49 protein-coding genes and 18 pseudogenes (1 of these 67 cut by a window edge) are annotated in these 57671 nt (G+C 59.6%); 29 read left to right on the forward strand and 38 right to left on the reverse strand.

Going from position 1 to position 57671, the window contains the following annotated elements; translation table 11 throughout:
- Positions 1-409 precede the first annotated feature (409 nt).
- Positions 410-1363 (reverse strand): hypothetical protein, encoded by a 954-nt coding sequence (locus tag RX329_RS35585; RefSeq protein WP_317245061.1) that lies wholly within the window; start codon positions 1361-1363, stop codon positions 410-412.
- Positions 1364-1707: 344 nt separating this feature from the next.
- On the opposite strand from RX329_RS35585, the gene RX329_RS35590 reads away from it, so the two are divergent.
- Positions 1708-1884: a hypothetical protein gene (locus tag RX329_RS35590; RefSeq protein WP_158091660.1), complete on the forward strand. Its 177-nt coding sequence runs from the start codon at positions 1708-1710 to the stop codon at positions 1882-1884.
- 1057 nt (positions 1885-2941) lie between these two features.
- On the opposite strand, the gene RX329_RS35595 is transcribed toward RX329_RS35590, so the two are convergent.
- The 4 genes from RX329_RS35595 to RX329_RS35610 all read right to left on the reverse strand — a co-directional run bounded on the left by RX329_RS35595 (position 2942) and on the right by RX329_RS35610 (position 4520).
- Positions 2942-3373 carry a hypothetical protein gene (locus tag RX329_RS35595; protein ID WP_317245062.1) on the reverse strand — a complete coding sequence of 144 codons (432 nt, stop codon included), beginning with the start codon at positions 3371-3373 and terminating at the stop codon, positions 2942-2944.
- A gap of 76 nt (positions 3374-3449) precedes the next feature.
- Positions 3450-3611, reverse strand: a complete 162-nt coding sequence (locus RX329_RS35600; RefSeq protein ID WP_317245063.1) for a hypothetical protein — start codon at positions 3609-3611, stop codon at positions 3450-3452.
- Positions 3608-3886, reverse strand: coding sequence for a hypothetical protein (locus RX329_RS35605; protein WP_231188886.1), 279 nt, complete (start codon positions 3884-3886; stop codon positions 3608-3610). The genes RX329_RS35600 and RX329_RS35605 overlap by 4 nt, the downstream gene beginning before the upstream one ends.
- 358 nt (positions 3887-4244) lie before the next feature.
- Positions 4245-4520: a hypothetical protein gene (locus tag RX329_RS35610; protein ID WP_317245064.1), complete on the reverse strand. Its 276-nt coding sequence runs from the start codon at positions 4518-4520 to the stop codon at positions 4245-4247.
- Between the two features lie 501 nt (positions 4521-5021).
- Here RX329_RS35610 and RX329_RS35615 point away from each other — a divergent pair.
- Positions 5022-5540, forward strand: coding sequence for a hypothetical protein (locus tag RX329_RS35615; protein ID WP_231188894.1), 519 nt, complete (start codon positions 5022-5024; stop codon positions 5538-5540).
- Positions 5541-5769: 229 nt separating this feature from the next.
- Here RX329_RS35615 and RX329_RS35620 read toward each other — a convergent pair whose 3' ends face one another.
- A complete protein-coding gene (locus tag RX329_RS35620) occupies positions 5770-6498 on the reverse strand; it encodes a recombinase family protein (protein WP_317245065.1) in 729 nt (242 codons plus the stop codon).
- A 493-nt stretch (positions 6499-6991) separates the two neighbouring features.
- On the opposite strand from RX329_RS35620, the gene RX329_RS35625 reads away from it, so the two are divergent.
- Entirely contained in the window at positions 6992-7252 is a 261-nt protein-coding gene (locus tag RX329_RS35625) for a hypothetical protein (protein WP_231188896.1), read from the forward strand.
- Positions 7253-7506: 254 nt separating this feature from the next.
- Here the strand turns inward: RX329_RS35625 and istA (RX329_RS35630) are convergent, their stop codons facing one another.
- Positions 7507-8916, reverse strand: a complete 1410-nt coding sequence (gene istA / locus RX329_RS35630) for an IS21 family transposase (RefSeq protein ID WP_317245066.1) — start codon at positions 8914-8916, stop codon at positions 7507-7509.
- Positions 8917-9350: 434 nt separating this feature from the next.
- Here istA (RX329_RS35630) and RX329_RS35635 point away from each other — a divergent pair, with 434 nt between their 5' ends.
- A complete protein-coding gene (locus RX329_RS35635) occupies positions 9351-9482 on the forward strand; it encodes a hypothetical protein (protein ID WP_268738915.1) in 132 nt (43 codons plus the stop codon).
- Positions 9483-9593: 111 nt separating this feature from the next.
- Positions 9594-10190 (forward strand): hypothetical protein, encoded by a 597-nt coding sequence (locus RX329_RS35640; protein ID WP_317245067.1) that lies wholly within the window; start codon positions 9594-9596, stop codon positions 10188-10190.
- A 187-nt stretch (positions 10191-10377) separates the two neighbouring features.
- Here RX329_RS35640 and RX329_RS35645 read toward each other — a convergent pair whose 3' ends face one another.
- Complete coding sequence (locus RX329_RS35645; RefSeq protein WP_007590565.1) at positions 10378-11934, reverse strand: ISL3 family transposase; 1557 nt, start codon at positions 11932-11934, stop codon at positions 10378-10380.
- Between the two features lie 138 nt (positions 11935-12072).
- Here RX329_RS35645 and RX329_RS35650 point away from each other — a divergent pair, with 138 nt between their 5' ends.
- The 3 genes from RX329_RS35650 (at position 12073) to RX329_RS35660 (ending at position 13905) form a co-directional block, all read left to right on the forward strand.
- A complete protein-coding gene (locus RX329_RS35650; RefSeq protein WP_317245068.1) occupies positions 12073-13104 on the forward strand; it encodes an IS110 family transposase in 1032 nt (343 codons plus the stop codon).
- Between the two features lie 283 nt (positions 13105-13387).
- Positions 13388-13726 (forward strand): hypothetical protein, encoded by a 339-nt coding sequence (locus RX329_RS35655; protein WP_317245069.1) that lies wholly within the window; start codon positions 13388-13390, stop codon positions 13724-13726.
- A complete protein-coding gene (locus tag RX329_RS35660) occupies positions 13684-13905 on the forward strand; it encodes a hypothetical protein (protein ID WP_317245070.1) in 222 nt (73 codons plus the stop codon). The genes RX329_RS35655 and RX329_RS35660 overlap by 43 nt, the downstream gene beginning before the upstream one ends.
- Before the next feature lie 648 nt (positions 13906-14553).
- On the opposite strand, the gene RX329_RS35665 is transcribed toward RX329_RS35660, so the two are convergent.
- The 5 genes from RX329_RS35665 to RX329_RS35685 form a co-directional block, all read right to left on the reverse strand.
- Positions 14554-14694, reverse strand: coding sequence for a hypothetical protein (locus RX329_RS35665; protein ID WP_317245071.1), 141 nt, complete (start codon positions 14692-14694; stop codon positions 14554-14556).
- Positions 14695-14718: 24 nt separating this feature from the next.
- Entirely contained in the window at positions 14719-16002 is a 1284-nt protein-coding gene (locus RX329_RS35670) for a type II toxin-antitoxin system HipA family toxin (protein WP_231188960.1), read from the reverse strand.
- Entirely contained in the window at positions 15999-16286 is a 288-nt protein-coding gene (locus tag RX329_RS35675; RefSeq protein WP_231188961.1) for a helix-turn-helix domain-containing protein, read from the reverse strand. The genes RX329_RS35670 and RX329_RS35675 overlap by 4 nt, the downstream gene beginning before the upstream one ends.
- 398 nt (positions 16287-16684) lie before the next feature.
- Positions 16685-17032, reverse strand: a complete 348-nt coding sequence (locus RX329_RS35680) for a PilZ domain-containing protein (RefSeq protein ID WP_317245072.1) — start codon at positions 17030-17032, stop codon at positions 16685-16687.
- A 1337-nt stretch (positions 17033-18369) separates the two neighbouring features.
- Positions 18370-18759, reverse strand: a complete 390-nt coding sequence (locus tag RX329_RS35685) for an ABC transporter permease (RefSeq protein ID WP_231188962.1) — start codon at positions 18757-18759, stop codon at positions 18370-18372.
- A gap of 1 nt (position 18760) precedes the next feature.
- Between RX329_RS35685 and RX329_RS35690 the strand changes: the two genes are divergently transcribed.
- Positions 18761-19144: a hypothetical protein gene (locus RX329_RS35690; RefSeq protein ID WP_317245073.1), complete on the forward strand. Its 384-nt coding sequence runs from the start codon at positions 18761-18763 to the stop codon at positions 19142-19144.
- A gap of 170 nt (positions 19145-19314) precedes the next feature.
- On the opposite strand, the gene RX329_RS35695 is transcribed toward RX329_RS35690, so the two are convergent.
- The 3 genes from RX329_RS35695 to RX329_RS35705 form a co-directional block, all read right to left on the reverse strand.
- A complete protein-coding gene (locus RX329_RS35695) occupies positions 19315-19932 on the reverse strand; it encodes an ABC transporter ATP-binding protein (protein WP_317245074.1) in 618 nt (205 codons plus the stop codon).
- Between the two features lie 163 nt (positions 19933-20095).
- Positions 20096-20671 (reverse strand): ABC transporter substrate-binding protein, encoded by a 576-nt coding sequence (locus tag RX329_RS35700; RefSeq protein WP_317246464.1) that lies wholly within the window; start codon positions 20669-20671, stop codon positions 20096-20098.
- A 500-nt stretch (positions 20672-21171) separates the two neighbouring features.
- Positions 21172-22101, reverse strand: coding sequence for a TauD/TfdA family dioxygenase (locus tag RX329_RS35705; RefSeq protein ID WP_317245075.1), 930 nt, complete (start codon positions 22099-22101; stop codon positions 21172-21174).
- A gap of 202 nt (positions 22102-22303) precedes the next feature.
- Between RX329_RS35705 and RX329_RS35710 the strand changes: the two genes are divergently transcribed.
- The 10 genes and pseudogenes from RX329_RS35710 to RX329_RS42120 form a co-directional block, all read left to right on the forward strand.
- On the forward strand, positions 22304-22537 hold the full coding sequence (locus tag RX329_RS35710; RefSeq protein ID WP_231188966.1) for a hypothetical protein: 234 nt from the start codon (positions 22304-22306) through the stop codon (positions 22535-22537).
- 129 nt (positions 22538-22666) lie between these two features.
- Positions 22667-24011 (forward strand): annotated as a pseudogene (locus RX329_RS35715) (LLM class flavin-dependent oxidoreductase).
- A gap of 303 nt (positions 24012-24314) precedes the next feature.
- On the forward strand, positions 24315-24449 hold the full coding sequence (locus RX329_RS42115) for a DUF1045 domain-containing protein (protein WP_410706152.1): 135 nt from the start codon (positions 24315-24317) through the stop codon (positions 24447-24449).
- Between the two features lie 624 nt (positions 24450-25073).
- Entirely contained in the window at positions 25074-25541 is a 468-nt protein-coding gene (locus tag RX329_RS35720) for a MarR family transcriptional regulator (RefSeq protein ID WP_317245076.1), read from the forward strand.
- Positions 25542-25944: 403 nt separating this feature from the next.
- The gene (locus tag RX329_RS35725; RefSeq protein WP_231188968.1) at positions 25945-26193 is read left to right on the forward strand and encodes a DUF3551 domain-containing protein; all 249 of its coding nucleotides are present in this window, start codon (positions 25945-25947) and stop codon (positions 26191-26193) included.
- A 264-nt stretch (positions 26194-26457) separates the two neighbouring features.
- Positions 26458-26795 (forward strand): annotated as a pseudogene (locus RX329_RS35730) (aldehyde dehydrogenase family protein); the annotation flags it as partial.
- Positions 26794-27243: pseudogene (locus tag RX329_RS35735) on the forward strand (pyridoxal-phosphate dependent enzyme); the annotation flags it as partial. The pseudogenes RX329_RS35730 and RX329_RS35735, both read left to right, overlap by 2 nt.
- 148 nt (positions 27244-27391) lie before the next feature.
- Positions 27392-28591: an IS256 family transposase gene (locus RX329_RS35740; protein ID WP_085348740.1), complete on the forward strand. Its 1200-nt coding sequence runs from the start codon at positions 27392-27394 to the stop codon at positions 28589-28591.
- Between the two features lie 66 nt (positions 28592-28657).
- Positions 28658-29421: pseudogene (locus RX329_RS35745) on the forward strand (diaminopropionate ammonia-lyase); the annotation flags it as partial.
- Positions 29422-29599: 178 nt separating this feature from the next.
- Positions 29600-29725, forward strand: a pseudogene (locus tag RX329_RS42120) (ATP-binding cassette domain-containing protein); the annotation flags it as partial.
- Here RX329_RS42120 and RX329_RS35750 read toward each other — a convergent pair.
- The 10 genes and pseudogenes from RX329_RS35750 to RX329_RS35800 all read right to left on the reverse strand — a co-directional run.
- Positions 29670-30242 (reverse strand): GNAT family N-acetyltransferase, encoded by a 573-nt coding sequence (locus RX329_RS35750; RefSeq protein ID WP_317245077.1) that lies wholly within the window; start codon positions 30240-30242, stop codon positions 29670-29672. The pseudogene RX329_RS42120 and the gene RX329_RS35750 sit on opposite strands and share 56 nt — an antisense overlap.
- A gap of 614 nt (positions 30243-30856) precedes the next feature.
- Positions 30857-31042, reverse strand: a complete 186-nt coding sequence (locus RX329_RS35755; protein ID WP_317245078.1) for a hypothetical protein — start codon at positions 31040-31042, stop codon at positions 30857-30859.
- A gap of 576 nt (positions 31043-31618) precedes the next feature.
- Positions 31619-31900 (reverse strand): annotated as a pseudogene (locus tag RX329_RS35765) (aminotransferase class III-fold pyridoxal phosphate-dependent enzyme); the annotation flags it as partial.
- Positions 31897-32529, reverse strand: a complete 633-nt coding sequence (bioD, locus tag RX329_RS35770; protein WP_317245079.1) for a dethiobiotin synthase — start codon at positions 32527-32529, stop codon at positions 31897-31899. The pseudogene RX329_RS35765 and the gene bioD, both read right to left, overlap by 4 nt.
- A gap of 547 nt (positions 32530-33076) precedes the next feature.
- Entirely contained in the window at positions 33077-33820 is a 744-nt protein-coding gene (gene istB / locus RX329_RS35775) for an IS21-like element helper ATPase IstB (RefSeq protein ID WP_007605871.1), read from the reverse strand.
- 11 nt (positions 33821-33831) lie between these two features.
- Positions 33832-35364 (reverse strand): IS21 family transposase, encoded by a 1533-nt coding sequence (gene istA / locus RX329_RS35780; protein ID WP_317246465.1) that lies wholly within the window; start codon positions 35362-35364, stop codon positions 33832-33834.
- A gap of 317 nt (positions 35365-35681) precedes the next feature.
- Positions 35682-36791: pseudogene (locus RX329_RS35785) on the reverse strand (8-amino-7-oxononanoate synthase); the annotation flags it as partial.
- 65 nt (positions 36792-36856) lie between these two features.
- Positions 36857-37230, reverse strand: a pseudogene (locus RX329_RS35790) (aspartate 1-decarboxylase).
- A 44-nt stretch (positions 37231-37274) separates the two neighbouring features.
- Positions 37275-37412, reverse strand: a pseudogene (locus RX329_RS35795) (biotin synthase); the annotation flags it as partial.
- Positions 37411-37676, reverse strand: a pseudogene (locus tag RX329_RS35800) (chorismate-binding protein); the annotation flags it as partial. The pseudogenes RX329_RS35800 and RX329_RS35795, both read right to left, overlap by 2 nt.
- A 251-nt stretch (positions 37677-37927) precedes the next feature.
- Here RX329_RS35800 and RX329_RS35805 point away from each other — a divergent pair.
- The 6 genes and pseudogenes from RX329_RS35805 to RX329_RS35830 form a co-directional block, all read left to right on the forward strand.
- Positions 37928-38203 (forward strand): annotated as a pseudogene (locus RX329_RS35805) (chorismate-binding protein); the annotation flags it as partial.
- Between the two features lie 40 nt (positions 38204-38243).
- Positions 38244-38819, forward strand: a pseudogene (locus RX329_RS35810) (anthranilate synthase component II).
- 382 nt (positions 38820-39201) lie between these two features.
- Positions 39202-39424, forward strand: a pseudogene (locus RX329_RS35815) (hypothetical protein).
- Between the two features lie 20 nt (positions 39425-39444).
- A pseudogene (locus tag RX329_RS35820) lies at positions 39445-39868 on the forward strand (hypothetical protein).
- A gap of 853 nt (positions 39869-40721) precedes the next feature.
- A pseudogene (locus tag RX329_RS35825) lies at positions 40722-41030 on the forward strand (Dabb family protein); the annotation flags it as partial.
- Positions 41031-42550: 1520 nt separating this feature from the next.
- A protein-coding gene (locus tag RX329_RS35830) for an IS3 family transposase (protein ID WP_317245080.1) occupies positions 42551-43683 on the forward strand; the annotation gives its coding sequence in 2 pieces (ribosomal slippage) (positions 42551-42806 and positions 42806-43683; 1134 coding nt in all).
- Between the two features lie 342 nt (positions 43684-44025).
- On the opposite strand, the gene RX329_RS35835 is transcribed toward RX329_RS35830, so the two are convergent.
- The 5 genes from RX329_RS35835 to RX329_RS35855 all read right to left on the reverse strand — a co-directional run bounded on the left by RX329_RS35835 (position 44026) and on the right by RX329_RS35855 (position 47880).
- Positions 44026-44808, reverse strand: coding sequence for a YggS family pyridoxal phosphate-dependent enzyme (locus RX329_RS35835; RefSeq protein WP_317245081.1), 783 nt, complete (start codon positions 44806-44808; stop codon positions 44026-44028).
- A 571-nt stretch (positions 44809-45379) separates the two neighbouring features.
- Positions 45380-46231, reverse strand: coding sequence for a pantoate--beta-alanine ligase (panC, locus tag RX329_RS35840; RefSeq protein WP_317245082.1), 852 nt, complete (start codon positions 46229-46231; stop codon positions 45380-45382).
- A 14-nt stretch (positions 46232-46245) separates the two neighbouring features.
- Positions 46246-47118 carry a 3-methyl-2-oxobutanoate hydroxymethyltransferase gene (gene panB / locus RX329_RS35845; protein ID WP_317245083.1) on the reverse strand — a complete coding sequence of 291 codons (873 nt, stop codon included), beginning with the start codon at positions 47116-47118 and terminating at the stop codon, positions 46246-46248.
- A 402-nt stretch (positions 47119-47520) separates the two neighbouring features.
- A complete protein-coding gene (locus RX329_RS35850; RefSeq protein ID WP_317245084.1) occupies positions 47521-47706 on the reverse strand; it encodes a hypothetical protein in 186 nt (61 codons plus the stop codon).
- A gap of 36 nt (positions 47707-47742) precedes the next feature.
- Positions 47743-47880, reverse strand: a complete 138-nt coding sequence (locus tag RX329_RS35855) for a hypothetical protein (RefSeq protein ID WP_317245085.1) — start codon at positions 47878-47880, stop codon at positions 47743-47745.
- Between the two features lie 434 nt (positions 47881-48314).
- Here RX329_RS35855 and RX329_RS35860 point away from each other — a divergent pair.
- A pseudogene (locus tag RX329_RS35860) lies at positions 48315-48905 on the forward strand (IS5 family transposase); the annotation flags it as partial.
- 205 nt (positions 48906-49110) lie between these two features.
- On the opposite strand, the gene RX329_RS42125 reads toward RX329_RS35860, so the two are convergent.
- Both RX329_RS42125 and RX329_RS42130 read right to left on the reverse strand, forming a co-directional pair.
- Positions 49111-49452, reverse strand: a complete 342-nt coding sequence (locus RX329_RS42125; RefSeq protein ID WP_410706156.1) for a transposase DNA-binding-containing protein — start codon at positions 49450-49452, stop codon at positions 49111-49113.
- 207 nt (positions 49453-49659) lie between these two features.
- Positions 49660-50031: an outer membrane protein gene (locus RX329_RS42130; protein ID WP_410706158.1), complete on the reverse strand. Its 372-nt coding sequence runs from the start codon at positions 50029-50031 to the stop codon at positions 49660-49662.
- Between RX329_RS42130 and RX329_RS35870 the strand changes: the two genes are divergently transcribed.
- Positions 50016-51148 (forward strand): IS3 family transposase gene (locus RX329_RS35870; RefSeq protein ID WP_317245080.1). Its coding sequence is split into 2 segments (ribosomal slippage): positions 50016-50271 and positions 50271-51148, totalling 1134 coding nucleotides; the frame shifts between segments, so codons are not numbered across the junction. The genes RX329_RS42130 and RX329_RS35870 overlap by 16 nt on opposite strands.
- Before the next feature lie 60 nt (positions 51149-51208).
- Here the strand turns inward: RX329_RS35870 and RX329_RS35875 are convergent.
- Positions 51209-51679: pseudogene (locus RX329_RS35875) on the reverse strand (outer membrane protein); the annotation flags it as partial.
- A gap of 644 nt (positions 51680-52323) precedes the next feature.
- Here RX329_RS35875 and sbmA point away from each other — a divergent pair.
- On the forward strand, positions 52324-53538 hold the full coding sequence (gene sbmA / locus RX329_RS35880; protein ID WP_317245086.1) for a peptide antibiotic transporter SbmA: 1215 nt from the start codon (positions 52324-52326) through the stop codon (positions 53536-53538).
- A gap of 450 nt (positions 53539-53988) precedes the next feature.
- Here the strand turns inward: sbmA and RX329_RS35885 are convergent, their stop codons facing one another.
- Complete coding sequence (locus RX329_RS35885) at positions 53989-54576, reverse strand: GNAT family N-acetyltransferase (protein ID WP_317245087.1); 588 nt, start codon at positions 54574-54576, stop codon at positions 53989-53991.
- Between the two features lie 431 nt (positions 54577-55007).
- Here RX329_RS35885 and RX329_RS35890 point away from each other — a divergent pair, with 431 nt between their 5' ends.
- Positions 55008-55232, forward strand: coding sequence for an aldehyde dehydrogenase family protein (locus tag RX329_RS35890; protein ID WP_317245088.1), 225 nt, complete (start codon positions 55008-55010; stop codon positions 55230-55232).
- Here the strand turns inward: RX329_RS35890 and RX329_RS35895 are convergent.
- The 3 genes and pseudogenes from RX329_RS35895 to RX329_RS35905 form a co-directional block, all read right to left on the reverse strand.
- A complete protein-coding gene (locus tag RX329_RS35895) occupies positions 55174-55338 on the reverse strand; it encodes a hypothetical protein (protein WP_317246501.1) in 165 nt (54 codons plus the stop codon). The genes RX329_RS35890 and RX329_RS35895 overlap by 59 nt on opposite strands.
- Positions 55339-55422: 84 nt before the next feature.
- Positions 55423-56925 (reverse strand): DUF459 domain-containing protein, encoded by a 1503-nt coding sequence (locus RX329_RS35900; protein ID WP_317245089.1) that lies wholly within the window; start codon positions 56923-56925, stop codon positions 55423-55425.
- Between the two features lie 54 nt (positions 56926-56979).
- Positions 56980-57671, reverse strand: a pseudogene (locus RX329_RS35905) (IS5 family transposase); it runs 69 nt beyond the window's last position.

The following is a 57671-nucleotide window of genomic DNA, read 5'->3' on the forward strand; positions in this document are numbered from 1 at the left end:
GACCGCACGCCCCGCGCGGCGAGCTCTTGCTCCAATATAGTCGCCACGATGCCTTGGATGCTCACAAATCGTCCCCCGGAAAACACTGCGTCGTCAGATACGGGTCAAAAAAGAATTGGGTTCGCTCAAGAGAAAGGCCGCAGCGTGGTTCCAGCCCCACTGCGGCCATCCCGGGCAAATTAAAAAGTGGTACTCAAAATCTCGCCGGTGTTCCGACGGTAGAACACTCCGTTCCGAAAATGGACTCCGTACAACTACCGGAGACACATTGTCATTCTGGGGCGAACATGGCACTGGTCATGCTTCAGCCCCAATGCTCCCGGCTGCCAATTCAATTGCGGTTCAGAGCGCCGGGAGTGCCGCTGGGCGACGCCGATCAAGTCGGCCCCCGAGCGAACAAAAGCACGCCTCAGGTGAGGCGTGGAATATCCTTGCGGGATTGGATCGCCGCTATTGCAAGTTGGGTGAACGAGGGCGGCAGAAGGCCTTGCCGCTCTTTTCCGCCCAGATAGCCAGGCAAACAATTCGGAATATAATGCTCGCGAGCCCACCGCCGAAATTCGGGAAGCGAAGCGTCGGGGTAGCACCAAACGTGTTGGGGGTTGGACGCTGACTGCGGGAAGTTTGGGGGATATTCGTGATCGTATTTGATGCGAGGCCCAAACAACGCGTCAAGCTCGCCATCGGTCCAGTGCTTGCCCCACTGAATCCCCACGCTGCCGTCTGGAATCAAAGAAGGCCCCACCGGAGCGCCGCCACGGATCAGCGTCACGATCAAATCAGCAATTTCCTTGAAGATGCTGAAGTGCCCCGCCGGCACGCTATCGTAAACCAGCGATACTCGGTCGTGGAAGAGCTGCCAAGCTATCGGGATTTGCTGGGACGGGTCGTCGCCGGTTTGAGTGTAGATAAAGTCTTGCAGCGCGCTCCCGGCGAGGATGCGGAAGTTCTTCCGGGCTTCTTCGCGGGCATTGTTGCCGGCCTCGAATGCATAGTATTCGAGGATCGCCAAGCTGACCTTGTCAGGGTAGGCAAACATTGGTTTGCCTTCCACAGTCAGAACAAGGTGCGGTGACTCTACGGTGATACCGCGACTGGCAAGAAGCTCTTTGACCGCTTTGATCCTGGGCTTCTGATCGGGCTCATTCCACTGCGAACTGATCGTCCCGATATGGGCATTCTCGACGCCGCAAAGGCGGGCCAAGCCGCGTTGATTTAGGAACGGCGTTCCGTCCTTGAGGACGCCCATTCCGATACCTTGGATCTCCGTCTGTTTGTCGATCTCAAGGGGCAGTGAGCCCTGCTTTTGGTTGATTTGCAATTGGCCCGGCTTCGGCGGCAGGCGACTGAAATCCTTGGACATTCGTTGATTTCCTCGGAGGGACGAATCAGCCGGCGGGCTGGTTGCGGCAACCTACACCGCAACCACCCAATGTTCCTCATATGCTAGAGTTATCCCTGCTTTCCCCCTGGCTCACCGTAAACGTCCGGCGCCGATCTGCGGGTCTCGGTGGGCAGCGCGGGCGCTACAGCGAGCACTGCGGGGGCGATACCGGATCGCGCTGGAGACGGTAAAGGACCCCTTCGCGCGCAAGCATCTGGAAGCCATGGAACGGAGCTACCGGACGTTGGCTGCTAGCGAACGAGCGCTCCGGAAGTCTGACTGACCCGCGGACGCGCTGGCCCAGCGCGCGGTCGACAGCGACGATGAAGCGGGCCGCCCTTGAGGGCTTCCTCAGCGCCAACGGGACCAGGCGCTTTGACAAGCAGCTCACGTTGCCGCTGAAGCGGCACAGCATGATGGTCCGGAAGGGCAAGCCGGCGGGCGCGCGCCGCAAACCGCTGGCGCACGAACCAGCGCACCGGGAATTGACTCGCGATTAAGACCCCATTCGGCGCATACTCGTTCCATCGCCGGCGTCCGCACCGAGGCATTACCGGTGACTGAGAGTGTTGGGCTCCCACCTTGAGGGAAGCACCTATGACCCAATCTGAACACCCGCCGCCCGCCTTTGCGCCCATCGCATTGCAGCGCCCCGCCTGTCCGATGTGCAAATCTTCGATGATGCTGGTCAGTATCGAGCTAGAACGCGCAGGCGTGGACTTGCATACGTTTCAGTGCGCTGTCTGCAATCACGTACTTGCGACCCTTGCCGCGTGCGAAGATCCTATGCACTCCAAAGTGGGCCGATGCCTTCAAGGCGATTTGCCTCCGCCGAAGTAGGTGCTGCGTGGATGAACCTGCCGCTTTTCTGGTGGTAATCGCGCGAGCGGCGGACGGACTAGGACCAATGTCTTTGTTTTGTAGCGTTGAGATCGGGATTCGTGAGCAACGCCCGTGCCAACCGATATCGCAGGTTAGCCCTCGCTTCAGGCGACAAGGCTAACGTTGACCTGCTTCTTAAGCTCGCAGATGAATGCGATCGAGGGATTCTCTGCACCGCTGAATGGCGCTTAGCTCCCTACACAAGCGCGCAATCACCAAAGGCGGCCGACGGAAGGTTGCATTTTTTTGCGTGGGAACCTTCAAATGATGGTCGTTGAAAGTGGTTCTTATTCCGGTCGAACGCCCGAGTGAGAACAAGTCGTCACAAGCAGCAACGTTCGGCTGCATTGCCAATCTTTTCCCAAAGTCGGCTCAATCACTTTGAGCGGAGTGCCAATCGCCATAGTGGCACCGGCTGCCACCAGAACAACGGCTGTCAGTGCGAACATTCGAGAGGTCGTCCAATTAGCATTCATGGCGCTTCCCTCCACCTGAAGCGCGCACACTATGCTTGGCTATATCTGCCACTTGTGAACTACTTCACACAATGCGCATCACACCCGCGTGCAGGGGCCCACCAGCGTGAACCGGCGGAGCCTCCGATCGTGAGACATCGATTGGCCGTGATTACGTTCTCGCCGGCCGGGCTGCCCAAGGGGAGAGAGCCCATGTTGCTCAGCAACGTGATCGTAAACGCACCCTTGGGCGTTGCTCGTGAAGGCGAGGCAGTTTCGCGCACGATGCCTTGACTTTGTGCCTGATCTTCCCGATCAGACGCAGCGTCCTCTTCATCTCTTCGGGCACATCTTTGTTGTGACGAAGGATCTGACCTATGAAAACGTTGGCCTCGAAGTGCTTCGTCACGAACGCATCGAACTCAGGATCGAGCTTGCGTTGCCGCTGCAACTTTGGCGCTGTGGTGAGTATCAGGGACCTGTCGGTCTCCCCGGCTCCGGGCGGATGGCCGTTACATATCTGGTTGAAAGTCGCGCCGTTTGCTACCGCTGCTTTGATCTCCTCGACCTTCTCAACGGGCATGGGATGGCCCGCCGCTGCCGCGTAGTGGCATGTTCGGCACCGTCTATGACCGATAGCGTTGACGATCATCACATTGTCTCCCGTCATGCGGTGAAGCCCGTTGAGGCAATACTTTTGTGTCGCAGCACGGCGGCCGCTGTTCTCCTTATGCTTTCTGCTGATGTTCGCCTTGTTGAGTTATGTCCGTCAGATCCTTGACGGTTCTGCCCTGACGCAACATTCGCCGTTCGAACATCTCGGACAGCTTTGACGTCATGCCCGGCGCGATACCCCGCCATTTCAGGTCGGCCTTCCTAGGCGTCTTCATTGCTTTGTCCCGTTCAATGCCTTGAGGGGCTTGTGCATGGCGTTTATCTCAACCTGCGGCAGATGCGATCTCGGGTCTAACCCGTGATCGGATATGATCTTCGCGGCCTGCACTTGCAGCGTGGCATGACGCAATATTTGGTCCGCAACTGCTACAACGGCGTTCCCACGCTTTACTTCAGTTTCGATTTGCTCGGCCGTCAGATCCTCGCTTCCGAGCCGCTCCAATTGCGCGAAAAGATGGTCGTTCAGGTCGGTTAGTCTGTTCTTCGTCATTTGATCTTCTCTCACTCTCATGCTTCGGTTTTGTTCCAGCGCCGAGCCGAATCCTGAATCGCGGCTAGCTGGTGGCGCAGATCGCCTTGGGATTTCACATTGAGGGAGTTGGTATCGTGAGTCGTGGGGCCACCTGATCAAATCAGAGGCGGCCCCCGACACGCGTTTAGACGTCAACCCGACTTGGACGGTTGAACAATACTCAATACGGTCGCGGCTTTTGGGGCTTCGTCTGGTTCGGCCAGGAAGCCCGTCACAAGCTGCGTTGCCATCCGCAAGACAATCGGGGCGTCCTCGCTATCTTCAGGAAGTTGGCAAGCGAGCTGGAGTGCATGGCGGCGATGCCAATTGTGCTCTTTCATGCCATCACCGTTTGTGTCCAGTCGCCGCTTCCAATCTGCTCCAGCGACCCGTCCTGATCGGCAATGCCGGAATCGGTGGGATCGCTCTCAAGGTCCCTCCGGTCCCCGATAGCCCAACGGGTTTGATCGCCGCCGCCCATGGACGGATCACAACTGCCGAGCGATGGCTCGTCGTCGGCGTCGTCCTGCTCACAGTCGGTTCCGGCGATGAACTCGCCGCTCACCGTGCGCCATGATTTTTCCTGGTCAATTATCCGTTCGAAAGAACCCAAGGAAGGCTCGGCGTCTTCCGGCTCCTCGTCCAGGCCCTCATCTTCAATATCAGGGTCGATATCACTGGCGTCTCGGTCGTCTGGAAGCGATCGACAGTGACGAGCCGATCGGTGGACGCCCTGAGACTGGCGAGTCTTTGGTTACGGCTCTTCAAAAGGCCGGGGTCGAGTTCATCCCGGAGAACGGCGGCGGCGCGGGTGTGAGGATGAAGAAGCGCGGCACAAAGCGCTGATTTCGAGAAAGCGCATTTGGCCGGTGTACGGCCATCGTTCCTGGGCGCACAAATCGGTCCCGCCGCCGGAGGAAATACTGAGCAAGCATTGTTCGCGTCATGCCCCCCGCGTTTGCCTATGAATCAACCATATTGCTGACCGTTTAGTCAGCGACAGGTTCACATCGGCGGCGACGCGAAGCTTGCGTTGGAACTGAGATTCAGATGCAATGATGTGCGGAGCCGGTTTCGTCATCAGGGGCTCGCATTTTGCGACGCAGCAAAGAAGATGGCTATCTCGCGCAAAGAGCAAGCTATCCTTGGGGTGGGCGGCGCAATGGCCGTCTTGATCGGCCTTGCCCTCACTGCCGAATACTTTACTCCCGGTGAAGGAAAAGCGAGTAGGGTTTATCAGCTGTTTTTGGTAACGTTTGCGGGCAATTGGAGTCCGAGCGAGAAAGTCGATCCACTCTGGAATGCCGTGACGGGATGGCTCGCTCTACTTGTGAACCTCGGTCCTTTGATAGCGTTAGTAGGTATCTTTTGGGTGGTCATAGATCAAAAGGAGCGAACAATGAATGCTCTTAACCTCATTGAGGTCTTGAACGATTTGGTAGAGGTTCAGGTCGCGAAAGCCGTCGCTGACGAACTTCATATCGACGATAAGAATGCCCAGAAGAGGCTGCTAAACGTCGTCTCTCGGACCGTGAAAAAGACGCGGGACGAGTGGGCCGACGGTACTATTGAACGGGTGTTGGGCCCGGAGAGGGCGGCCGAACTGAAGGAACATCTCAACAAAGAAGTTTGACCGCTTCAGCTTTCTCCAGGGGGGCTAATGAGTACCGTCGCGGACGACGCTGTTTACATTGAGGCGCTGGCAAGGAAGCTGAAGTCTAGGGGCTGGACCGATAAGCAAGTGATTGACGAAATCGAGGTTCAGTTCGGTCACCCGAGGTCCGACATCAAGCAACATCTCAAAGGCGCTGGCATTATCCCATAAGCTCGCCCCGCGCGTTCATAATCGCTCTCACCTCGATCTACACCGGCCCCAGAGCTTCTTTCAGGGCCTCCAACGTTCGCTTGACCTGAACCGGGCTCCACCTGCCCTGCCCTCGCGGCGTCGGGATGCCGGCGGCATTTAAGCCGTTCGCAACCGCCTGTAGCGTCACAGCGCCCCGGTCGCGTATCTCCGCGATTGTCGGAGCCAAATCGGCTGCGCGATCGACGGCCCTCATGCGGTTCGCTGCGGCCCCACGCTTCTGGGCGGCCTTGCCGATCGTAACTGGCAGCCCGTCGCTCTTGCGGACGCGTGGGCCTCCCAACGTTTTCCCCCTCGCCTTTGCGGAAGCAAGCGCGGCACGCGTGCGAGCGGAAATCATCCCGGCCTCCAGTTCAGCGACAGCTACCATCTGCTGAAGCAGAAAGCGCCCCGTGGCGCCCTCAATCTGTGGGAGGTCCGCAAACCTCACGTCAACGTTCGCCTCTAGCAGGCGGCTCAGGAAAGCTACGCTGCGGGTCAGGCGATCGACTTTGGACACCACCAGCGGGCAGCGGTGAAGCCGCGCGGCAGCCAAAGCTTTCTCCAGTGCGGGACGATCCGCCCGCCGGCCGCTCTCAACTTCAGTGAACGCCGAGACGATCTGCCAATCACCTCCATTAAGGTAGGTCGCGACCGCTGATCGCTGCGCATCCAGGCCGAGCCCGCTCCGGCCTTGGCGCTCGGTGGACACGCGATAGTAGGCGATGAATTTTCCGCTGGAGACCATTGCCGCACCTGACCGGATGACGCTCAGCCAACTATCCGCTCATTTAACAAGACTGTCAACGACCGTTGACAGAGATGATAATTTCGCTTTGCGGCCAACGAGGGGCCGCGCACTCTTGGCTCATCATGCGGCTTTCAAGCGGCGATCAAAGATCGATCAATCTTGTCGTCTTAAATCCGTGTTAAAGGCGCCCGTCGATGATCAACGCCCGCTTACCTCCCTCATCGAAAAGCTCATGACCAATTTTCTCCAGAAAACCGGTACTTACCAGAGTGACCCTAGCCGAGATTGAACGGATCAAGTTCCGGGCAAGTGGCTTGAACACCCTCGCCGTGGCCGTTGCGAGCGCGGGAGGTCTGACGCCGCTTTTCACATTCGCCTTAGGGAACCCATCAAAATTCGATGCGTACGCTTTGATCGGATTGGGAGTTCTTTGCGGATTTGTGGCTTGGGTCCTACATGAGATAGGATACGAGCAATTGGGAGAGATCGAATGACAGCCGCTTACGTTGCAATGGCCATGCCGCTGCTACTCGGTGTAGCGGCGGCAATCTACGGATATATCGATCTGCGGAGGCTGCGTGCTCGGAAGGCGGCGGCTAAGAACAACCTCTCCTCGCCGTATGCAGTTGCCGATGTTGGCGATCTTGGTCATTACTACGGTGGCGGTGCGCACATCACTCTCCGGCTTGAAGGGCTTGCCGATAGTCTCAAAGAAGCCGATAGGCTCGCCGAACGCACCACCGTACGCTAAACCCGCCATTTAAAGCTCGTCCAAGCCGTCATTTTCACCGCCGACTCGCTAGCTGTCCTTCAGTTCTTCGATGATGGGCGCTGACAATCGAGTTCGAGTCTCAGAGCGGCGACGCAAAAGTCTGGCAGCACGATCGGCTCGTCAAACTTGGCGGACCATGTCATGCCTTCGCTAGCAAGTCCTCGCCTGGCGTCAGCAGGCGCACATAGGTGCCGCTCTCATGCAGCTCCAGCCAGCCCTTCTCGACAGCGCACCTAATGCACAACTGCCGGGTTCATGATCAATTGAAGCCCGAGGCGCCGGCAGGTGCAACAGCTGGGACACCCCACCGCGCGGCCGAATCGCATTAGAGTCGCTCCTGATCTCAAGGAGTGCATCGATGATGTCCGCATGATCGCCTGGCACAGCGCGATCGTGGACGGACCGATCTTCTCGGCGGCGGCCAGCAGACGTGCCGGCGTCCAGAAGGCGTATCGGCGATGTGCGCTCGGCATGTGCTCGGGGATCGTGGTGTGGCGGCGCCTGACGCCTGAGCGTGCGTGGCTGGCGATCCGGGTGCCGCGATGGAACACCTCGATGGTTGCCTCGGTGGCCCGCACCTCGACGACCTGGCGGATCAGGCGGGATGGCACCGAGTAGAAGTGCCCCTGAACCTCGACATGGTAATCCGGCGCTACACGGGCACGACGCCATTCGGCGTACTGATAGGGTTCGGCCGGCAGCGGCATCAGGGCCGGACGATCGATGGTGTCGAAGAACTCGCGGCGGCTGGCACCGAGCTTGCGCATCAGGCGGGCGTTGAGTTCGTCGACCAGGATGCGGATCGCAACGTTCAACTCGGCGAGCGAGAAGAAGCGCCGGTTGCGCAGCCGCGCCAAAATCCATCGCTGGACGATAAGAACCGCCGCCTCCACCTTGGCTTTGTCGCGCGGCTTGCGGGGCCGCGCCGGCATAATGGTGGTGCCGTAATGGGTGGCAAGATCCTGGTAAGTCCGGTTGACGCCTGGCTCGTAGCGGCTCACCACCGTCACCCCGGCCTTCAGATTGTCGCAGACGAGCGCCTTCGGCACTCCGCCCAGGAAGGTGAGCGCATCCACATGGGCGCCGATCCAGTCGGGCAGCGCCTCGCTGAACCGGGCTTGGACGAATGTGTAGTTCGACGCTCCCATGACCGCGACGAAGATCTTGGCGGCGCGCACCTCCCCGGTAAGCCCGTCGAACACCGGCACGGTATCGCCGGCGAAGTCCACGAACAGCTTTTCGCCGGCCGCGTGGGTCTGCCGCATGGTCGCCGTGATGCCGTGGCGCCATTCGACGTAGAGGTCGCAGAACCGGCTGTAGCCGTAGCCGTCGGGATGATGGCCGCGGTATTCCTCCCACAGCAGCGCCAGCGTTACGCTGCGGCGGCGCAACTCGGCATGGACATGCCCCCAATCCGGAAGCGGCTTCGATCGCGGCGGGTTGTAGCCGGCTGGCGCAAACAGCTTGCGCTCCAGTGCTGTGTCGTCGAGCTCCTCCGGTATCGGCCAGGTGATGCCGATCACCGCGGCGCGGCGGACATACTCCGCGATCGCCGTGCGACCGATCCCGACCGATCGGGAGATCACCCGATCGCTCACCCCACAGGCATACTTCAGGCGTAGAACTTCTCGAATCTTCCGCATCGGCAATCTCTCGGCGGGCATCGGACCTCCCATTGCGTGAACCGCAAAAGGAGGGACCTTGCCCCGTTCAGATTGCCGACAACGCCCCCCGTCTCACCCTATCAACAGGGTGGCCGCCTTCGTTCGGATTGGGTGGCCGCTTTCGATCGGAATCGCTGGCCGCCTTCCGTCGGAATCGGTGGCCGCTTTGCCTCGGATTCCGCACCGAAACACACTTGGAGCCACCCCAACACGGGAAATGCAGCGCCGAGTGTCTGTTTCCCGATGTAGTCGCCTTAGGGGATCACTGTGGCTTTGAGGTGACTGGCGCTCCTCCATCCAACCGAGATCCTGTCATCGAGAAAATGCCTCAGCCGACGCCGAGCCTATCCAGCGAATCGCTCGCGCAGTCAGACGTCTCCTTGCCGGCTGACGGGTAAACGAAGGATAGAGTCATGCGCTTCAACCTTCCAACAGGTGCCGGCACGTTCGAGATTCCAGACGACTGGTGGCGCTTCGCCGAAATGGAGCATTTCCAGCCCAGTCCTGGCGGCTATTATCCATACCGGGGTCCGGCCCGAAAATGACGTGGACGTGGTACCCATCGCTGACATCGAGCCACCTCGCCGCAATCCTGACGTCCCCATGCTGAAGAAGCTCAAAATGATCCCGGTCCTCTTCGCGTTCCAGTCTCCTGAGTGCGCGCTTCCGCCGGTTGGGGTTTAACGCGCGACACAGGTCCATACCGCTTTACGGTGCACAACGGCTTTCATCGCTTCTACGGTTCAGTGGCCGCCGGATATCTGTCGGGACACTTGGCCGGGATAGATGAGAGCGCGCGGGGGCGCACGTGCAGCGACCGGCAAGCCGAGCTTGCCAAGGCGCTACCCGCCGACGTGCAAGACCTGTGGGACGCCTTGCTGGGGTTCACGCAGAAGCAGTTGATGCGCCTGCTCGCGCATTGCGCGGCCCTTGCGCTCGATGCGGTCGTCCGTCCGGGCGCAGGCTCATCCCCGTCCCTGAAACACGCCGAATCATTGTCCCAGGCGGTCTCGCTGGACATGGCGGCGCACTGGCAGCCCACCGCCGTCAACTACCTTGGTCAGGTCACCAAGGCGGTTATTGTTGAGGCGGTCCGCCAAGGGGTGTCGGAGGAAGCCGCCGCGCAACTGGCGGACTTGAAGAAGCCCGCGATGGCCGAGGCTGCTGAGCGTTTGCTGGCCGACAAGGGCTGGTTGCCCACCGTACTGCGATTGCCGCAGGCCGTCAGCACCGCAGCGCCGATGGCTGCGTAGACGTCACGACCACCAAACGAGCCGGAGCCGCATGCGCGGCTCCGGCTTTGGCGTCCCAAATTTTCGCCGCGCGCGACCAGCGCGCGGCGTCGGCCTATGGCCTCTAGGTGTCAATCGGCGTTCGACTGGGACCCCCTATCGGCATCCAAAAGGGGCTCTGACGCATATTCGATGATCGTGTTTGTTTTTATGGCGCGCCAATCAGCCTAGCCTGAAGGAGATCGAGCTTAGCGCGCCCGTACATCTGCCGTTTGACCAGCTTGAGCTTGGTGATCTGAGCTTCCACTTGGCCATTGGACCACGGTTGCGTGATAGCCGCGTGCACCGCGCCCTTGTCGTTGGCGATCCCATTCGCGAACGAGCCAATGAGGCTCCGCTTGGATTCATCTATCCAAGGTTCGAGCTCGATCTCGGCCCTCTTTCGGATCATCGCGTGGAAGCGGCCAACGAGAGCGTTGGCATCGGCCAGCATCGGGACGCTTTGTTCAATAGCGGCAACCGTGACGGTCTCGGCCTTGGTTAGGTGGTCCCGCTTCATCGTCATCAACTGCGCTATCGTCCGGGCGGCGGGGACCCTCTGCAATTGTTGACGGCTGATGGTCTCGGCGCGTCGCCGTCGCGTGGCCCATTCCGCCACCACGCGCAGCGATCCCTTAAAGCCTTGCCCTCTCAAACGGCGCCAGAGTTCGGCACCGTTACGACAGCCGCCTGACCACTGCGCGTCCAGGAATGGCAGGTGCCCATCCAGGGTGCTTTGACGGGTGCGGAAGATATCCGTACCGCCGCCGCGACTAATTTGGCGAACCAGATTGCGACTATGTCCTGTGCGGCGGACGATCTCCTTGAGCGGCACACCGTCGCTGACAAGAGCCGCGATTGCGGCATGGCTGTCCTGGCGCCGCAGATAACCCTGATAGCGAAGCTTTTCCGCGCAGGTCAGCAGTTTAAGATCGATCGTCGTCGCCCCGATTGCGGCTCGGATTTTGCTCATCGAACGGCGCACCGCTTCAAGGAAGGCCGCGCTCGCGTTTTCCATCAGATGCCAGCGGTCGGCGACCTGGATGGCGTTCGGCAGCGCCTTGGCTGCTGCCTCGCCATATCCACCACCGCGATCTCGCGACACAATGTTGATGCCCGGGTGCTTCGACAGCCACGCCTGAACGGTCGCCATTTCCCGGTCGGGTAGCAAGGCAACGATCCGCCGACGCTCCAAATCGCACACGATGGTCCCGTACCGACGATTTCTCCGGAACGCCCAGTCATCAATACCCACAACAAGCAAGGGATCCATCGGCATCGCCGCCCGCCGGCGGACCACCCGCAGCAAGGTATCGTTGCTGACAGGCAGCATGAGCCGCTTGGCGAAGCTTGCTGCCGGCCGGCCGCCGAGCGCCAACCCCAGGTGATGGACGATGTGTTCGAGCCGTGCCGTCCGACGCCGTCGAAGCGGAACGACGTCTTCTCCGAACCGCTCCGCGAAGATCCGCCGGCGGCAATGCGGCACCTCGCATGTGAAGCGCCGCGTGAGTAATCGGAGGCGCACCTTTCTGCCCGCTGATGGCAAATCGGCCACGTGCCGGATGTAGCGGCTATGGACTCGGCGCGATAGTGTCGCGCACAAAGGGCACTGGGCCTCCGCAGCCTCTGACCGAACAGCCAGAATAACCGAATCTTCTGAATCACTTACGCCATCAAAGACCAAACCACTCGGTACTAGCGATGAAATTCGAAAGCCTGTCCGCATGGCGCCGATTCTCCGTTGAAGAACCACAGTCGCCGGCGAACTTCATCAGAAATGATGGTGTGGAACGGCCCTTCGAACCGGCATCAAAAGTGCCTAACGTGGTCGCGTAGAGAGGCGCCACAAAGGAAGGACCGTTCCATGGAGAAGATTATCACAGTGGGTTTGGATTTGGCCAAGTCGATCTTTCAAGTTCACGGCATCGCCGAAAACGGGAAAGTCTTGGTTCGTCGCACATTGCGGCGATCGCAGGTTCTGCCCTTCTTTCGGAGCCTTCCAGCTTGCTTGGTAGGTATGGAGGCCTGTGCGAGTGCCCATCACTGGGCACGCGAGATCGCGGCGCTGGGCCACGCTGTCCGCATGATGCCGCCAGCCTACGTGAAGCCTTACGTCAAACGAAACAAGACCGACGTGGCGGATGCTGAAGCCATTTGTGAGGCGGTCACCCGCCCGACAATGCGGTTCGCACCGGTGAAGACTGCCGAACAACAAGCGGCCAGCATGATTTTGCGAACGCGAGAGCTGCTGATGAGGCAGCGCAGCCAGACTGCAAATGCCCTACGTGCTCATATGGCCGAATTGGGCATTATCGCCGGCACAGGCATGGCAAGCATCGCAAAACTCCTGGTGCTTCTCCGGGACGAAAAAGACAATAGGATCCCCGGCGCCGCCCGCTTTGCCCTGATTCTATTCGCTGAACAGATTGAGCTGCTTACAACCCGCATAGAGAAGCTCGACAGAGAGATTTTGGTTGCCGTCAGAAAGGACCCCGATGCAAGGCGTCTGATGAGCATTCCGGGTGTCGGTCCTCTCATCGCCGCTACCGTTCGGACATCGGTTTTGGATGCTCGCAATTTTGCGACTGCACGAGATTTTGCGGCTTGGACCGGGCTCACACCGAGGGCACAGTCGAGCGGCGGAAAAGAAAGGCTCGGCGCGATATCAAAGCGTGGAAATCGGCAACTACGGACGCTCTTGATCGTTGGTGCGACCTCTATCATCAAGCTTGCTAAACGAGGCTTGAAAGTCCCACTCTGGATTCGGACCATGCTGCAAAGACGGCCGGTCAAGGTCGTATCGGTCGCGCTCGCCAATAAGATTGCGCGCACGATCTGGGCCTTGCTGGTCAGAGGCGGCATCTATCAGGCGACGGCCGCAATGCTGAAATCCTAATCTCAAGAGCTCTCCGGCGGAAGAAGAACGCTGCCGAGGAGGCAAGGTGCAAATCTGGATGAACCCCGAATGACGTCATTCCCGGTAGCAATCAGACCGCCTGACTCACTGCGCTTCGAGCGCGAGAAATTGATTGGGCGATTGCTTCCGCGGATATCATCGTGGCCAGCGGCCAGGCGCCGCTTCACAGGCCGAACATATGACCGCACCGTCATCCCTTGTTCAACCAGAGAAAGATCTTGCAGCCCGGGCCGTTCCACATATGAGTCAGAGCCCCGATTGGATGCCGATCACCCCGAAAACGGGGGCCTTATTCCATGCCGAAACACAGGAAACGACGAACGTGTCAAAAGCCATGGAATTGATCGTCACTGGCTACGTGAAACTGCGGGACCGACGGGTTCTAGTCGACTTGCTGGCGCATCGGCGCAAGGTGCTCGCCCAGTTGGAAGCCGTGTCGGGCATCAACCCAGAAAACGCGGCCAAAGCAATCCAAGAGGAATTGGCGGTGATCGAAGCCGGCCTCGAAGAACTCAAAGCTCCGCCCGGCTCGCTGCCTGAGAAAGAGTGCAGCTGGGGATGCGCGTTAACAAGATCAATTGGGACAAAATCGGCCGGGTAACGGAGCCGGGTCGGTACAAGTGCTTCTTCGGATATCTAACCGTTACTTCAGAGGACATTGAGGTGTGGGCCCGCTACCCCGACGCGACATTCACCTTGACTGCCCGGCCGACGACCGACCAATCGCTGGGCGAAGATTACCGTCTAGGCGCGCTCGACATCGGCAATCCTCAACAGTAGGACGGTCCGCCGTCGTCGCCTGCGGCCCAGCCCCAACGGGCGGCGAACGCTTATCTACCCCACTTCAAATATCAGGTGAAATAGCCCACAAATTATTCCCGGCTTATGCGCCAGGCAGTTTCACACATTATCTCTGGCAAATTGGTTGGCTTCCGCCCGAGTCAGAACTCTTCACCAGTACCGCCTAGCTTGTTAGGTGTGTCGCTCTCGCAACGTCACAATTGTTCCATTGGCCCTCGAATCGATTTTGACTTCACAGGGTGGCGAGTCCGGCGTTTGATTGTAGCGACCCGGGGTTTTTATCTCGAAGACATTTTGAGGCGGGTCCAAGAGGTCGCTGTCCAGCGCCAGCGGCCTCTTCGTTAGCTTTCATCGGGAGGGCCATCCGATGCCGATGCAAGTATGGGCTGTCGCTACGTCGATCGGCTGGACAGTCGCCGTGGCCGTGATCCTGCTCTATTTGATCTTCGGACCTGGCTAATCCGGCGGCCCCCTAAGCGGGCCGAGACGCCTAAACGTCATTGATTTGGGGCCGCGTCAAAAAGAGGACCTACGAGCGTCCTACCGAATTAGAAAAGCCGCAGAGGAAAAATCGCTGTTCGTCGGAGCTTTGAAGGACATGCCGTATGGTGATGCTACCCGCAGCGACTACGCGGCCGCCACGGATCGCGAGCACCCACTGACATCGTCGATGTCGACATCGACATCGGCATGCCGATCACTGTGGTGCTGATGCTGGTGCTGCCGATCATGATCATCATTGGCATCGCCAAACGACATGTCGATCATGCTGCTGGCGGCGGTCGCCGGAACCTATGCCTCACCGAGGAGTCGACGGCATTGCCCGGCTCTTGCGATCAGGTGCTCGGCGAGACGCCCGATGATGGCATTGTCCAATCCGTCTTTCCGGGCTTGCTTCCGTACAGCGGCTACAATATCGGGAAGCTGCTCGGCCATGGCAATCAGTCCGGTGATCACCTTGTCAGGATCGAGCCGCGTTTCGCGCGCGAACTTCTGCCAATCGCGCAAACTAATCTGGCTGAGCTTGTAGTCACCGCCGATTTTCATCGCGAGCTTGATCTTCTGAAGATCGACGTCATCGTAGGGAAGAATGCTGGCGATGTCGTAGAGCGGGGCGAGCCGTACATGAGGGCCTCCGGCCAGCAGCAGCGAATAATTCTTGGCATGCGCATCCGTACCCGCGATCAGCCAATTTAAGCTTAGCGCGTCGACAAACGTGTCAACGTCGGCGACCCGATCCGTGGAGTAGGCGCGCAAAAGCTCGATCACATCGGCAGGGCTTGGCCCGCCATCGTTTTGATACTTCATGGTCGGCAGGATGCCGAGCGCCTGGCAGATATCTTCCTGGTGGACACGGACGATCTCGTTCCCACTGAACTGCCGGTCGTAGCGCTCGATGACAATGGCGATTTCCTTTCCGAAACGCATCACCTGGGTGTCGGCGACGGGCAGACCGAGACTGCGCGCAAGTATGAGGCAGATATGTTCATTTTCCGCGTGCCCATCGAAATGGCCGGTCGGCGGTTTGAGGATATGCGTGGTCGGAATGCGCCCAGAGGGAATTCCCCACTTGCCTTTTTGCAGAAGCAAGGCGGTTTTGGGTTGAGCACCCGCAAGGCTGAATTGTCCGGTGTCGCGCGGCAATCGCCAGGCGGTGTGATCCTCGCGTAAGGTTTGCAGGCGTTTGGCGATCGCCGTCTCATCAAGCCATTCGACCTTGTCTTCGGCCCCGCTTCGCAAGGCGCCCAGCCGATCGGGCGTGACGAACTGAACGGCACCCGCGCAGTCCTCGCCGACATGGGAAATAAGGGCAAACACGTTGCGCGCGGACACCTGAAATCTTCGGGCCCACCTTTCCAGCACGCGCTCGTTGTCGGGCAGGAGTCCCCAGAGGAAGGCCTGCACGGCGGAAGGACCGTGCTCTTCGGCCGCGAGCGGCATGGACAGCGATAGCGGATAGGCTCCCTCGGCCCGGCGCCAGTCCTTGTCATAGATAAGGGTGAGCCGGCCGCGGGCGTCATTGCGCACGCGGCCGATTTCCCGATCATCGAGCAGAGCAACAAGTTCGCTCGTCATGCCCTTTTTTTCCTGGCCTTGGCCACGATGGCGTTGATATCGACGGCTGGCCTGGTGGTCCCGCGGGCTGGCGTTTGTTCGGTGCCCGCATCCAGGCGGATGTCCAGGGCATCGAGAGCGCGAAGGATCAGCCCGAGCTCAGCGCGCGGGTGACCGTGCTCAACCTCGATCACCCATTGGCGGCTGACGCCAATGCTCTTGGCAAACGTCGATTGATCGAGTTTGAGCTTCTTGCGCCGGTCGCGAAGGATGGCGCCGAGTTCGGCCGGTGTGCGTATGAGCATGGGACATCCAAATGTCTACGTTCGCTTACTTTAGCATAAGTCGGCGTTCGTTGACAATTTGTGAATGTCAGCGATCGATGACAAAGTTGAATGTCATCAAACGCTGACTTAGTCCCAACTGTTCGAAGCAGGTAGTCCGCATTTGCGGCGATATGGCGTGTTCCGGAACGACTATACCGCTGCAGCGCCACGGGCAGCACTACGTCCTGAGACCGCCGCACGGCATGTTCTCGGGCGCCGTTCAGGCAATCGCATAAGGGTTCGATACCCGGGATGGACCGCCCCTACAATAAGAATGAGGGGCATCGCTGCTGCCAGGTAGCGTCGATTCAGGAGTGAGTTGGGAGGACGACCCTCCTCATTGAATCAATTCGAACTGGATTTGGTTTCTCTGGCAATTAGCCCGAGCGAATATTCCGGCTGGTTACAAATTGGACCCCGATTTCCGAGCCGTCCAGTCGAATCAACTTGCATCGCCGGTAAGCTAATCCGACGGTTGAAAGCAGCAGGAAGAACTGGCGAGCTTTGAGCACGTCTGTCGATCCATAAATTCGAAGGCGTGCTCCGGTGTCGGAAACGTCGATGAGAATGCAATCGCGCCGCCACGTGCCGTCTAGACCTAAAAGGGTTGCCCGGTACTCGTGCTCGAAGTGAACGCGCTTTGATTTTCGCTTATCCCACATCCAATGGCTTTCAGTCCAGACCGGGCGAAGCGGAGTCAAATTGCTCCTCATCTGGCCTCGCATCTGCAATCAAATGAAAATGACAACTACCAAGAAGGCAAAATATCTGTCGGCTTGATACGAAAGCAAAGATACTGAAAGCGGACGCAGCTCTCGCCACCACTTTCCGAAGATGGTTCGTGCGGGTTTGAGCGACGTAGTTGGAGAAGCTCCGGGACAACAGCGATTGACGTCTACAAAGATGGCAACACTACCGACCAACTCACTTTACGTGAAGACGAGCGGAAGCAGAGTTGCGCAACTCCAGCTGCCGACGGCAACAGAAGCTGCTGCTGACAAGATCAACAATGCCCATGACCGAGCTCAATTTTGGCGAGGAGTAGAGATCAGGTAATCCTCGGTTCGCCGGCTCATCATGAGATTATTCAAATACGGCGCATAATTCCTGCTGGTCTCCCAATGGGCCGCTGGTTTCCAGCACGATCAGCGAGCAGTGCGCCGCATTCCCGCACCGTTCAACCCTGTGGCGCGTAGCACCTGCGTTCAGATGCAGAGCAGGACTGTCGAACGCGGCGACGTCTTGGGCGCGGCACAATCGCGACGCGAAGCCCATTTGGCTTCGTAAACAACTAGGCTGATGCCGCCCAATTTGAGCGCCGATTGCTACTACTCACTTTCGATCGCCCTCTGCGCGCAATGGACGCCTCTACAGTAGTCTAGGCACGGGCGAAAGATCATAGGTCTGAAATCGTTTTTGACTTCACAAGTGGCGAGTCCGGCTTTTGATTCTGGCGGTCCCCAAGTAAAAGCTTTAACTCGAACAGGGTTTGAGGTAACTTCAAGAGGCCGCTGTCCCCCGCCAGCAGTGTCTTAGCCTCGTCGGGAGAGTTCGTCCGATGCCAATCCAAGTATGGGCTCTCGCCACGTCAATCGGTTGGACATTGGTCTGGCGGCGATCCTGCTCTGCTTGATCTTCAGCCCTGGCTAATCCGGCGCCTTACGAGGGGCGAGACGCCTAACCGTCGTGATTGCGCAGCCGTGTCCACGGGAGTGCCGGGTGAATGGGGTGGGCAAGAGTACTCTGAAGCGCCCCGCGGAATTGGAAAAGCCGCGGAGGAAAAATCATCTTTTGCGGAGCCTCGAAAGAGCACCTCTAACGTGAGGTGATGCCAGCAGCAGCAGCGACTACGCGGCTGCCACCGATCGCGAGCAGCGACCGACCGTGGTCGACATCGACATCGATATCGGCATGCCGACCGCGGGGATGTTGATGCTGGTGCTGCTGTTTGCGTCGAAAACGACAAGTCGATGATCGGCGGCAATCTCTGACAGATCCGCCGAACAGCATGGTTACGCAGGCGGCCAGCGCGGAACCTGCGAGCGGCGCCTGATTCCATATCTCATGCCGTCAATGGCGCTTTCCACCGCATGACGCGCCGCTCCAGTGCCTCCAGAATGGCATTGAACACCAGCCCGATGACCGTCATGCTGAGGATGCCGAAATACATTTGCGGAATCAGGAAGCTGTACTGGCTATTGATGATGAGATAGCCGAGGCCGGCCTTGGCGCCGACCATTTCGGGCGCAACCAACACTAGCATGGCCGACGCGCTGGCCAGACGAATACCGACGAAGATAGTGGGAAGCGCAGCCGGCAGGATGACCTTGCGAAACAGCTGCTGCGGGGTTGCACCCATGGTCCGCGCCGACTTGATCAGCAACGGATCGACCTGTTTCACCGCGGCAACGGTGTTGAGCAGCAGCGGCCAAGCGCAACTATAGACCACCATCGTGATCTTCGACGTTTCGCCGATTTCGAGCAGCAGGGATGAAGACCGGCAGCAGCGCAAGCGGCGCGGTGTTGCGGCAGATCTCGATGAACTGGTTCACGAGATTGCCGAGACGCGCATACCAACCGACGGCCACGCCAAGCGGGACGATCAAGGCGACAGAAATCAGAAATCCGCTCAAGGCACGCAGCAGGCTGGCGGAGACGTCATCATAGAGCTCGCCGGTTTGCGCAAGCTGCCTGCCGCGGCGATCACCTCCGAGAAGGGTGGCAGGAACACCGGATCGATCAACCCGAGCCGCGGCGCCACCTCCCATGCCGCCAACATGGCAACCAGCAGCAACGAGCGGTGCCCGAAGGCAGCCAGCCCGCGGGCCGCGGGGTGAATCCAGTCCACAACCGGCGATGCCGGGCTTTCCACGCTGGTCAGCGGCTCTCGGCGCCTGTGCGCAAGCTCCAGCAATGTCAGCATCTCGAGGCTAGACATGGGTGACCTCCTCCACTTTGCGATCGGCGCGCGCACCAGCGCCGACGGCCAATTGTCCTTGCTGCGCTTTCAAGACTTCGTCGCGTAACAGCTCCAGACCTCGTGGCGCACGCGGCTGAACTCAGGCAGCGAGCGCACGTCATCAGCCTCGCTGCGCAGCACGTCCGGAATGTCGATGATCTGCTTGATCCGGCCCGGATGCGACGTCATCACCGCCACCCGCTGGCCGAGCACGATGGCCTCGTCGATGCCGTGGGTGATGAAGACGATCGTCTTGCCAGTGGCGCGCCAGATCCGCAGCAGTTCGCCCTGCAGCGTCTCGTGCGTCTGGGCGTCCAGCGCGGCGAACGGCTCGTCCATCAGCAGCACTTCCGGATCGTAGGCGAGGCTTCGCGCGATCGCCACGCGCTGCTTTATGCCGCCGGAGAGCTCATGCGGGTAGCGGTCGGCAAAGCCGGACAACCCGACCAGCTCGAGGAAATGCCGCACGATGTCGAGCCGCTGCTTGGCCTTGAACCCGGCGATATCGAGACCGAACTCAACATTCTCAGCGGCGGTGCGCCAGGGAAACAGCGCATACTGCTGGAACACGATGCCGCGGTCGCGACCGGGTCCGGCAATCGGCCGGCCATCGAGCAGAATCCGGCCGTTGCTCGGCAGCGTGAGCCCGCCCAGCAGATCGACCAATGTGGATTTCCCGCAGCCGCTTGGGCCAACCAGGGCCAAGAATTCGCCGAGCGAACATCGAGCGTGATGTCCTCCAGAGCGATGAAGTGGCGGCCTGGTGCGCCCCCCTCCCCGCGCAGGACAGAGTCCTTGCAGACATGCTCGCAACGGATCTTGACGAAGGTCATCGGGCCTCCGCCGTTTTTCCGGGACGAAAATAGTTGAACGCATTGGTGTAGGTGTCGGAAGCCTTGACCTGACCCGGCTTGAACAGGCCGTCCTTCACCAGCCAGTCGATCCATACCTGGATTTCGCTGTCCGAGATCAAGCCGCCCTTGGATGCAACACCGGTGCTCTTCCAGTATTTGATCGAGGAGGCATCCTCGTTGCGCTTGCGCTCGGCGATGATCTTGTCGAACCGGGCCCGCACCTCTTCCGGCGGTGTGGTCTGGGCCCATTCGATGGCCCGCGAAATCCCCTCCACCAGCTTACGCGAGGCATTGGTATTATCCTTGATGAATTTGTCCCGCAGTACATAGGCACCGCCGGTGAACTGGCCGAACAGATCGGTGTCGACAAAGAGCGAGCGGATGCCACCCCGTTCCAGCGCCTTGTCGCGCAGGACACCGCCCAGCGCGCTGACCTCGACCTGGCCCTGGCGCAACGCTTGCTCGCCGCTGACCGGAGGGATCGCCACCAGCGTGACCTGCCTGGCTTCACCAGCGCTGAGGCCGGACCTAGCCAGATACTCGCGCAGCACGAACTCCAAATGTGCGCCCAGCGTGTTGACCGCGACATTCCTGCCGATCAGGTGTTGATCGGGCTGTCGTCCTTCACGAAGTAGGCGTAATAGGTGTTGGCGTCGGAGCCGTAGTAGCCGACCACCGCCTTGACCGGCGCCTTCGCCGCGATCAACTTGAGGATCGCCCCATAGAACGCGCCGCCGATGTCGATATCGCCGGTGACGACGGCCTGGATGTCCTGTGGCCCGCTGATGGTGTTACCGACCCATTTGAGCTTGAGCGGCGCGAGATAGCCGAGGTCCTCGGCCAGCTCACCTGCCCGGCCGATCCCTGGTATCGGATCTCGGTCTTCTCGAGCGGCGGCTCGGCCAATGCCGGGGCCGCGAGGCCGAGCGCCACGGCGCCCGCCAACAAAACCCGCAACGTGTTGCGGGTGGCCCGTCCCAACCCGGCGCGCCTTGCGGGAAGCAATCGAAGTATAGCGTTCATCATTGTGACTCTCGTGAGCTAATCCGGATCAAGCGGCTTGGGGGGTCGGGGGCTTGGATGTCTTGACGCGCGTCACACTGCGGCGACCGTCGACGCTGAGCGGTACATCGCCATCGATGGTGGCCCGGCGCACAACGCGGTGCTGGTCGCCATAGTCGTTGACCGCGTAATGTTGCGTGGCGCGATTGTCCCAGATCGCAACGTCGCCGGCCTCCCAGCTCCAACGAACGGTGTTTTCCGGCGCCGTGATATGCGACTGGAACAGGTCGAACAGCTTCTGGCCGTCGGATTTCGGCAGGCCAACGAAGCGCTGCACGAAATTGCCGAGCACGAGCGTGCGCTCGCCTGTCTCGGGATGGACGCGCACCACCGGATGCTCGGTCTCAAAGATCGTTCCGGTGAACACCTCGTCGAAGTGCTTCTTGTCCACCTCGATTGCCCGCGTCTTCACGGCATAATCATAGGCGTTGCTGTGAACGGCCCACAGTTCGTCGGCGAGCTTGCGCAGGGGCGCCGGCAGGTCGAGATAGGCGGCTGCCGTGTTCGACCAGACGGTGTCGCCGCCGTAGGGTGGAATCACCACGCCGCGCAGCACCGAGATTTTCGGATAGGCGTCGACGAAGGTGACATCCGTATGCCATTGGTCGGCGCGGCCACCGCCTCGCCCCGAGTCCAGCTCCAGGATCGACGACGTGCCCTTGATCGCGCCGACCGTCGGATGGGGCACCAGCTTGCCGAGTCTGATGGCAAAGCGCTCCTGTTCGGCATCGTCGAGATGTCCCTGGTCCCGGAAGAAGATGACCTTGTGTTCGAGCAGCACCTGATTGATGGCACGAATGGTCTCGTCCGAAAGGTCGCCCGACAGTTTGATGTTCCTGATCTCGGCGCCAAGCCTGGCCGCACGCTTGACGATGTCGGTGCGCGGAATGACATCATCGATGTTTGTCGTGTTGCTCATGGTCGTGCTCTCGTCACTGCGATCCCCTGGACAAAGCTCCGCCATGCGCCGGTCGCGGAAACGACGGCGGAGATAGATAAAATCATTTCAGGCTACGGGCCCTACTCGGCCGCAACGTGCTCCGGCAGACGGCCCGAGCCGGGATATCGGTCACTGCGATCGAATTGGAGCATGATGAAACGACCTCGCGTTGAAGTCCTGAATGGTACGAGCGATCGATCGTCAGTCAAATGAAACAAAACCAGCTTTGTTTTCGGCGAGAGGCAACGAACGCTTCATTAGCAATGCTGACACTGAAAGATTTGCAATGATGACTGCCTGCCCGGCTGCAAGAGCGCGCAATTTGACGCCACGCAACGCACTTCTCGTCCAAAGACGCGATAAGATCGTTACAGCCGCCGTCGTTTCTTATCGTGACGACTGGCCTGGTTTTTGATTGGCGCTCTGGTCGCAAGCTTCATGCTTGCATCCACCTCAACAACGCAAATTCATTTCATCGACATCAGCGGGACTGCAGACGTAGAGTCTCGCTTGCTACAGCTCCCAATGGACGCGGATCTCACAAATGAGCGAACGACGGCAGCTTTCCCTTAACTTCTTCATGTATCCAGATGGTCATCACGAAGCTGCCTGGCGCCACAGGAGTTCGGCAGCCAATCGCATCCTCGACGTCACCTACTATCAGGAGCTACGCGCAGCGCGCTGAAGCGCACAGGTTTGACGCGGTATTCTTCGCCGATGGTCCGGCCCTGGCGGACGATGTCTGCTACGCCCAGCGGTTTCGGCTCGAGCCGATCATCCTGCTCACCGCGATCGCATCCGCCACCCAGCGGATCGGCCTGATCGCGACCGCATCGACGACCTACACCGAGCCCTACAACCCGGCGCGGCTGTTCGCCTCGCTGGATCACATCAGTAGCGGCCGGGCCGGCTGGAACATCGTGACAACGAGCACGCCGCAGTCCGCGCATAACTTTGGCTTGCCCGAGCACCCTCCGCATCACGAACGCTATGAGCGGGCGCGGGAATATCTCGATGTCATCACGCGGCTTTGGGACAGTTGGGAGGACGACGCGCTCGTCAACGATCCCATCTCGGGTGTTTTCGCCGACACCGGCAGGATCCACGCGATCAATCACATCGGAAAGCATTTTCGCGTGCGAGGGCCGCTCAACATGTCAAGGACGCCGCAGGGACGACCGGTCTATGTGCAGGCCGGCTCTTCCGACGACGGACGCGCCTTTGCAGCGCGTTTCGCAGAGGCGATCTTTACCGCGCATCAGACACTGGCGAGCGCCCAGGAATTCTATGCCGACATCAAGCGTCAGGCGCGCGCCTTTGGCCGCAGTCCCGATCAAATCAAGATTCTCCCCGGCATCAGTCCCTTCATCGCCAGCACGCAGATCGAGGTCGATCGGCTGCAGGACGAGTTCAACGAGCTGATCCAGCCCGAGTATTCGCTAACCCAGCTGCGCCAGATGATCGGTCTCGACCTCTCCGGGTTTGACCTCGATGGCCCCTTTCCCCGCCATCTGATCGATACCGAGGGCGCCCACGGCGTTGCCAGCCGCTTCAAGCTGGTGATCGACATCGTCGATCGCGAGAAGCCGACGATTCGTCAGCTCGTACAGCGCCTTGCCGGCGCCCGCGGCCATTGGGTGATTGCCGGACCGCCGGAAAAGATCGAGGACAACATTCAGACCTGGTTCGAGAACGGCGCAGCCGATGGTTTCAACGTCATGCCGCCCTGGCTGCCCGGTGGGTTCGACATCTTCGCCGAGCAGGTCGTGCCCATTCTGCGCAAGCGCGGCCTGTTCCGTCACGACTACACGGGCACAACGCTGCGCGATCATTACGGCGTGAGCCGGCCGGCCAGCATCTTCTCCAACGCCATTGAGGCGATCGCATAATTCGCGTGAGAACACTGGTTTGAAGATGGCACGACAGACGCCTAACGGGTTGCTTTCATTGGGTCGCTGGGCGGCTAAGGCGTAAGCGAGGGAGATTTCTCTATGCCCCTCATAGCAACCCAGGGTCTGAGCGAGGTTCACTCCCGGTGAACCAGGTTTTCACGGCTTCGGCGAATAGATCTGTCCTTCCGCGGCCGTGCCTTCCAGACAGCTTATGGTGAGTTGTCGCGCCGGGTTTAGCCGGCGGGCGATCAAGTCTCGACGGCAAGGAAGAATGACTTGGGGCCGGAAGGCGGGATCTAGATGTGCCTGGTCCGACGGGGCTACCCGTACGTTTTCCATCGCTTCCGCTTTCACATGACCCGAACCGATCGCGCTCCCGCCGATAATACGGCAGGAGTTGGATGCGGTCTTCGCTCCCTGTTCCTCGACGATTAGAGGGTTGGATGGTCGGACGGCCGACGATCGAAATCCTCTCGCTTGTCGGGCGGCAACACCCGCTCGTGGGTGGCAATACACGAGATGCAACGCAGCGATGGCGCTTGAATCCGGCGTTTGGGCGATCGTTTTTGATGATTTCCACCGTATCGATTGTGCAAAGTTGCCATTCGTTAAGCGCGGAGCTGCGCCACTTTAGAAAAGTCATTCGAGCCTGTTGCCCGGATCCGAGAACGGTCTTCCCGCATTTGGGGCAGCCTGTGCCGGAGCGTAAGTGATGTAGTCTCGCGCCGGTGTGGGACACACGAATCGAGGTCTTTTTGAACGTGCTTCTCGGCGAGCCTACTGTCTTTGGTGAAGCCAATAGGTTGGCAAGCAGTAGTCGCCGACATTTAGGCCGGGGTCTCGCCGAGAGTCACATAGTCGGGCCACTTCTCGGCATTCGCCAATTGTCGACGGAAGTGAGCACGTGAGGACCAACAAATTGTCCCTAACTTGAACCTTCTCAGCGCGAACGAGCTTTCAATAGCGTCCTAACATTCGGCGGCACCGCATTTGGCTAAGCAAGCAACGCGAGGGGGAAATGGCTCTGCTGAGAGTCAGGAGCTGGTACGGCGATTAACGTTGGAGATCAGATCCCTCAACGTCTGTCTGGAGGATTTTCTTCACGTCCGAGCCGAGGCACTCGGCATTAGTGGAACACAATTGGCGATCTTGATGGCGGTGATGGACTTAGACAAGGATGGCGGTGCTCCGGCCGGAGTAGTCGCAAAACTGATGAAAGTCGACCCCTCCTTCATCACGCTACATTCGAAGGCGCTGGAGAAAGTCGGATTTGTGCGGCGCAAGACCGGTATCAGGGATGCTCGGGTCGTCCAGCTCTCGCTAACGGACAAAGCCCGTAAGCGTCTTGCGGAAATCGCTGCACAACAGGAGGAACTGGATGAATTCGTTTTCGGTGAGCTTGGCATCGAGGAATCGATGAGACTGTCGAGCCGACTTGCAGGGCTCAGGAAGCGGCTGGAGAGAGCTCGCCTGCAAGCCGAACTGGATACCGGTGGGGCGTCAGACCGAGGGAGGGGCCGACGTTAGAAGGGAGGCGCTTTGGATGAGCAACGGTTGCTTGAATGCGAGGGCCGCATGCCCTCATGTGAAGCACCGCCATCATGAGGAGCACATCGGTTCCTCGTGCCGGTCGGCCAGTCCCAGCGGTGACAGGCTAAAGTTACATTTGTGGATCGGGAGCGAGTCGATTTGGACGACCAATACGCATTCGGTATGAGGCCAGAGTTCTCCGCGGAGTTCCAGATTTCTGGCGTCCCCAACCTGTTACACGCGGTCAGCCGCTAAGCCTTTGTGGATTCGCAGAGCTCTTGCAGATCGCGACGAAGTCCATCGGCCAAGCCGTCTACGAAGCTGTTTGCCATTGACCAAGATCAAAACATCAATTCTAGATTTTCTATCCTCTCAAGTCTGAACGGAGGCTAAAGGTCTCATGCGCAACCTTCCCTTTATCTGTGTGTTTGCACTTTCCATCCTAATCGGCTTTGAATCGCCATTGACCGCCGCTCCGCGAGGTCGTTCTTTCATGCCACCGGCTCGGCAGGACGTTTATTGCCTTCAGGGACGTATCTGGGGATATCCAGGCAATTGCCAGTTCTCGACCTATGCCTCTGGTACCCTAGCCTATTGCGGGATGAATCCGATCTATGCATTCCAGCTAGAAGGAGGGCACCTGCACTGATGCGTGATCGCCAACTGTGGTCGAAACATCAGTCTTTGCTCCTATAGATCGACCTCTCGTGCTGGTTAAGCGTTGGGCTTCCGCCTGGGTGGACGTCCTCGCTCGAGTACGCTCGCGCCCTCAGTTGCCTCGGGACGCCAAGTACAACGATCGGAACGGGATGGCTCATCGGCCTCACGCGCAATTGGGCAATCTTGTCGCACCGGCACCGGCCTCAATCCTCGACCAAATCCGACCGCCGGTTTCGGGGCATCCTGTTGCCGCAAGCACTGCCAGGCTCTCGGAGGCGCCAAGAACCACATGATTGTCATGCCGGACGCCGACATGGACCACGCGGTTGATGATCTGAAAAAGCTGGCGCCTAAGATCCGCGCCCTGAACGTCGGTCCTGGCACTTGTCCCGATGCCGAAATGGGGTCACTAGCAACAAAGCCAGCTCGATAAGGTCCGAGGCTACATCGACGAGGACGTACAAGAAGGTATCAAAGCTGATCGTCGACGGACGCAAACTTCGGCGTCAAGGCTATGAAGGGGAATATTTCATCGGTGGAAGTCGATTTGATCGCCTGACTACCGACATGACAATTTGCTGCGAAGAGATTGACCTTCGGTCCCGCCCTCGCTCCCCTTGATGCCTCGGACGCCGACGCGGTGAGCGTCGAAGCCGCTCGCGAGGTCGAGCGGTTTCTCAAGCATCGCGATGGCCACAAGGAAACCCCTCTTATTTCTTTGCCAGGCTCTGCCCGCGAGATTGGAGTGGGTTCGATCCATCTAAAGGACGAAGGCCAACGTCTCGGGCTTGGGAGTTTCAAAGCCTTAGGCGGTTCCTATGCAGTGATTCGCCTGGTGCTCGAGGAAGCAACTCGGCAGCTCGGTCGCCATGTTGACGCGTCCGAGCTGCACACAGCTGAAGTAAAGACCGTGGCAAGACGTATGACGGTCTCTTGCGCCACGGATGGCAACCATGGCAGATCAGTTGCCCAGGGTGCCCAGCTCGTTGGCGCAAAATGCGTCATCTTCGTTCATTCAGGCGTGAGCAACGGTCGTGTCCCCGGTGGTGGTGTAGCTCGGTAGAGCAAAGCCGCCCGGACGCGCGCCTTCAAATAGCGCCGTAGCGGGCGGGCGGCTTTGCGGTGGTCACCGGCAGTTCTCCGGTAGGATCGGGTTGCGACACGCCAACGCAACCGAGGAACCACCGATGACCGAAGACATGATGAACCTGCGCACGCTGGTAGAGAAGACCCCCGACGCCGATCTGCTGCGCGAGATGATCGGCTTTGCCGCCCAGCGCCTGATGGAGCTGGAAGTGGAAGGCCAGACCGGGGCGGCCTACGGCGAGAAGAGCCCCGAACGCCTGGCCCAGCGCAACGGCTACCGCGACCGGATCTGGGAGACCCGCGCCGGCGCGGTTGAGCTGCGCATCCCCAAGCTGCGCAAGGGCTCCTACTTCCCGGGCTTCCTGGAGCCGCGACGCATGGCCGAGAAGGCGCTCACCGCCGTGGTTCAGGAAGCCTATGTGCAGGGCGTCTCGACCCGCTCGGTGGACGACCTCGTCCAGGCCATGGGCATGACCGGCATCTCCAAGAGCCAGGTCAGCCGGCTGTGCGGCGAGATCGATGACAAGGTGAAGGCCTTCCTCGCCCGTCCGATCGAGGGCGACTGGCCGTATCTGTGGATCGACGCCACCTACGTGAAGGTGCGCCAGAATGGCCGCATCGTCTCAGTCGCGGTGATTGTCGCGGTCGGCGTCAACAGCGACGGCCGACGCGAGGTTCTCGGCATGGACATCGGCCCTTCCGAGGCCGAGACATTCTGGACGGCTTTCCTGCGCAAGCTTGCCCGCCGCGGCCTGCGCGGCGTCAAGCTGGTCGTGTCCGACGCCCATGAGGGCATCAAGGCCACCGTAGCCAAGGTGCTCAACGCCAGCTGGCAGCGCTGCCGCGTCCACTTCATGCGCAACGCGCTGGCGCATGCCGGCAAGAGCGGGCGGCGCGTCGTGTCCGCCTTCATCGCCACCGCCTTTGCCCAAGACGACGTCGAGGCCGCGCGAACCCAGTGGCGCAAGGTCGCCGACCAGCTCCGCCCCAAGCTGCCCAAACTTGCCGGCTTCCTCGACGAGGCCGAGACCGATGTGCTCGCCTACATGACCTTTCCGCCACAGCATCGGACCAAGCTGCACTCGACCAACCCGATCGAGCGTCTCAACGGTGAGATCAAACGGCGGACCGAGGTGGTCGGCATCTTCCCCAACGAGGACGCCATCACTCGCCTCATCGGCGCGATCCTGCTCGAACAGAATGATGAATGGGCCGTCCAGCGTGCCCGCTACATGACACTGGAAACCATCGCGCCGTTGAGCGATGATCCGAGCGTCAGCATCACGGCTATCGCCAGCTGACCAGCCCGGCTCCAGCCGGTGAACGCGGTGACCCGCCGCCAGCTACACCACGCCACGGGACACGATCTGAGCAACGAGCGCATCGCCGCCATCGCCCGCTTTGGCGCGCAGATGATCCGTGTCGACGGCAACTATGACGATTCTGTCGTCCAAGCATCGCGAGTTGCGGCACAAGAAGGTTGGATCACAGTGTCTGACACGTCCTGGCCCGGCTATGAGCGGATCCCACGTTTTGTAATGCAGGGATATACCGCACTTGTGAGCGAAGCACTACGCCACTTGGCGGAGCCGCCGACGCACGTCTTCCTCCAGGCAGGCGTCGGTGGCATCGCCGCAGCCGTTGCTGGACATCTATCAATTCTGTTGGGCGACAACCGCCCCTTCTTCACAGTTGTCGATCCCTCGCGGGCAGCATGCCTCTTCGGAAGCGCGCGCGCCGGTCATCCTGTCAAGGTAGATCATGGGCAACCGACCGTGATGGCGATGCTCGAATGCTACGAGCCTTCGCTCGTCGCTTGGCGCATCCTTTCGCGCACGGCGGATGCTTTTATGACTGTCGACGACGAGGACGCAATCAGCGTGATGAAACGACTGGCAAATCCGAGGATGGCGATCCCGTTGTCGTTGCAGGCGAAAATGGTGGTGTTGGCCTCGCAGCACTACTGAAGGCTGCTTCTGACCTGACCTTGCGTGGCAAGGTCGGTCTTGGACCCAATGCACGGGTCTTTCTGATCAACACCGAGGGCGCGACAGATCCTCTCCTGTACGAACAGCTCATCGGTGCGACGCCAGCGCAAGTAACCTCGAAGAATATTAAACCGGTCAACTGATGGGGCGAGCTCGTGAGCCTTTCGTAAGCCCGTCCCATCCGTACGCCTTGGGACACTGGCCAGCGTTCCGCCCTTACAGAAGGCTCATCGCCGCGCAGGGGTTCATGTCCCTTCGAGCTGGGCACGCGGATTGGCTCACTCACAATGAGGGGTTTGAGATGCGCCGGTTCTCTCTGACTTGTCGGCCGGACTCAAACCCGGCACTACAAACTTCATCGCGGGTCAATCGGGCGCCGGCAAATCGACGCTCACGCAAATCTCGCAGAAGTCGAATTCGAGCGAAAGCGGCTCAGTGCGCGTTGCTGCCGAGGATCTAACCGCGAGCTGCCCGCAGCATCACGTTTCGCACGTTGACCAGGTAAGCCGTGTAACGGCAACTTGAGGCGTGGCCCGATCTCTGCAAAACCGGCCTTCAGGTATAATGCTGAGTTGGGGCTACGGCTCCACATTGGTTGCCTCGGCGCCCCCACTTCGAGCTGGCCCCAGCCTTTTACCGTCCCTAGGCCCACCGCAGCCTCAATGAGACGCATCGCGACCCCAGACGACCGCTGATCCGGCACCACGTAGAGTTCGGTGATAATACCGTAGGTTCCGCCCGCAAAAAGGGCGACGCTTTCCGACAACATAATGAGGCCGACCGGGCGTGACTCCGTGAAGGCCAAAAACCCATGGACGCGCTCTTTCATGGCCAAGAGGTCGACAACGAGCTGGGTATCTGGTCCGCCCTGCTTTTGTCCGCCCTCAAGTTCGGCAAGTAGGGCGGCAACCATGTGAGTCACCGTTGTAGCGTCGCCGTTAGAGACTTCACGCGTGGTCACCATGTCACATCCTCTTTCAAGTTTTACCAATGTACGACCTGGTCCAGCGGCGGCATCGGGGCAGGAGCCTGCCGCAGCACCCGATCCAAAACAGATATGCCGCAGGGTTGAAGGTCAGATGACGTTTAGTTCACACCGCGGTGATAGCGTCTTTGTGTCGCTCCTAGCTAAGCTAAAATATCTGGGAAACTCGAAAGATAACTTGCCGAACATCGTGATGATCGCACGGAGCAGTCTCTCTCTTCTTTGGACTTGCGTGTCGCCCAACATCGGGCGGATCGTGTTCATGCGCGGACGTTACAGGAGCGAGGCTAACCGCTTGCGAACAGGCTCACGGATTAGGGTCTACTCTCCCCCCCTCGTAGAAAGCTGGAACGGCAGGCCGACCCGCGATTTGCCGGGTCCAGTCTCGATCAATCACATTTGACGGTCCCATGACGGTGGTTGCGCGCGTGGCGGAAAAAACGCTCATCCGTCCGCGGGAATAACTGAATTACTCACCTTGTCGAAGCTGTTGTTGGGGATCATGAGCGTCCCTACCGCCGTCATTGCTGGCATCTATGCTCTCAGAGAATCGTGGAACACGCGAGTCCATGGCACACTGTTTTCGGTAGTGTTTAGATAATCAGTTTTTCTAATTTCTCATCGGACGCGCCATTTGTTGCCGCGCCGATGAAGAACATCACGGACGCCCGACGAACGCGTGCAACTTGGTCGTTGAGCTCGCGATTGAGGCCGGCTTCTCTCGTGTTCTTCGAATAGACAACATCCCGTCCTGATGAGCCGGGTTCACCGCCTGCCATCGCATTGCCGTTAAATGCTTTGAGAGCATCGTCGGGCCGTATCGCGCGAGACGTTTCTATCGTTCACTTGGATCACTTTACGATCTGTTTGTTGAAAGACTGTTCTATGCTTGCGGACACGCGTTACTCCGTGAGAACGTCGCGGAAGATCGCTCAGGCATAAGCGGTAGGCTTCTGCCATCCCAAAATCAGGAAGTGCTGCACGAGGACGATTCGTAGCGGCTATGCGCGCCTACCACTCCTGTCGGCGCGTAAACGGCACGGATGAGGCAGACGTCTGAAGTGACTTACGTCACTTTCCTACATTCCTATGACGGGAGCTTGCCGGCTCAGGCGCGATTCCGCCTTCATCATTGCACCGGCTAGCATGAAGGACGGCTTAGTTGGTTCGGGATTATATCCAATCTGCGCCATCGTGACATTCCGCCATCAAGGCGTATCGGCATTCCTCTGCAGCGGCGCCGTCGGAACGATGTTGAACGACGTGATAGCCATTGTCGTGCAGGTACCGTAGGAAGGCGGGCTTCATCGCGGCGGTATGTGCCTTGGCGTCGTGAAGCAGAATGATCCCCCTGCGAGCTCCAAGAGTTGCGCAGCAAGCTCCTCCGCCGGTTCGTGGGTGTAGCCTGCGAAGATGATCTGGTTGAGCTTGCCTGCCTGTTCCTGGTTAACGCTCACGACATGTGGAATGCAGTGACCGTGGGTCACCACCCACCAGGATGATATAGCATCGATAATTCGGCGACCGTCAGCGGTGCGGAGATAAGCGCCATCTCCCCGCACAACTTTTGTCATCTCCTCTTGGAGCGCATGTTGTGTGAACGGGTGCCAGATCGGCGACTTCGGCTTCGTCGTCATTGCTTGAATTGATCGGCATGGAAAGCGGTTTTGAACGCGGCCTGCAGCGTGTCTGCCGCGAGGGGAGACAGCCAGGGCAATCGCCCTAGCCAACGCGCCCGCCCAATCTCGCGAACTGCGATCTGGGTCTCAGGATTGGGTTCCCCAATGAAGGCTATCCCAAGAATGGGGATCTGGCGTTTTCGCAGAGCCTCTATCGACAGCAACGAATGATTAATGGTGCCAAGTGCCGTGCTCACGCAAAGCACGATTGGAAGTCGCCATCGCTCGAACACATCAATGTAGAGTGTATCGCCCCTGAGCGGTACCATCAGGCCGCCAGCGCCCTCAATCACCAACGGTCGCTCCCCGGTGTCTGGCACATTGAGCGAATCTGGCTCAATGCGAACTCCGTCAATTTCAGCGGACTGACGTGGCGAAACGGGAGTGCGAAGTCGGTAAAGCTCCGGCATGATGCGATCGGGCGAGAGACCGCCGAGCCGCGCGACAAGTTCGGCATCGGTCTCTCCTTCGAGACCGGCCTGAATCGGTTTCCAATAGTTGGCGCCAAGGAGATCGGCGAGGCCCGCGGAAAACACCGTTTTCCCGATTCCGGTGTCTGTGCCTGTCACCACGATCCGCTGACTCATCGAGCTTCACCTCTCGTCTCTTCAATAAACGCGCCGAGCCCTGAACGCACCTTGTCCGCTCCGACCTTGGTCGGCCGGAAGTCTTCATCTTTGCGTCCTATGTTGCCCGGACTCTGAGCCGAATTTCCGCAATGCTGGGCAGGTCGTTGCCGAATTCCGCAGCTAATCAGGAGATTGCAAAGCTTTCATCTCACAAGCCTCGAGGCTTCTGGGTCTGCCTGAGCAAAGCACGAGAGGGTCTAAGTTCTGGAGCCCCTTCACTGCCTATTGCCACGCCGGCCTGAAACTGCGGATTCCGACGAAGTCGCCCAGGCGTACCGATATGAAGTCGCCCGTGGATTCCGAGACGATGTCGCCCACCTTTCCGATTTGATCTCGCTCAGCGGCGAGGCGTTCTGGCCGGCTGGTTCTCTGGCATCGGTCAAGCCGCGTGGTCAATCTGGAATCGCGACTTCAACCTGTTTTTCTTCTTCTGCGGTTGCTGTGGGCATGTGGGCAACGCGATTGCGTTGTCCAAGCGCAGCGGCATGTCCACAGCGCCACGGGCTCAAGTCTTTCGGGCGGATTGCCGGGTTCGGCGCAGGCTCTCACCGGTGAGGTCGAGCCGATGGGCATTGTGGACGAGGCGATCGAGCACGGCGTCGGCATAGGTGGGATCTCCAATGAGCAGATGCCACTGGTCCACGGGGAGCTGGCTGGTGACGATGGTGGAGCGATGACCGTAGCGATCTTCGAGGATTTCCAGGAGGTCGTGACGGGCACCGGCGTCGAGCGGCTCGAGTCCCCAATCATCGAGGATCAGCAGATCGACACGGCCAAGGCCGCGCAACAGGCGTGGATGGCGGCCGTCGCCGCGGGCGAGCGCCAGATCGTCGAACAGTCGCGGGACGCGCTGATAGAGCACGGAGCGATTGTCGCGACAGGCCTTGTGGCCGAGCGCCGAGGCGAGCCAACTCTTGCCAACGCCGGCCGGGCCGCAGATCAGGAGATTGACGTGGTCGTCGATCCAGCGGCCCTCGACAAGCTTAGCGAACAGCGGGCGGTCGAGACCGCGCGGGGTGCGGTAGTCGATGTCCTCGACGCACGCCTGCTGGCGCAGCTTGGCGTAACGCAGGCGAGTGGCGAGCCGTTTGTCGTGCCGCAGCGAGGCTTCACGTTCGAGCAGCAGCGCAAGCCATTCGGTGTGACCGAGGCTTGCGGCCTCACCGGTGGCTTCGATGTCGGCGAAGGCCTTGGCCATGCCGTGGAGGCCGAGGGCGTTGAGGCGGTCGAGGGTCGGATGGGTGAGCAAGGGATGATCTCCTAATTGTAGTAGCGCGGTCCGCGGATGTTGGCATGCAGGATCGGCGCATCGTCCGCGGAACGCTGGTGAGCAGAACGCCGATCGAGATTGTTGGCGAGGATCGACTTGACCGAACCATAGGTGCGCGCGCCGATGTCGATTGCCCGCGCAGCCGCGGCGTCCAGCCGTTCGCGCCCATAGGAGGCGGCGAGCCTGAGGATGCCGAGGCAGGCGCGGAAGCCTCGCTCGGGGTGCGAGCGCTCGTCGAGAATGAGGTCGCACAACGCGCTGGTCGCCGGCCCGATCGCGGCGGCGTCCTGGCGGATACGCGCGATGGTCCAGCCGGCGTAGCGCCGATGGCTGGAGGCCATGTGCTCCGGCACGGTGGTGTGTTTGTGATTGCCGCTCATGCGCTGATGCGCGGCGATCCGCTCGCCCTTGTGGAAGATCTCCACGGTACGGGCCGTGAACCGCACCTCGACCTCGGCGCGGGCGAAGCGATGCGGAACGCTGTAGTAATGCTTCTCCACCTCGACGTGGTAATCGAGACTGACGCGGCGGATCCGCCACTCGGCGAGGACATAGGGGGACGCCGGCAATGGCTTGAGCGCCGGCCGGTCGACCTCCTCGAGCAACCGGCGGCGTGTCACGCCGAGCCGCCGGATCGGCCGTTCCTCATTCAGCCTCGAGAGCAGTTCGCCGATCGCCGCATTGACCTCGGCCAGGCTGTAGAAGGTGCGATGGCGCAGGCGGCCGAGCAGCCAGCGCTCGACGATGAGGACGGCCTGCTCGACCTTGGCCTTGTCGCGCGGCTTGCGCGGCCGCGCCGGCAAGATGGCGGTGCCGTAATGCGCCGCCATCTCCGCGTAGGTACGATTGATCTGCGGGTCGTACAGGCTCGCCTTAATGACCGCGACCTTGGTGTTGTCGGGCACCACCAGCGCCGGTATGCCGCCGATCGCCGCGAAGGCGCCAACATGGGCGCTGATCCAGTCGGCGAGCCCCTGCGTCCACGTCGCCTGCGCGTAGGTGAAGCTCGAGGCGCCGAGCACGGCGACGAAGATCTGCGCCGTTCTGCGCTCACCGGTCAGGCGGTCGACCACCACCGGCACGCCATCGCCGGCATAGTCGACGAACAACTTGTCGCCGGCCGCATGGGCCTGGCGCATCGTCACCGACAGGCGGCCCTCCCAGGCGCGGTAGAGCTCACAGAAGCGCGAGTACCGGTATCCGCCGGGCTCGGTGGCGATATATTCCTCCCACAGGATCGACAGCGTCACGTGCTTGCGTTTGAGCTCGCGGTGCACGGTCGCCCAGTCGGGCTCGGCGATGCGGCGGTGACCCTGACGGTTGCCATTGCCGGTCTTCGCGAACAGGCGAAGTTCCAGAACCGTGTCGGTGACGTCGTCTGGCAACGGCCAGCTCAAGCCCGCGGCCTCGAACCGCCGGAGCGCCAGGCGCACCGTCGAGGGCGCCGCGCCCACCCGTCGCGCAATCTCGCGGCTCGGCAGCCCGGCCGCCTTCATTCTGATCACATCGCGCACACGGCGCATCGCAAGCCTCTCCGTCGGCATCCAGGGTCCCCTTCGCAAAGCCGAAAGAGTTGACCCTATGGGAGCCAGAAGAGGCCTCGTCACCCGGGCGACATCATCCCGGAATGGTGGGCGACATCATTTCGGAACGGGTGGGCGACTTCAAATCGGAATGGTGGGCGAGATCATCTCGGAATCCTGGGCGACATCGATCGGAATCCGCATGAATCGGTTCGCAGCCGGATTGCACCGAAGAGATGGGTGAGCCCGGCCGCAAAAACGTCTATCTCATCCGGTACTCCGCATCGGTCACCACGACCTGTTGCTCGAGCTCCATCTCTTGTCTCCTCGAACATAGCATCGAGCATTGCACGCACGTCAGCCTCCGCAGGCGTCAGTGAAATTCGCAGACGAGCCGTGCCCGCCGGCACAGTCGGCGGCCGGATTGCGCGAATATCGAAACCGCGCGCCTGCAGTCTCGATGCGAGCCGCATCGCACGCGCGTTGTCGCCCAGGATAGGGCACGATCTGCGACTCCGAGGAACTTCGCCCACTGGGCGCGCCAATCTCTCGATGCGTGAACGCGATCAGCTTGGCCAGCCGCTGCTGTCGCTTTGGTTCCTCCCGCAGGATGAAGAGTGCCTCCCGCACGGCGACGGCCATCAATGGTGAGGGCGCGGTGGCGAAGATGAATGGATGGCAACGATTGACCATGAATTCGCGCAGCACGCCCGAGGCCACGACAAGCGCCCCGGCCACTCCCAGTTCTTTGCCGCAGGTATGGACAACCAAGAGGTTCTCGCGCCTTTCATAAGGCGCGGTGAGCCCTCGACCCTGCTCCCCGTAAACGCGCGTGGCATGGGCCTCATCCACTACGACAAACGCATCATATCGATCCGCGATCGCGATCAGCTCTTTGAGCGGGGCGAAATCGCCATCCATGCTGTAGACACTTTCAACCACGATCCAGACGCGGCCCATTCCACCCGTGGCCCGCCAGTCACAAATTGTGCTTTCGACCGATTGAGTATCATTGTGGGCGGTTAGAGGAAACTCGGCCCGGCCAGCACGCGCCCCTTTCATGAACACTTGCGTGCACAAGAGAATCGAGAACAAGCAGATCACCCCGCTGAGGCAGCGTTGTCAGGCTGCAAGATTTGCGAGATAGCCCGCGGGAAAAAAAAGCGCGCCTCCGCCCCAAAGAACCGAGCTGCTTCCGCCTCGACTGTTCTTCGCGATTGCCACGCAGGAGCCGCGACCCGCCGGCCCGACCGGGGTGCCCGCCTCGAGCGTGGCCGTGACAGCCTTTTTCATGCGCGGCGCGCTCGCCAGCGCCAGATAATCATTCTCGATGTGAAATCTGCCCCACTGCGCGGCTTGAGGCAGCGAAGACGGTCGTCTTCGTTCAGGGCCTGCAACTGCGCGACATACGGCAACTTTGACCGCAAGGCTTAACGTCACTCTTCAACTCCCAGGATCGCGCAAGAAAGTCTGTTGGCCGCCTAGAGCAAGCTCAAATATCGGCCTCTTGGCTTCGACCTGGCAGAATGCGAGTTTCTCGATCGACGAACACAACGTGCGGCTTGAAAGGTCTTGCCTCCCTCTCGTCAAGCGACTCGTATGCCACGACGATAACCTTGCCTCTGGGCATCGCGAGTCGCGCAGCCGCACCGTTCAAATCTATGGAGCCCGATCCGCGGGGGGCTTCCACCACATAGGTCGCGAAGCGCCCCGGCTTTCAATCTTGTAGATCTCGACGCGTGCGTGGATCAGGAGTCCTGCCGCATCCAGCAGCGCACGATCATTCGAAACCGAGCCATCGCTGTCCAGATCGGCTCCAGTCACCCAGACGCGATGGATTTTGACTTTCATCGAGATAATCTGCATTGTCACTTTCACTCAAGTTACGGCACAGCTGCGCGCTGCCTCTTTCATTTAGTAGGCCCGCACGAGATGCCGAGCCGGTCCAGCAAGTTGGCATCACGGTCGCGCTGCGGGTTCTTAGTCGTCAACAGCACATCGCCGATGAAGATTGAGTTTGCGCCGGCTAGAAAGCATAGGGCCTGCACACAAGGAAGGAACGTCGATCGAATCCACAGTGCAAACGCGAGATAGTCGTTCCGCAAGAGGTCGACGATCATAGTGTTCTCTGCCGGGTCCTTTTCGGATGCGACCAGCCTATCAGCGCGGCGCTGGTCTTCCTTGGAATCAGCGGATCGCGCGATCGTACCTTTGATGGGTCGCGTTTCGACCTGTCGTCCGTCAAGCTTCAGAAACCGTTCCGGCGAGCTCGACGCAATGGTGAGCTTGCCGTAGCGCAGCAGGGCTGTAAACTAGCGACATCGCTCCTGCGGCACCCATGATTCGTCACATCGTCCTATTTAGCGCCAAGAATCAGGCCCAACTTGCCTTAGCATTCCATCATAGATAATCAGAGAAATTATCTATGAACTGTCGGTCTGGAGTCAGACTAGACGATGCGACCTACTCATGCCCTGATTTTGCGGTAGATAATCTATGATTGGCCCTGACCAAAACGCGACGACTGCGGGGCGCATTGCTGAGGCCATCGGTGAGCGCATTAGCCGTTTCCTTACTTCGGGCTTGCTTCCCCGGCGGTTCCATCACCGGGGCACCGAAGGTCCGCGCGATGGAAATTATTAGGAACATCGAGGCTATTGCGCGAGAGGTCTATTGCGGGGCGATCGGCTTCATCGGTTTCAACGGGCACATGGATACGAGTAATGCGATCCGCACTGTCACGATCAATGACTAACAAGCGGTGTTTCACGCCGGTAGCGGTATAACCGCGATGTCAGAGCCAGAGGCCGAATACCAGGAGACGCTCGCGAAAGCGTAGCGCATCTTTGATGCTTTGGCGCTAAAACACCCGGTGGATTTTGATCGTCATCATCGACAACTACGACTCCTTCGTCTTCAACATTGCGCGCTATTTCCGCAGGTTAGGTCAAGCAACTGAGGTGTTCCGGAACGACGTGGTCGGCTCAGCGATCTTGTTCGCCTCAAGCCGCGCGCAATCGTTATCTCCCCCGGTCCATGCACGCCAACGGAAGCCGGAATATCTACCGCCGTCGTCCGCGAACTTTCTGGGCGGCTCCCGATTCTCGGCATCTGCCTCGGACACCAGTGTATTGGCAGCGTTTTAGGCGGACGTGTCGCGCGTGCACGTCGCCCTATGCACGGCCGGTCCTCGTACGTAACGCATGATGGCCTTGGGTTGTTCAAGGACCTCCCCTTTCCACTTTGCGTCGGGCGCCACCATTCTCTCGTTGTCGAGCTCGATTAGGCCTGCGCGCCGCACCTCACGGTCACCGCGCGTTCGGACGAAGGCGCGATCATGGCCATTGCACATCGCCATCAACCAATCTATGGCGTGCAGTTCCCCAGATTCGATACTTACGCAGCAAGGGCACGTCTTGCTCATGAATTTTCTGCGACTTGCAGAGACTTCCTAAGCGTGACGATCGGATACCAGGAACGATCCTTCCTGGCTCGTGGCGAGGTCGTCACTCGGATGAGGCGGCACGAAATGGAGGAAGCCGCTGGCCCATTGCAGGGAGCCACCGCGTAGCGGCATCGTCATCAGAAAGAAGCATCGGGCATGGCGCAATTAGGGTGACAAGGAGAACTTACGCGGATTCCTGGAGCGAGGCCCGGCAGCAACGATGTAGGCGTCCTTCCAGCGCGAGCCGCAGACGAGTTCTCGAAAAAGCGTGCAGTGCCCCACGGGTTACGCTCGCGTCAGTGAGAAAACTCAAATTTTCGAGCGACATAGGAACACTATTCCGGGCTGCAAGGTTCTTCGCCTCAGGGGCAAGAATTGCGGAGTTCTCTTTCATGGCCACTCAGATCGTAATGGACCATACGGGGCGACACTCGACATATGTTTGAGCAAACCGACCCGAACGGGCTGGCCGAGGCTGAACAGCGCTTCAGGGAGCTGACCGGCCAAAGATTTACCGCCGCCACCCGGACCTCGTCCGGCGAGCTCAAGGTCAGACGGTCATTCGACTGGACTGCGGATGAGACGCTATTCTATCCGCGCCTCGTCGGTGGTTAGCTACCTTCGCGGAACGGCAAATGTTTCTGTTCAGGCGCAATGGGGCCGGCAGTCGTGCGCGTTTGCGCGCCCTGCGTTTGGTCTATTGGAGCTTCATTAAGCAAAACGGCCCGGAAGCGCGTGCGTGGCGTCTTCTGTGGGATTGGCTATCCCCAGAGCAGCGTGCGCAATTTGATGCCGAGGCTATTTCGAAGTCACGGGCTCTCACACGGGTCGACGATATCGAATTCACCAGGCAGCGTGAGCAATGTTGTGGAGATCGACGAAAACGGCCAGCCAAAAATCGGGTGGTGCTTTGTTCCCGAACGCCCCCTGGTGACCGGCGACATCATGCTCGCTCAAAAGATCGCGCTCGAAACCGATGAAATGGCAGTGCTCGCGGTTGCGAATAAATTCTATCCGAATCCTATTCGACTCCCTCGACTGGTGCGCCGCGCCTACTAGCGTTGCTCATGGGTGGGCCGCTTGGTGCGGGCCGGCGAAAAGCGCGTGTACGTGAAACGACGGCTCTTTCGCGACAGCAGGTAAGCCTCGCCAGACTGGCGTTTTGTTGCAATGCGATCCGGCTATTAGCCGTTGGCGAGATGCCCTGCGCGCATTTCGCGCCAGGCATTTCTCAACCTCTGCATGGCATTTTCGAAGGCTCCGCGCAGCCATTGCGCGTGAGCGGTGCTGACGCTGTGGGGGAGATAGCGTTGCGGGCCCGATGCGCTACGCTACGAGATCGCGCACTTGTAAAACGAACTCGGCGGCAGGGGTGGACCATCGCTACGTTCCGTAAGTTGGGTGTAGTTTCACGAGCGATCTCTCTGCGGTGATCAGCCGGATGCATAAAGAGTTGAAGTCATGCCTCGACATCAACGCTCCAGGGCTTGGCGCGCTCTTTCCTTCAGCTCTATGACGGCGCCTCGCCTGTATTCGAGAAGCGAGCGCATTTTCCTGCAGTTCTTATGCCTCAATCCAGCAAGTGAGATCGTTTCATGCACGACCTCCGCGCAAAGCGAATGGCGTCCACGCAGTCATATACTTAAACTTGTTCGGGGACTTGATGATCAGGCGCTTTCTTGCTGCATGGCGAAAATTGGTCTCAGACATGGTCCACCTTGCGCAGTAGCGGCCGAAGGAGATTCAGCTAAACACCCGGCAGTGCGATCGTGCAGGGCGCCTACCGTGCGGTGGCCACTGGACGGCTGCCCGAGTCCTGCATGACTTGGCTAGGACGCTTCGCTTTCCACGAAATCAAACCGCAACTGTTCGGGATTACCGACGGCCAACTATGATTTGACACGTCGTATTCTTCACCGCAAAAGACAAGGCATACATCGACAAAGTAATCGAAGCCCTTTCCGTTCTCGCCAAAATCCCGTACGCACGCCGGCTTGAAGTCGCTCGCAACCGCAAGAGTGACCGGCCAAACGAAATTGACGTGATCGTCTACGGTGAGTTCGACGACGAAGGCGCCTCGAAGCCTATAAAGCGCCGAGCTTTACCAGCAATCGATCCGGCAGGTAAGCCGCTGCGAGAGCTACGTCTCGCGGCCGCCTACAGCTTGTCTGCAGATGCGGAGCCAGTATGTTCGGCAGGCCCTCGCTACGCGCGTGGTTAAGCTGACAGGCATGTAGGGGTTTTGGGGTGATATAACGCTCGCCTTCGGCGGGCCGAATTACGATCTTACATATATCGCTGAGCGACAGAGTCATGCAGTAGTGGAACTGCAGTGGATCGAGCCCGTCACAGCCATGCGAGGCCTCTCGCATCGGAGGCACCTAACGAGCCTGGATAGCGCATCGAGAGACGCGGTACTCGGGCAGCATTCGCATATGACGTGCGATCCCTTCTGGGCTTATATGATCGCGGACGGGAAAGGTATTTGCAACGGAGAGACCATTGTGGGTGATCCGAGGGTGGCACTTCGCGCTCTGCTAGTGACAGCACTCTGGGATGATAGGGCGATCATGCTCTTGCCCATCGGAATCAAGCGACATACGACGTGTAGTTCCATCCGGAGTCGATACTCGCACCGCAAGGGGACGCAGTATTCGCAATTTTCCTACGGCTTGCAGAGCTTCCTTAAACGCGGTCGTATAGATCGGTTTCACAAATGCGCAGCTCGATAACATACCGGTCAACGCGAAAAGAGCAGTATTGCAGAAATATGGGTCGAGTTCATTTGATGCGGGCAGCACACAGACCGCTAGGCCGGTTGAACTTATCAATACCTCCAGGTGCTCGGATCAATAGAACTCTATCACGTTTGAAATTTCCGGATGCCGTTCTAGAATTTTCAGGATAAGCGGCATCTGCTCGCGCGTTTTCGGGCTCTGCTTCTGCCGTGCCGATCTTGTAATTATTGGATGCGACCATCCCGTGGCACCGCCCATGATCAGAGTAGCCCGACCTGGTTTAGCCGCGGACGCTTAAATCGGGCGAGCGTCCGTAGAGTTCGCTCACGCGCGCCAGCGGTCTCGCTTCCCTCCGCTCTGGTTCAAAACGAGCGAAACGCCGTGGGCGGCACTTCGCGTAGAGCTTCTCCAGGCGCTCTCGCAGTCCATCTCTTGCACGTCCAGTGTCATGTCCAATGCTCTAGCGATAAGATCCGGCAAACCATGAATTTTGATCGGTGGGGCGCGGAGGCTGAAAAGCAGAAGGTTCCTGCTCGCTTGCACGCTCGAATCTCGGTTCCAGAATTAACCTCGACCCAGGGCATCAATTAATTTGGGGTTTTGATTGCGGCAACGCATCGTAGCGTTGCGTTCACGCACCGGACATTGCCCCGTCCGGGTTCACCCAATGCGAAGCCGGCGCGCCATTATATTCGGCGCGGCGGCTTCGTTGCCCGGCCACGCGCGTGCGCTCGATTTTGATGCGGGCGTCAAGAGATGGAGCGCTCGAGCTCATCGATATGGGACGGCAAATCCCTGCTTCTGCGAAGCCAGCACCCTAACGTATCTTTAGGGCAGGCTAACAATCGAATATCTCAGTGACCCACCGAGCCCTGCTCACGGAGACAGTTGCGCGAGGCGTTCACCATGGAAGAGAGAGCCGGCTCCGCAAATTTGAACAGGTCGGTAAGTGGAGTTTCTGCCTGACAGCGGGCACGCTGGTGTCTGCGAATCAGGAGCGACGATGAGCAGACGAGCACGCCGGAACCACACTCCGGCTTTCAAGGCGAAGGTGGCGCTTGCCGCGGTGAAGGGGGACCGGACGATAGCCCAACTGGCCGAGCACTTTGATGTCCATCCCAATCAGATCACGGCGTGGAAGGCGCAGCTGGAGGGTGGCGCTTCCGGAGTTTTTGGACTTGGCGGCGCTGCGCCGGCGGCGCCTGCGATCGATGTGAAGTCGCTGCATGCCAAGATCGGGGAGCTGACGCTGGAGAACGATTTTTTAGAAGGCGCGCTCACCAAGGCGGGATTGCTGAGCGCAAAGCGATGATCGACCGTGAGCACGATCTGTCGATCACCAGGCAGGCGGAAGTTTTGAAGATCAGCCGCGGCAGCGTTTATTACCAGCCGCGCCCGGTGCCGGACGCCGATCTCGCGATCATGCGGCGTCTCGACCGGCTGCATCTGGAGTTTCCCTTCGCCGGTTCGCGTATGCTGAAAGGCCTGCTGGCTGCCGAGGGGTGCAAGATCGGCCGTCGGCATGTGAAGACGCTGATGCGGCGGATGGGGATAGAGGCGCTCTATCGCCGTCCGCGCACCAGCAGACCCGAGCCCGGCCACAAGATCCATCCATACCTGCTGCGCGGCATGGAGATCACGCGACCGAACCAGGTCTGGGCGATGGACATCACCTACATCCCGATGGAGCGCGGTTTTGTCTACCTCGCGGTCGTGCTCGATTGGGCAACCCGTCGTGTTCTGTCGTGGCGGCTGTCGATCACCATGGAAGCAGCCTTCTGCGTCGAGACGCTGGAGGATGCCTTGGCTCGTCACGGCAAGCCGGACATCTTCAACACCGACCAAGGCTCGCAGTTTACCGGTGCGGCCTTCACCGGCGTGCTTGCCAGCCACCGCATCGCCATCAGCATGGATGGCAAAGGGGCCTGGCGGGACAATGTGTTCGTCGAACGGCTGTGGCGCAGCATCAAATACGAGGAGGTCTATCTGCGAGCCTACGAAACCGTCGGCGAGGCACGACATTCGATTGGCCGGTATCTCGATTTTTACAACGGACGACGTCCGCATTCGAGTCTTGACGACATGACCCCGGATCAAGCCTACTTCAACCTTCCGCCGCTCCGCGCGGCGGCCTAACCCCGGCAGAGGCTCCACTTATCGACGCGGAATTTTTGTTCAGACAACCGGGACCAGCTCAGAGAACTCCGCAAGCCCTATCCCTGACGCAGAAGAACCTCGCGGCGCACCTTAGTGTTCCTGGTCGCGGAGAAATTTGCCGTGTTTTCCGTTGGGCGGCCCGCCTGCAATCGGCGAGGCTCCGGCGTGTCGACTTAGAGTGGGTCCGCCATCGAGCCTGGTCAGCTCACAAGGGGCGTCATGCCGATCGTGACGGGGCGACTTGCTAGCATTGGTGTGGTGATTTTACTCTGCTGTTGGCAGGCGACGGACGAAACAGAACTCGCGGCAGGTCCCGCGGCCTCACTCGGATAGCGCGCTGGTGGGGAGAGGAAGCCCTGGCCAATACTGTCCGTCCTTGGTCGGCCGAGGTCCGAATATCGCCTGACCAACTCTTATGACATCGGCACCTTCCTCGATTGCTATCTCGAAGTCGCTTGTCATCCCCATTGAGAGGAGATCAAGTCGCGTCGATGTTCTATCGCGGAGTGCGTCTCGAAGCCCGCGCAGCAACTTGAAACATTCGCGAACCTTGTCCGCCTCTCCGCTCAGGACGGCGAGAGTCATCAAGCCGCGAGGGACAAGGGCTGGATAGTCGGACAGCCGAAGAACAAAATCCTCTACCTCGTGGGGCAGCAGACCGTATTTGCTCACCTCACCCGAGGTGTTGACTTGGACGAACACGTCGAGATGCCGGCCTTCGGCGCTCAGGCGGGCCTGGAGCGCTTCGGCCAATCTCAAGGTATCCAACGCATGAAACTCGTTCGCGAACTTGACCATCGATTTCACTTTGTTCGTCTGGAGGTGACCGATGATACTCCAGTTCAACGACAGGTCGGCCAAATCGCGGACCTTGCTCTCCGCCTCTTGGACCTTGTTCTCGCCGAACTCGCAAAGGCCGAGTTCGGATGCGATACGGATAATCGCGGCGGGTACGGTCTTGCTGACAGGCAAAACACGAACTTCTGAACGGCTGCGGCGAGCCCGCATACAAGCCCGATTTATGCGCTGCTCAAGCTCATCAAGGTTGGAGCGCAATAACGAGCGCGGATCGTCCGTGAATCGGGCGCTATTCATCTGCGACATCGCGAATTCCTCGCTTCCACGTTCATGGTGTTTGACATGGCAAAGGCCAATGATTTCGGTAGCACATAAAGCAGAGCCGAGTCCGGCTAGTTCGTCAGAACCTCTCACATCGACGCATAATCCAGGCCGTATCCCCCTCATAGGGACGATCCTAATCCCAGACAAGGTGCTCCGGATCTCGCGATCCGCCATCGCCCAACTCGCCGCTCTGGCTCAGGGAGGACAGCACGGAAAGTTCTGTGCTGCTCGGGAGAGACAATTCACGCCCCTCCACTCACGAGTAAGGTTCATATTCGTTCAAAATCGGGGCAGTTCTGGTCTGACGACGCTGAGCGGCTTGAACTTTGCGCACCCAGCCCTTCATCGCTAAATCCATGTCCGACCCACATCCAGATGCTAAGGTTTGCGCTGCGTCGGCGGAACAAGGGTCGCGGAGTGCCCGACGCTCAAATCCCGGACCTGCACCGTCTCAAATCGCTGGGTTGGGCCCACGGCCTGAACAGGTGAATCGGTCGGCCGATCCGTGGATTATGACGAGAAGATAGGTTTATCGATTTGGTTCTGAATTGCGCTACGGAGTTGGTAGTCCCAGTAGGACGTTGTCAATCAGTCGGGTCGAACCAACGTAGGCTGCGACACAGAGCGCCGCCGGAAACCGCAGGGGACTCTCGGCGCGCTTGAGCGTATCCCCGTCGACAAGTTCAAGATATTGCAGCCGATCAACTGTCTCAAGTTGCCGCTCGGCGATCGCAATCAGCTTCTCCACCTCGCGCACTCCTGCGCGGAATTCTTCCGCCGCGGCGAACAGTCCACGACTGATGGCAACGGCTCGCCGACGTTCTTCCTTGCTGAGATACCGATTGCGGCTGCTCATCGCGAGCCCGTCCGGTTCCCGAACGGTTGGCACGGTGACGATCTTGATGGGAAGATTGAGATCTGTCGCCATGCGACGCACGACCGCGCATTGCTGAAAATCCTTTTGCCCGAAAAACACGACGGCCGGATGCACCATGTTGAACAGCTTGCACACGACGGTCGCCACGCCCCGAAAATGCCCAGGCCTGAAAGCCCCGCAGAGTGGTTTCGCCAGTTCGCCCGGCTCGACGAAGGTCTCGAATTGAGCCGGATAGACTTCCTGTACACGCGGCGCGAACACAATCTCAACACCGGCATCGCGGCACAATTTTTCATCGCGCACGAAATCGCGAGGATAGCTGCTGAGATCCTCGTTTGGTCCGAACTGAGCCGGATTGACGAAAATGCTAACGACGGTGACATCGCATTGGGCTCGGCTCGCCTCGACCAGGGCCAGATGGCCATCGTGCAAATACCCCATTGTAGGCACTAACCCGACGCGTTTGCCCGCGCTGCAAGCCTTCGCTAGCTCACGACGAAGCTCAGCGACCGTGGTAATCGTCTGCATCGTTGCACCTTACATCAGGTTGGGTTGGGAGGAGCCCAGGTTGCGATAATGTCACTCAGGCTTTCAGGAAGCCTATAGCACTCCTGCGGCGCCGGGAACGCACCGGTGCGGACATCGGCAGCCCAGCGAGAGAGCGCCTCTTGTAACATCTGAAAACCATCTGCATAGGCGCGAACGAATTTGGGCCGATGACCTATGGTTAGCCCCAGCACGTCATGGAATACGAGCACTTGGCCCGAGCAGTCGGGACCCGCGCCGATTCCGATGGTTGGTATCGATAGCGATTCGGTCGCTCGCTGGGCTAGCTCGGCCGGAATGCCTTCAAGCACCAACGCGAAGCATCCGGCCTCCTGCAGACGGTGAGCGTCATCGAGCAGCCGTAAAGCGTCATCGGCGTTCCGGCCCTGCACCTTGAATCCGCCCATGACATTGACGCTTTGCGGGGTGAGGCCGAGATGGCCCATGACAGGAATTTCGCAATCGACCAAGGCACGCACCATTTCCACGCGCTTGGCCCCGCCCTCGAGTTTTACAGCATCTGCGCCTCGCTGCAGGAACCCTCCAGCGTTGCGTATCGTCTCCTCCGGACCAAGGTGAAAGCTAAGAAACGGCAGATCGGCCACGAGCAGGGCGCGGGGCCTTGTGCGTGCAACAGCCTCCAGATGATGGTTCATCATTGCCATGCTGACCGGCAACGTGTTGTCGAATCCGAGACAGACATTGCCAACGCTGTCGCCCACAAGAATGATGTCGACGATGGGGTCGGCGATGCCTGCCGTAACCGCATCGTAGGCGGTGGTCATGGTGACACGCCGCCGCTCCTGCTTCCACCGCTGCAAGATTGGGATCGTGACCCGCTCAACTGACACTTCCGAAGCGTGGCTCATTTTCGATACGTTCCATCAACTAGGCGAAGGGAAATCCGATTGCGACGCGGCCGAGTATTACGTGCAAACTGGGACCATGCTTTCGTATGGAGGACAAGAGAAAACTGTCAACCGTGAAAGGAAGAAAGAAACATACGTCTCCAAGGTCGCGACCGAGTACACAAACATTCCAATGGTCGCGCGACCACCAAGCAAGAACTTCCAAAATTCAAATTGTCATGTGGAAGCACCTTGTGTCACGCCGCGCTGGGGCGGTCGGAGCCATTCCAGATGAGAGCGCACGGGACGACGCAGGGTGCGCTGATCTAGTCGTGCCGAAGCGCTGCGATTAGCTTATGGTCTTCCAGTGGCGGAAAGGTGAAGCTGTGGTCAGTCGGGGTCCGGGTCAGTGGTCCCGCCGACTCACGTCATGCTGTCGACACCGCCTTGACGCTTCACTAGGAGTTCGTCCGTTTCCGCGGTTGTTGGCTCACGCCATTGCAGGCTGCCCGCGGCACAGATGATCTCTTGGTCGAGCCGCATCAGCGCTTGGCGAGCGGTGTCGGCGATGTCAGAGCGCAGGGTGCTGGCCAGCTTGGTTGCCGCCACCCTGCAAAGCAGGTCGAGGTCCGACCAACCCGCAAGTCAATGACCGCGATCGCGTTCTTCTTCCGCCGATTCGTCAGCGCTGGCATCTACCGGATGTTGTAGCAGACGTGCGATCTGCATGGCACCCGCGACTAATGCACGCGGAGACTTCTTCTGGCTTGTGATTTTTTGCATTTGTCGGCGCCTGGATAATGGTCTGGTGCTGCAGGTCGGCTGCGGCGCGCAAGCGGTGACATCGATTGTGCAAGAACCGACACAGCTGCGTGGCCGGCGCTGTTCGCCTGGCCGCTCAAGGCCAGTCGTCGAACATTTTGAGGCCCCTGCCTAAACTGAGATAGATCGGGACTTAGCGGCACGTCGCGGATATTTCACAGGACCGTGCAGCGTCGTGCTTGGCGTATTCGAACGTTCAACGGACTGCTGAATTTCCTTCAGGGCGGACTAGGGCTTGCAACATACTATACCCCACCAACCCTAACCCTGTTGCAGCGAAAGCAACGGCCCGATGAACTGCGGCCGATCAAACCGCCTCCTCGCCGCTCCGCCGATCGGTTGACGCAGCCAACCATATTCACACTTGCTGTTTTCTATTTTCCTTCCACAGCAATGGCCCTTACACGACGATCTACGAATCGCTTCATCGCTGGGCCAAGCGAGGACGATGGTGCGCAATCTTCGAACCGCTGGCCAAGCCTGGCGAAGATGGTGTTGTGCTGTAGCTCGATTGGACCTCGGTTAAAGCTCACCGGTGTGCGTCCGACGGAAAAGGGGGGAGCACAATCAAGCAATCGGCCGCTCGCGCGCAGGCCGCACGACGAAACTCCATACGCTGAGCAATCCCTTTCCCGGCCGGTCGTCCTGCATCTGATGGCAGGCCAGGATATCGATATCGCAGCGGCTCCCGATGTCCTAGCGCTCGCGCCACCTATCAGTGCGCTCCTCGCCGACAAAGGGTATGACGGCGACAAGCTTCGCCGCGAAATCATTCATCGCGGCGCGAAACCCGTAATCCCCAATAAATCTGACGGTGTTGCCATCCAGCGCTTCAACAAATGCGCCTACAAAGGCCGAAACGTCTCGAACACTGCTTTTGCCGGCTCAAGGACTTGCGGCGCATCGCCCCGCGGTGCGACAAGCTCGGCCGGAATTTCTTGGCCGCTGCGCATCTTGCCGCTCTGGTCGCATATTGGCTCAATTGAATCTGGATCCTAGCCACCTTGAGCGCGGCGGCCCCTTGAATTTCTTCTGGGTCCGGAATTTAAGACGGCCAGCCCAAGCGGAGCCCTTCAGTCGTGACCGCCAGGCTCGAGTGCATCAGGATGCCGCAAACCGTGTGCGACCTCAGGCAGCCCGCCTTGTCCCGGCCGTTATTCATCCTCTTGTGATTCCGATCGCGTCGGAGTTCTATCTTTGATAGCTGAACTCGGTCGTATCATGGAGCACTGGAACGGGACCCCGGGCGGCAATCGTGCGCTTACGCGTCGATTGAAAGTGGCCCGCCAGAATGTCCGCCTCGCTGACCCGGTCATTAGAGAAGAAGCGATAAGCTGCCTTGGTATTCGGCCAATTGGCAGACGAGCGGAATACTTTGTCCGATGGCGCTTCCAATCTGCGTGAGCAACGGAATCCGTCGCCGAGCCGCGCGTCCCTAAACTGGCATCCACTAGTCTCTCGATCAATCCAACATTCACCGCCTAAAAATCGCAAACGGCCTTTTGCCGATCGATCCCTCAATGTGAGCCCCATAGAGCCCCCTCGCGCATCAGGTGCTCAGCAAGGAATCACAAGCGTTTCAAGATATTGCTGATCAGCAGATCAGCTCAAGTGAAGGAAGTTATGGGTAATTGAAAGCCGGTCAACCGCGCCAGTCGCGGCGCTCCGCGCCTGCCTGGCGCACCAAAATAGGCCCCGGCCCATAGGCCAAGGCCTTCGATCCACCTTTTGAACGATAGATCAATATTTGAGAAGAATCGGGCCGCCAAACTTATAGTTGAGCCGTGCAGTCATAAGATCGAGATCCTGGCGGATGCGGTCGACCCCACCAGCGGGCTCGGTGAAGCCCACCATGGTTGGCCGCATGAACAGGTGTGCGTACTCGAATCCAATCGACCAATTCGGTGCGAAGCCGTACTCGAAACCGGCTGCCAACGCGCCGCCCCAAAGAACGCGCTTGCTTTCTCCACCTAACTCGCCCGTCGTCCAGATGACCCGAAACGTATTGAGAGCCGGCTCCGCAAATTTGAACAGGTCGGTAAGTGGAGTTTCTGCCTGACAGCGGGCACGCTGGTGTCTGCGAATCAGGAGCGACGATGAGCAGACGAGCACGCCGGAACCACACTCCGGCTTTCAAGGCGAAGGTGGCGCTTGCCGCGGTGAAGGGGGACCGGACGATAGCCCAACTGGCCGAGCACTTTGATGTCCATCCCAATCAGATCACGGCGTGGAAGGCGCAGCTGGAGGGTGGCGCTTCCGGAGTTTTTGGACTTGGCGGCGCTGCGCCGGCGGCGCCTGCGATCGATGTGAAGTCGCTGCATGCCAAGATCGGGGAGCTGACGCTGGAGAACGATTTTTTAGAAGGCGCGCTCACCAAGGCGGGATTGCTGAGCGCAAAGCGATGATCGACCGTGAGCACGATCTGTCGATCACCAGGCAGGCGGAAGTTTTGAAGATCAGCCGCGGCAGCGTTTATTACCAGCCGCGCCCGGTGCCGGACGCCGATCTCGCGATCATGCGGCGTCTCGACCGGCTGCATCTGGAGTTTCCCTTCGCCGGTTCGCGTATGCTGAAAGGCCTGCTGGCTGCCGAGGGGTGCAAGATCGGCCGTCGGCATGTGAAGACGCTGATGCGGCGGATGGGGATAGAGGCGCTCTATCGCCGTCCGCGCACCAGCAGACCCGAGCCCGGCCACAAGATCCATCCATACCTGCTGCGCGGCATGGAGATCACGCGACCGAACCAGGTCTGGGCGATGGACATCACCTACATCCCGATGGAGCGCGGTTTTGTCTACCTCGCGGTCGTGCTCGATTGGGCAACCCGTCGTGTTCTGTCGTGGCGGCTGTCGATCACCATGGAAGCAGCCTTCTGCGTCGAGACGCTGGAGGATGCCTTGGCTCGTCACGGCAAGCCGGACATCTTCAACACCGACCAAGGCTCGCAGTTTACCGGTGCGGCCTTCACCGGCGTGCTTGCCAGCCACCGCATCGCCATCAGCATGGATGGCAAAGGGGCCTGGCGGGACAATGTGTTCGTCGAACGGCTGTGGCGCAGCATCAAATACGAGGAGGTCTATCTGCGAGCCTACGAAACCGTCGGCGAGGCACGACATTCGATTGGCCGGTATCTCGATTTTTACAACGGACGACGTCCGCATTCGAGTCTTGACGACATGACCCCGGATCAAGCCTACTTCAACCTTCCGCCGCTCCGCGCGGCGGCCTAACCCCGGCAGAGGCTCCACTTATCGACGCGGAATTTTTGTTCAGACAACCGGGACCAGCTCATTGCTCGTCACCGCGGCGCCGCCTTTGGCGTAAAGCAGTACGTTGTCGAAGGCATAACCGATCTGCCCCGTCACCAGGCCGAACGCATCAATCTTGGTCTGGTTGATATCCAAAAAAGCAACGCTGGGATTCCAACCAGTCAAATGAGCCCAGTTCCCCTGGCCTTCAACACCAAGCACGATCGGGCCCGTCTGCCATCGATAGCCGATCTGCCCGCCCACGCTTCCGCCGGTGGCATCATGGCAGCCCTCAGGCTTGCCACCATCGGAATCCCAGCAATTCGAGCTTGAACCAAAGCCGCCGTTCATACCGACGTTGTAGCCGCTCCAGTCGTAGATTGCAGCCGCGACAGGCCCCGGAGCTTTGGTGTAGAGCGGCTTGGCGGGCTGCGCAGCCAGATCCGCGCCGAATGCGGGCACCAACGCGCCAAGCCCCACAATGCTCACAGTCGCAAGCAACAAGTTCTTCATTTCTACTTTCAACTCTTCAGTGCCCCGAGCCTCATGCGTCTTAACAACGTCCGCGCGAATTGCTGTAACTGCATCGCAACATTTGCGCCGAAAGAAATGCGTGAACCGAACGCTGCGTCAGGTTGCGGTGGAGATCATCTCCAACAGCGCCGCAATGCACCTTCGCGTGCGAGCATCGATTGCGGCCGCTGATTTCAGCTGAGTAAGCGCACGCAGTTCAGATCGTCGCAAGCCACACCGCAAGTGAGGAGAGTGAAGCGGTTTGCAAAACTCTTGCTCTTGTCCCGTGCCGCCACTAAAGACCCCGTTACGACCCAGGCTCGTGTTGCACCCACCGGCCCGAGAGATCAGATGAAGTCTATTCGATTGAATCAATGTCCTGCAGATGCTGACCCGTTCGTCGCAGATGCCGCTGTGTGCCGCGGTCGACAGAGCATGCGAAACACAACCTCCGCCCTCGGCGGATGAAGGATGCGGCCCGAAGGATTTTGCTTATTGGTTCAACGAGCCGTTCTCCACCCTAGGCTTCCTACGACACCGCCAATGCGCAGATCGCCGATAACGCTTGCCGACCGGTGGTGGCCAACGGCCGCGGCGAGTTCATCTTCTGAGCTGAAGTTCTAAGTCGATAAAGGACAGCGAGCATGTTCGTTTCATTCTTCCCTCGACCAAAGTTGTTCTTTGCGTCGTCAATTCTTTGGACGGCGTTGGCGATGGCGTTCTGGTATGGAGTTGCCGGCAATCTCTTTCAAGCCCCGGAGAAGCCGGTCGGGCTTGCGACGTTCTGGTCCGCCTCGGCGCTGTGGTTTGATCTCTATTTTGCGCTGACCGTTACGGTGTTCGCGGCCGCATGGATGTTATTTGCCCCCCATCCCTGGGCGACGTGGTCCATTCTTGGTTCGGCGCTGATCCTGTTCACCTCTTACTTTCAGGTCCAGGTCTCGGTCGCGATCAACAGCTGGTATGGACCGTTCTACGACCTGGTCCAGGCTGCGCTTTCGAAATCGGCGCCGGTCACGGTCGAGCAGTTCTACAACGAATTGTCGACCTTTGCCGGTATCGCGCTCGTGGCCGTCGTGGTCGGCGTGATGACGCGATTCTTCGTCAGCCACTACATCTTCCGCTGGCGCACAGCGATGAACGATTTTTATGTCGCCAACTGGCCACGGCTGCGCACGATCGAAGGCGCCTCCCAGCGGATTCAGGAAGACACCATGCGCTTTGCCAGTACCATGGAAGGTCTAGGCGTCAATCTTATCAGCGCGGTGCTGACACTGTTGGCCTTCCTGCCGGTTCTGGTGAGGCTGTCCAGCAACGTCACGGAGCTGCCTCTGTTCGGCTCGATTCCCTATCCGCTGGTGTTCGCCGCGGTGATCTGGTCGATCCTGGGCACCGGCGTTCTCGCGCTTATCGGCATCCGCCTGCCCGGAATTGAATTTTTCAACCAGCGGGTCGAAGCGGCCTATCGCAAGGAGCTCGTGCTCGGTGAGGATGATGCGGCGCGTGCCAATGCGCCGACATTGAGCGTGCTGTTTACCGACATTCGCAGGAATTACTTCCGGCTCTATCTGAACTTCATGTACTTTAATATCGGCCGGATCGTCTATCTGCAGACTGACGTCATCTTTCCTTATCTGCTGCTTGCGCCCACAATCATCGCGGGCAGGATCACCCTCGGCGCGATGAACCAGATCCTCAACGCGTTCACGCAAGTGCGAACCTCGTTTCAGTATCTCGTCAACTCCTGGAGCACGATCGTCGAACTGATCTCGATCTATCAGCGGCTGCGGAGTTTTGAGGCAAAGATCCAGGGTGGGCCACTGCCGTCTATCGAGACGCAAAAGGAGCCAGCCGCATGATTGGCGTAGCTGCAGGAGTTGACGAAACCCGGCCCTTGAGCCGCTTGCCAGGCACCCGATCCGGCGCCCCCACACTGCGGTCATCGCGGCCTTGATCGTAGCCCAATATCCACGCTTGTGCTCTCGCGGTGTCTCGACCGGCCTCGGTCCAACTGTTGCGCGTGCCCGAATTGCTGGCACCGCATGCTTGCGATGCCAGCCGGCGTCGCGCATATCGCATCGAGGATGCGCCTCTTTTCCGCCCGGGTGGCCGACCGGCAACGATCCCTTTCGGCCGACACACCTGCCGCCGCGCGCCCATGCTGACGCCACCGGACCAATTCGATGGCAGCCACCCAATCACCGGCGATAAGTTGTCCAGTAACAATCCGGATGAGGCAATGCGCCTCAGTTCGGCGTCTCAAAGGACGGTTCGGGAGCCGCAGCATGCGAAGCGTCTCCGAATTCCGCTCACCGCGTCTTTCGCAACATCGGCGTAAGTGGAGGTGAGCAACCGTGCTGTATCTCTCCAATAATCTTGAACCCGTGGCGTTGGTAAAAGGGAATGTTTTCAGGATTCGAACTTTCGAGGTAGGCAGCGAGGCCCTGCTCATCACAGCGTTGAAGAGCGTACTTCATCAGCAATGTGCCAAGCCCTTGTCCGGCCCAGTTCGGATCGACAGCGATCAGGGGCAAATACCAATGTGGCTCGGAGGGATGATGTTCGGCCATTCCCTGGCGCAGGTGTGCCATATGTTCGCTGATTTCCGGGCGCAGGGACAGCGCCATCGCGTCCAGCGCATCCTCATCCTGCTGCACGCCCGGAGGCAGCCACAGGGCCGCGGCGCGACTCTCTCCCGTGACGTATGCTGTGCCATGCTCGAATGCTCGTCCGCCACAAGCCTTGATGAACTGAGCCATGCTGCCAAGATATTGCCCAGGGTCCGGCCAAGTCCAACGCATCAAAGGATCGGCGGCAAAGCCGAGGACAATCGTCCAGACGATTCTTGCCCGAATACTTGCGTTCGCCGAGGTGACGACGCCCGGCTCCCTTGTCATGATGCACCGCTTTTCGATCGCAGAGTTGAAGGTTGGAGCACAGGACGGATACCTTGGACGTGAGCCGAATGGATGTGCCCCCGAGCGTTCATCGAATCCCTTTAGTTTCGGTCTCCCGCTCTCATCCTGTCTCAGACGACCGCCTTCGACGGCCGCTTCGGACGGAGGTTCCTCGCTGGAGGCCCTGACCCTTGGACCTGGATCTGGCGAGGACTTGTGCTTTTCGCCATGAGAGCGTCATCTGGATCCAGCGCTTTCCGAAGGAAGGGTCCGTTTTATCGGCCTCGACAACTCTGCCAGCCTTCCGAAAGCAGCGAAAAGACGATTTGAGTTACAAGGTGATCTTGTTTCGCCAAATGTTGCGAGTTGCATTCGCTCGACGAGTCTAAGCACCGCAGCATAATTTGGAACCTGCCAACCCAGGTAGGGGCTTGGCATTCGCCCTAAGGATTGCCAACGACTTCCCCTTCGGTCTTGCCGCAGCGATCCGCACCCGTGACGTCGCCCGCGCGCATCGAGTTGCCCCTTCGTCGGCCGGCGTCGTCTGGGTCAACGATCATCATCGGCTCGACCCCGCCTCGCCTTGGGGGGCCTCGGCTATTCCGCCACCGTCCGCGAATACGCGCCGAAACCTTCGACAACCGCTTCAACACTAAGAGCGTGATGATCGCCACGCACGAGCAGCCGTTCGACCGGTATCGCGACACGGCCAACCAGAAGCGGCTGAACAGTGTTGCTCCAGGTGCGAACTGCGTTTGCCACGCCCACAGGCTCCGGCGCAAACCGATGCGATTGTCCCCGAAGCGGCCCCACTGAGCGAAACCTGCGGGCCAAAACGTCAGCGCCTCACCTTTGGCTGCGATTCTTTTTCTGCTTTAGCATTGGCGCCGGCGCCGATACCGGGATGCGATCATCGGGCGAAGCCGAAGCCATTGGAGTATCCTTAGACTCTTCGCGTCCGACTTCGCGGCGCGGCCAGACAAAATCGTCGGCGCGACCGGCCGGTGCCGACAAGGGCTCACCCTTGACCAAGACACGCGCTGCTAGCGCATCCATTGCCATCGGCGCCCCTGGACCGCCGAGCAATTGATCGGCGCCGAAAGAGGGGGCCACCAAGGGAAGGATCGGTCCGGCGAGCGGGCGCAGGTCCGGTTGACCCGGCAGCGCATTGACATCGGGCGTTGCCGGTTCCGTCGGCAGCGCGATCGGCGCGGAACGAGTAGCCAACAACCGGTTGATTTCGCGTTCGACATAATGCGCAAGCTTGCGGGCGCCGGGCTTGGTGAAATACACGCCATCGGAGGAGCGCAGCTGACGGATCTGGCCTTCGAAGTCGGGACCGCGCTGCATAAAATGGCCCGCTTCATCGACAAAGCCGTCCCAGACATCGACATAAGTGATGCCGGCCTTGCCGGCCGCCTCGCGATAGAGCGAGTCCAGAAACAGGGTGTCGGCTGTTGCCTTAGGGCCACGTACCACCGGCAGGCCAACCCACAGCACCGGCACCCCCTTAGATTTGAGCACGCCGATCATCTGTTCGATCTTGTTTTTGTAGAGCTCGATCCAGCGTTTCTCGCGATACTCATAGAGGCCTTTTGGCGAGCGCGTGCTACTCTCCGGTTCGATAGCCGGCGCGTCGGCGGCGTCATTTGGCGACAATTCCGTATCGACCAGTCTGCCATCCGGCTTCGCGTCGACGTTCGTACCGCCCTCCGACTTGACGCCCGGTTTGCCTCTGGCATCCTTCTTGTCTGCGTTTTTGTCCGATGGCTTGATATCGGATTTCTCAGCCGGCGGCTCGCGCATCCCGACTCGGTCATCGAGTCCGAGCATGACGACGATGACGTCCGCTTTTTCGGTCGCGAGAATGCCTTTGGCAGCGGCGGCCCAATCGGCCGGATTGCCCTTCGGCTGATATTTGATAAGGCCTGAGACGGTCTTATGTCTGCGGATCACGCCCATGTCAGGCTGTTCGGCATAGGCGTCTTCAAGGCCATAGGCGAGCCAGTCCGCCATGGCATCACCGAGCACAAGAACATGGCGCTCCGGTACAGTATCGCGCTTTCCGGCCGCGGGCGCCCTCGAAAAATCCTCGCGCGCGGGCGGCAAGGTTTGCCGCCGATCCCAACGAGGCTGGGGAGCAGACGGCTCAAACATGTCGTTACCAAACCAGCCGCCGCCGAACCCGCCACCGCGTTGCGGCTGCGGCCGCTGCTGATATCCGCCGAAATTGAAGAACTGCGCCGACGTCGGGCCGACAACGCCGACCACCATCCCCCCAGCGATGGTTAGCGCAATCAGGGGACCTCTGTCGGTAAAGATACGCAATTTTCTTAGTTTGTTTGACATGCTCTTGGACCGCACAAGACGAAGAACTGCCGCGACAGAGACTAGGGTTCAGACTCAATTGATCCAATAGGCGACGACGGCGGCGAGGTGGACGGCGGCCAAGAAGTTTCTAGCAAGTTCGTCGTAGCGAGTAGAGACACGCCTGAAATCCTTGAGCCGGCAGAAGCAGCGCTCGATAACGTTTGCGTCCTTTATAGGCGCGTTTGCTGAAGCTGTGGAGGGGCACCCTGTTGGACTTGTTCGGAATGACGAGTTTCGCGCCGCGATTGACGATTTCGGTGCGAAAGCCGTCGCCATCGTAGCCTTTGTCCCCAATGAGGGAAGACATGGGCGCCGCGAGTTTCAAAAGGGCCGGCCCTGCGGCAAGATCTGCGTCTTGTCCCGGAGTGAGATGAAATGCGCAAGGTTTGCAATCGGGGTCGCTCAGCGCGTGGATTTTCGTGCTCCGCCCGCCGCGTGAGCGGCCGACGGCCTGTTCATGCTCCCCCCTTTTCCGCCGCTCGCGGAGCGATGCGCTTTGATCGAGGTGGAGTCGATCGACAAAGTCAGGCCGTCCTTGCCGCAGCGGGCGAGCGCTTCAAAGATAGCCTGCCAATGTCCGCGCTTAGCCCAGCGATTGAACCGATTGTAGATTGTCGTGTAAGGGCCATAGTCGGGCGGGCAATCGCGCGAGCGTGCGCCGCACTGGAGCATGTGAACGATACCGCTGATGATGCGTCGATCGTCTTCGCGCGCCGGCGCGGTCT

Source organism: Bradyrhizobium sp. BWC-3-1 (assembly GCF_032917965.1).
Classification (GTDB): Bacteria; Pseudomonadota; Alphaproteobacteria; order Rhizobiales; family Xanthobacteraceae; genus Bradyrhizobium; species Bradyrhizobium canariense_D.

Bases quoted from the DNA above. Each gene is read 5' to 3' on its own strand.
- RX329_RS35585 (WP_317245061.1), bottom strand. From the start codon at position 1,363: ATGTCCAAGGATTTCAGTCGCCTGCCGCCGAAGCCGGGCCAATTGCAA.
- RX329_RS35590 (WP_158091660.1), top strand. From the start codon at position 1,708: ATGAAGCGGGCCGCCCTTGAGGGCTTCCTCAGCGCCAACGGGACCAGG.
- RX329_RS35595 (WP_317245062.1), bottom strand. From the start codon at position 3,373: ATGATCGTCAACGCTATCGGTCATAGACGGTGCCGAACATGCCACTAC.
- RX329_RS35600 (WP_317245063.1), bottom strand. From the start codon at position 3,611: ATGAAGACGCCTAGGAAGGCCGACCTGAAATGGCGGGGTATCGCGCCG.
- RX329_RS35605 (WP_231188886.1), bottom strand. From the start codon at position 3,886: ATGACGAAGAACAGACTAACCGACCTGAACGACCATCTTTTCGCGCAA.
- RX329_RS35615 (WP_231188894.1), top strand. From the start codon at position 5,022: ATGGCTATCTCGCGCAAAGAGCAAGCTATCCTTGGGGTGGGCGGCGCA.
- RX329_RS35620 (WP_317245065.1), bottom strand. From the start codon at position 6,498: ATGGTCTCCAGCGGAAAATTCATCGCCTACTATCGCGTGTCCACCGAG.
- RX329_RS35625 (WP_231188896.1), top strand. From the start codon at position 6,992: ATGACAGCCGCTTACGTTGCAATGGCCATGCCGCTGCTACTCGGTGTA.
- istA (WP_317245066.1), bottom strand. From the start codon at position 8,916: ATGCGGAAGATTCGAGAAGTTCTACGCCTGAAGTATGCCTGTGGGGTG.
- RX329_RS35635 (WP_268738915.1), top strand. From the start codon at position 9,351: ATGCGCTTCAACCTTCCAACAGGTGCCGGCACGTTCGAGATTCCAGAC.
- RX329_RS35645 (WP_007590565.1), bottom strand. From the start codon at position 11,934: ATGCGGACAGGCTTTCGAATTTCATCGCTAGTACCGAGTGGTTTGGTC.
- RX329_RS35650 (WP_317245068.1), top strand. From the start codon at position 12,073: ATGGAGAAGATTATCACAGTGGGTTTGGATTTGGCCAAGTCGATCTTT.
- RX329_RS35655 (WP_317245069.1), top strand. From the start codon at position 13,388: ATGCCGATCACCCCGAAAACGGGGGCCTTATTCCATGCCGAAACACAG.
- RX329_RS35660 (WP_317245070.1), top strand. From the start codon at position 13,684: ATGCGCGTTAACAAGATCAATTGGGACAAAATCGGCCGGGTAACGGAG.
- RX329_RS35665 (WP_317245071.1), bottom strand. From the start codon at position 14,694: ATGATCGACATGTCGTTTGGCGATGCCAATGATGATCATGATCGGCAG.
- RX329_RS35670 (WP_231188960.1), bottom strand. From the start codon at position 16,002: ATGACGAGCGAACTTGTTGCTCTGCTCGATGATCGGGAAATCGGCCGC.
- RX329_RS35675 (WP_231188961.1), bottom strand. From the start codon at position 16,286: ATGCTCATACGCACACCGGCCGAACTCGGCGCCATCCTTCGCGACCGG.
- RX329_RS35680 (WP_317245072.1), bottom strand. From the start codon at position 17,032: ATGCGAGGCCAGATGAGGAGCAATTTGACTCCGCTTCGCCCGGTCTGG.
- RX329_RS35685 (WP_231188962.1), bottom strand. From the start codon at position 18,759: ATGGTGGTCTATAGTTGCGCTTGGCCGCTGCTGCTCAACACCGTTGCC.
- RX329_RS35705 (WP_317245075.1), bottom strand. From the start codon at position 22,101: ATGAGCAACACGACAAACATCGATGATGTCATTCCGCGCACCGACATC.
- RX329_RS35710 (WP_231188966.1), top strand. From the start codon at position 22,304: ATGGTACGAGCGATCGATCGTCAGTCAAATGAAACAAAACCAGCTTTG.
- RX329_RS42115 (WP_410706152.1), top strand. From the start codon at position 24,315: ATGTGCCTGGTCCGACGGGGCTACCCGTACGTTTTCCATCGCTTCCGC.
- RX329_RS35725 (WP_231188968.1), top strand. From the start codon at position 25,945: ATGCGCAACCTTCCCTTTATCTGTGTGTTTGCACTTTCCATCCTAATC.
- RX329_RS35740 (WP_085348740.1), top strand. From the start codon at position 27,392: ATGACCGAAGACATGATGAACCTGCGCACGCTGGTAGAGAAGACCCCC.
- RX329_RS35750 (WP_317245077.1), bottom strand. From the start codon at position 30,242: ATGGTGACCACGCGTGAAGTCTCTAACGGCGACGCTACAACGGTGACT.
- RX329_RS35755 (WP_317245078.1), bottom strand. From the start codon at position 31,042: ATGGCAGGCGGTGAACCCGGCTCATCAGGACGGGATGTTGTCTATTCG.
- bioD (WP_317245079.1), bottom strand. From the start codon at position 32,529: ATGAGTCAGCGGATCGTGGTGACAGGCACAGACACCGGAATCGGGAAA.
- istA (WP_317246465.1), bottom strand. From the start codon at position 35,364: ATGCGCCGTGTGCGCGATGTGATCAGAATGAAGGCGGCCGGGCTGCCG.
- RX329_RS35835 (WP_317245081.1), bottom strand. From the start codon at position 44,808: ATGTCGCAGATGAATAGCGCCCGATTCACGGACGATCCGCGCTCGTTA.
- panC (WP_317245082.1), bottom strand. From the start codon at position 46,231: ATGCAGACGATTACCACGGTCGCTGAGCTTCGTCGTGAGCTAGCGAAG.
- panB (WP_317245083.1), bottom strand. From the start codon at position 47,118: ATGAGCCACGCTTCGGAAGTGTCAGTTGAGCGGGTCACGATCCCAATC.
- RX329_RS35855 (WP_317245085.1), bottom strand. From the start codon at position 47,880: ATGCAAAAAATCACAAGCCAGAAGAAGTCTCCGCGTGCATTAGTCGCG.
- RX329_RS42125 (WP_410706156.1), bottom strand. From the start codon at position 49,452: ATGGGGCTCACATTGAGGGATCGATCGGCAAAAGGCCGTTTGCGATTT.
- sbmA (WP_317245086.1), top strand. From the start codon at position 52,324: ATGTTCGTTTCATTCTTCCCTCGACCAAAGTTGTTCTTTGCGTCGTCA.
- RX329_RS35885 (WP_317245087.1), bottom strand. From the start codon at position 54,576: ATGACAAGGGAGCCGGGCGTCGTCACCTCGGCGAACGCAAGTATTCGG.
- RX329_RS35900 (WP_317245089.1), bottom strand. From the start codon at position 56,925: ATGTCAAACAAACTAAGAAAATTGCGTATCTTTACCGACAGAGGTCCC.